Origin of the sequence: Micromonospora sp. NPDC048842, from assembly GCF_040649935.1 — a bacterium.
Lineage (GTDB): Bacteria > Actinomycetota > Actinomycetes > Mycobacteriales > Micromonosporaceae > Micromonospora > Micromonospora hortensis.
Map to the genome: position 1 here is coordinate 55,268 of NZ_JBEZGK010000018.1, position 57,304 is coordinate 112,571.

At 72.2% G+C, this 57,304-nt stretch carries 53 protein-coding genes (2 of these 53 cut by a window edge); 34 read left to right on the top strand and 19 right to left on the bottom strand.

Features of this window, described 5'->3' with window-relative positions:
* The 4 genes from pdhA to AB0C19_RS23470 form a co-directional block, all read left to right on the top strand.
* On the top strand, positions 1-757 hold the 3' portion of the coding sequence (gene pdhA, locus AB0C19_RS23455; RefSeq protein WP_357188740.1) for a pyruvate dehydrogenase (acetyl-transferring) E1 component subunit alpha. It extends 443 nt beyond the left edge of the window; the window shows 757 of its 1,200 coding nt (coding positions 444-1,200); its start codon lies beyond the left edge, outside the window; its stop codon occupies positions 755-757.
* Entirely contained in the window at positions 754-1,758 is a 1,005-nt protein-coding gene (locus AB0C19_RS23460; RefSeq protein ID WP_203119752.1) for an alpha-ketoacid dehydrogenase subunit beta, read from the top strand. The genes pdhA and AB0C19_RS23460 overlap by 4 nt, the downstream gene beginning before the upstream one ends.
* Positions 1,743-3,125, top strand: a complete 1,383-nt coding sequence (locus tag AB0C19_RS23465; protein ID WP_357188742.1) for a dihydrolipoamide acetyltransferase family protein — start codon at positions 1,743-1,745, stop codon at positions 3,123-3,125. Before AB0C19_RS23460 ends, AB0C19_RS23465 begins: the two co-directional genes overlap by 16 nt.
* Before the next feature lie 189 nt (positions 3,126-3,314).
* Positions 3,315-4,994 carry a right-handed parallel beta-helix repeat-containing protein gene (locus tag AB0C19_RS23470; protein WP_357188744.1) on the top strand — a complete coding sequence of 560 codons (1,680 nt, stop codon included), beginning with the start codon at positions 3,315-3,317 and terminating at the stop codon, positions 4,992-4,994.
* Between the two features lie 111 nt (positions 4,995-5,105).
* Here AB0C19_RS23470 and AB0C19_RS23475 read toward each other — a convergent pair whose 3' ends face one another.
* Both AB0C19_RS23475 and AB0C19_RS23480 read right to left on the bottom strand, forming a co-directional pair.
* Complete coding sequence (locus AB0C19_RS23475; RefSeq protein ID WP_357188624.1) at positions 5,106-7,205, bottom strand: PQQ-dependent sugar dehydrogenase; 2,100 nt, start codon at positions 7,203-7,205, stop codon at positions 5,106-5,108.
* A gap of 23 nt (positions 7,206-7,228) precedes the next feature.
* Entirely contained in the window at positions 7,229-8,194 is a 966-nt protein-coding gene (locus AB0C19_RS23480) for a sugar phosphate isomerase/epimerase (RefSeq protein ID WP_357188626.1), read from the bottom strand.
* A gap of 780 nt (positions 8,195-8,974) precedes the next feature.
* On the opposite strand from AB0C19_RS23480, the gene AB0C19_RS23485 reads away from it, so the two are divergent.
* Complete coding sequence (locus AB0C19_RS23485) at positions 8,975-10,243, top strand: Ig-like domain-containing protein (RefSeq protein WP_357188628.1); 1,269 nt, start codon at positions 8,975-8,977, stop codon at positions 10,241-10,243.
* A gap of 114 nt (positions 10,244-10,357) precedes the next feature.
* Here AB0C19_RS23485 and AB0C19_RS23490 read toward each other — a convergent pair whose 3' ends face one another.
* Positions 10,358-11,374 (bottom strand): SMP-30/gluconolactonase/LRE family protein, encoded by a 1,017-nt coding sequence (locus AB0C19_RS23490; protein WP_357188630.1) that lies wholly within the window; start codon positions 11,372-11,374, stop codon positions 10,358-10,360.
* A 225-nt stretch (positions 11,375-11,599) separates the two neighbouring features.
* Between AB0C19_RS23490 and AB0C19_RS23495 the strand changes: the two genes are divergently transcribed.
* Positions 11,600-11,986 carry an STAS domain-containing protein gene (locus AB0C19_RS23495; RefSeq protein WP_357188632.1) on the top strand — a complete coding sequence of 129 codons (387 nt, stop codon included), beginning with the start codon at positions 11,600-11,602 and terminating at the stop codon, positions 11,984-11,986.
* Positions 11,987-12,064: 78 nt separating this feature from the next.
* On the opposite strand, the gene AB0C19_RS23500 is transcribed toward AB0C19_RS23495, so the two are convergent.
* Complete coding sequence (locus AB0C19_RS23500) at positions 12,065-12,457, bottom strand: FKBP-type peptidyl-prolyl cis-trans isomerase (protein ID WP_357188634.1); 393 nt, start codon at positions 12,455-12,457, stop codon at positions 12,065-12,067.
* A gap of 229 nt (positions 12,458-12,686) precedes the next feature.
* On the opposite strand from AB0C19_RS23500, the gene AB0C19_RS23505 reads away from it, so the two are divergent.
* Entirely contained in the window at positions 12,687-13,628 is a 942-nt protein-coding gene (locus tag AB0C19_RS23505) for a TerC/Alx family metal homeostasis membrane protein (protein WP_357188636.1), read from the top strand.
* A gap of 21 nt (positions 13,629-13,649) precedes the next feature.
* On the opposite strand, the gene AB0C19_RS23510 is transcribed toward AB0C19_RS23505, so the two are convergent.
* From AB0C19_RS23510 to AB0C19_RS23530, 5 genes are read right to left on the bottom strand one after another with little or no spacing between them, the layout of a single operon-like run.
* Complete coding sequence (locus AB0C19_RS23510) at positions 13,650-14,375, bottom strand: helical backbone metal receptor (RefSeq protein WP_357188638.1); 726 nt, start codon at positions 14,373-14,375, stop codon at positions 13,650-13,652.
* Between the two features lie 55 nt (positions 14,376-14,430).
* Complete coding sequence (locus AB0C19_RS23515) at positions 14,431-14,991, bottom strand: hypothetical protein (protein WP_357188640.1); 561 nt, start codon at positions 14,989-14,991, stop codon at positions 14,431-14,433.
* A complete protein-coding gene (locus tag AB0C19_RS23520) occupies positions 14,988-15,509 on the bottom strand; it encodes a hypothetical protein (RefSeq protein WP_357188642.1) in 522 nt (173 codons plus the stop codon). Before AB0C19_RS23520 ends, AB0C19_RS23515 begins: the two co-directional genes overlap by 4 nt.
* Before the next feature lies 1 nt (position 15,510).
* Positions 15,511-15,891: an Asp23/Gls24 family envelope stress response protein gene (locus tag AB0C19_RS23525; protein ID WP_357188644.1), complete on the bottom strand. Its 381-nt coding sequence runs from the start codon at positions 15,889-15,891 to the stop codon at positions 15,511-15,513.
* On the bottom strand, positions 15,888-16,079 hold the full coding sequence (locus AB0C19_RS23530) for a hypothetical protein (RefSeq protein ID WP_357188646.1): 192 nt from the start codon (positions 16,077-16,079) through the stop codon (positions 15,888-15,890). The genes AB0C19_RS23525 and AB0C19_RS23530 overlap by 4 nt, the downstream gene beginning before the upstream one ends.
* A gap of 164 nt (positions 16,080-16,243) precedes the next feature.
* Between AB0C19_RS23530 and AB0C19_RS23535 the strand changes: the two genes are divergently transcribed.
* Both AB0C19_RS23535 and AB0C19_RS23540 read left to right on the top strand, forming a co-directional pair.
* Positions 16,244-17,119 (top strand): hypothetical protein, encoded by an 876-nt coding sequence (locus tag AB0C19_RS23535; protein WP_357188648.1) that lies wholly within the window; start codon positions 16,244-16,246, stop codon positions 17,117-17,119.
* A gap of 295 nt (positions 17,120-17,414) precedes the next feature.
* Positions 17,415-18,704: a hypothetical protein gene (locus tag AB0C19_RS23540; protein ID WP_238685732.1), complete on the top strand. Its 1,290-nt coding sequence runs from the start codon at positions 17,415-17,417 to the stop codon at positions 18,702-18,704.
* 126 nt (positions 18,705-18,830) lie between these two features.
* Here the strand turns inward: AB0C19_RS23540 and AB0C19_RS23545 are convergent, their stop codons facing one another.
* Together AB0C19_RS23545 and AB0C19_RS23550 are read right to left on the bottom strand one after the other, a co-directional pair.
* Positions 18,831-19,178 carry an Lsr2 family protein gene (locus AB0C19_RS23545; protein ID WP_357188650.1) on the bottom strand — a complete coding sequence of 116 codons (348 nt, stop codon included), beginning with the start codon at positions 19,176-19,178 and terminating at the stop codon, positions 18,831-18,833.
* 144 nt (positions 19,179-19,322) lie between these two features.
* The gene (locus AB0C19_RS23550; RefSeq protein ID WP_357188652.1) at positions 19,323-19,931 is read right to left on the bottom strand and encodes a response regulator transcription factor; all 609 of its coding nucleotides are present in this window, start codon (positions 19,929-19,931) and stop codon (positions 19,323-19,325) included.
* Between the two features lie 98 nt (positions 19,932-20,029).
* Between AB0C19_RS23550 and AB0C19_RS23555 the strand changes: the two genes are divergently transcribed.
* The 5 genes from AB0C19_RS23555 (at position 20,030) to AB0C19_RS23575 (ending at position 25,905) form a co-directional block, all read left to right on the top strand.
* The gene (locus tag AB0C19_RS23555) at positions 20,030-20,761 is read left to right on the top strand and encodes a HAMP domain-containing sensor histidine kinase (protein ID WP_357188654.1); all 732 of its coding nucleotides are present in this window, start codon (positions 20,030-20,032) and stop codon (positions 20,759-20,761) included.
* A gap of 83 nt (positions 20,762-20,844) precedes the next feature.
* Entirely contained in the window at positions 20,845-21,675 is an 831-nt protein-coding gene (locus AB0C19_RS23560; RefSeq protein ID WP_357188656.1) for a manganese catalase family protein, read from the top strand.
* Between the two features lie 76 nt (positions 21,676-21,751).
* The gene (lon, locus tag AB0C19_RS23565) at positions 21,752-24,082 is read left to right on the top strand and encodes an endopeptidase La (RefSeq protein WP_357188658.1); all 2,331 of its coding nucleotides are present in this window, start codon (positions 21,752-21,754) and stop codon (positions 24,080-24,082) included.
* 130 nt (positions 24,083-24,212) lie between these two features.
* On the top strand, positions 24,213-24,617 hold the full coding sequence (locus AB0C19_RS23570) for a DoxX family protein (RefSeq protein WP_357188660.1): 405 nt from the start codon (positions 24,213-24,215) through the stop codon (positions 24,615-24,617).
* Between the two features lie 163 nt (positions 24,618-24,780).
* Positions 24,781-25,905, top strand: coding sequence for a right-handed parallel beta-helix repeat-containing protein (locus tag AB0C19_RS23575; RefSeq protein WP_357188662.1), 1,125 nt, complete (start codon positions 24,781-24,783; stop codon positions 25,903-25,905).
* Between the two features lie 95 nt (positions 25,906-26,000).
* Here the strand turns inward: AB0C19_RS23575 and AB0C19_RS23580 are convergent, their stop codons facing one another.
* Entirely contained in the window at positions 26,001-27,734 is a 1,734-nt protein-coding gene (locus AB0C19_RS23580) for a DEAD/DEAH box helicase (protein WP_210784874.1), read from the bottom strand.
* Positions 27,735-27,839: 105 nt separating this feature from the next.
* A complete protein-coding gene (locus AB0C19_RS23585) occupies positions 27,840-28,754 on the bottom strand; it encodes a hypothetical protein (protein ID WP_357188664.1) in 915 nt (304 codons plus the stop codon).
* 132 nt (positions 28,755-28,886) lie between these two features.
* On the opposite strand from AB0C19_RS23585, the gene AB0C19_RS23590 reads away from it, so the two are divergent.
* Genes AB0C19_RS23590 through AB0C19_RS23600 form a run of 3 tightly spaced genes read left to right on the top strand, consistent with a single transcriptional unit; the run spans position 28,887 to position 31,211 of the window.
* The gene (locus AB0C19_RS23590) at positions 28,887-30,041 is read left to right on the top strand and encodes a histidine kinase (RefSeq protein ID WP_357188666.1); all 1,155 of its coding nucleotides are present in this window, start codon (positions 28,887-28,889) and stop codon (positions 30,039-30,041) included.
* Positions 30,038-30,643, top strand: coding sequence for a response regulator transcription factor (locus AB0C19_RS23595; protein WP_357188668.1), 606 nt, complete (start codon positions 30,038-30,040; stop codon positions 30,641-30,643). The genes AB0C19_RS23590 and AB0C19_RS23595 overlap by 4 nt, the downstream gene beginning before the upstream one ends.
* 49 nt (positions 30,644-30,692) lie before the next feature.
* A complete protein-coding gene (locus AB0C19_RS23600) occupies positions 30,693-31,211 on the top strand; it encodes a 2'-5' RNA ligase family protein (RefSeq protein ID WP_357188670.1) in 519 nt (172 codons plus the stop codon).
* Positions 31,212-31,235: 24 nt separating this feature from the next.
* Here the strand turns inward: AB0C19_RS23600 and AB0C19_RS23605 are convergent, their stop codons facing one another.
* Both AB0C19_RS23605 and AB0C19_RS23610 read right to left on the bottom strand, forming a co-directional pair.
* On the bottom strand, positions 31,236-31,934 hold the full coding sequence (locus AB0C19_RS23605; RefSeq protein WP_357188672.1) for a hypothetical protein: 699 nt from the start codon (positions 31,932-31,934) through the stop codon (positions 31,236-31,238).
* Between the two features lie 111 nt (positions 31,935-32,045).
* A complete protein-coding gene (locus AB0C19_RS23610) occupies positions 32,046-32,870 on the bottom strand; it encodes a helix-turn-helix transcriptional regulator (RefSeq protein WP_357188674.1) in 825 nt (274 codons plus the stop codon).
* Positions 32,871-33,141: 271 nt separating this feature from the next.
* Here AB0C19_RS23610 and AB0C19_RS23615 point away from each other — a divergent pair, with 271 nt between their 5' ends.
* The 8 genes from AB0C19_RS23615 to AB0C19_RS23650 all read left to right on the top strand — a co-directional run bounded on the left by AB0C19_RS23615 (position 33,142) and on the right by AB0C19_RS23650 (position 40,899).
* On the top strand, positions 33,142-33,876 hold the full coding sequence (locus tag AB0C19_RS23615; protein WP_357188676.1) for an SDR family oxidoreductase: 735 nt from the start codon (positions 33,142-33,144) through the stop codon (positions 33,874-33,876).
* A 24-nt stretch (positions 33,877-33,900) separates the two neighbouring features.
* On the top strand, positions 33,901-34,203 hold the full coding sequence (locus AB0C19_RS23620) for a hypothetical protein (RefSeq protein ID WP_210786284.1): 303 nt from the start codon (positions 33,901-33,903) through the stop codon (positions 34,201-34,203).
* Positions 34,204-34,275: 72 nt separating this feature from the next.
* Positions 34,276-35,019 (top strand): winged helix-turn-helix domain-containing protein, encoded by a 744-nt coding sequence (locus AB0C19_RS23625; RefSeq protein ID WP_357188679.1) that lies wholly within the window; start codon positions 34,276-34,278, stop codon positions 35,017-35,019.
* A 148-nt stretch (positions 35,020-35,167) separates the two neighbouring features.
* A complete protein-coding gene (locus AB0C19_RS23630; RefSeq protein WP_357188681.1) occupies positions 35,168-36,115 on the top strand; it encodes a cytochrome P450 in 948 nt (315 codons plus the stop codon).
* A complete protein-coding gene (locus tag AB0C19_RS23635; protein ID WP_357188683.1) occupies positions 36,112-36,915 on the top strand; it encodes an isocitrate lyase/phosphoenolpyruvate mutase family protein in 804 nt (267 codons plus the stop codon). Before AB0C19_RS23630 ends, AB0C19_RS23635 begins: the two co-directional genes overlap by 4 nt.
* 531 nt (positions 36,916-37,446) lie before the next feature.
* Positions 37,447-38,415 carry a DUF5715 family protein gene (locus AB0C19_RS23640; RefSeq protein ID WP_357188685.1) on the top strand — a complete coding sequence of 323 codons (969 nt, stop codon included), beginning with the start codon at positions 37,447-37,449 and terminating at the stop codon, positions 38,413-38,415.
* A gap of 4 nt (positions 38,416-38,419) precedes the next feature.
* Positions 38,420-40,009 (top strand): asparagine synthase-related protein, encoded by a 1,590-nt coding sequence (locus AB0C19_RS23645; protein ID WP_357188687.1) that lies wholly within the window; start codon positions 38,420-38,422, stop codon positions 40,007-40,009.
* Positions 40,010-40,071: 62 nt separating this feature from the next.
* On the top strand, positions 40,072-40,899 hold the full coding sequence (locus AB0C19_RS23650) for a MerR family transcriptional regulator (protein WP_238685715.1): 828 nt from the start codon (positions 40,072-40,074) through the stop codon (positions 40,897-40,899).
* 4 nt (positions 40,900-40,903) lie between these two features.
* Here AB0C19_RS23650 and AB0C19_RS23655 read toward each other — a convergent pair whose 3' ends face one another.
* Positions 40,904-42,115: an SLC13 family permease gene (locus AB0C19_RS23655; protein WP_357188689.1), complete on the bottom strand. Its 1,212-nt coding sequence runs from the start codon at positions 42,113-42,115 to the stop codon at positions 40,904-40,906.
* Positions 42,116-42,245: 130 nt separating this feature from the next.
* Positions 42,246-43,691 (bottom strand): hypothetical protein, encoded by a 1,446-nt coding sequence (locus AB0C19_RS23660; RefSeq protein ID WP_357188691.1) that lies wholly within the window; start codon positions 43,689-43,691, stop codon positions 42,246-42,248.
* A 138-nt stretch (positions 43,692-43,829) separates the two neighbouring features.
* On the opposite strand from AB0C19_RS23660, the gene AB0C19_RS23665 reads away from it, so the two are divergent.
* The 4 genes from AB0C19_RS23665 (at position 43,830) to AB0C19_RS23680 (ending at position 49,090) form a co-directional block, all read left to right on the top strand.
* Entirely contained in the window at positions 43,830-44,537 is a 708-nt protein-coding gene (locus tag AB0C19_RS23665) for a DUF305 domain-containing protein (RefSeq protein ID WP_357188693.1), read from the top strand.
* A 48-nt stretch (positions 44,538-44,585) separates the two neighbouring features.
* Positions 44,586-45,806, top strand: a complete 1,221-nt coding sequence (locus tag AB0C19_RS23670) for a histidine kinase (protein ID WP_357188695.1) — start codon at positions 44,586-44,588, stop codon at positions 45,804-45,806.
* On the top strand, positions 45,803-46,468 hold the full coding sequence (locus AB0C19_RS23675; protein ID WP_357188697.1) for a response regulator transcription factor: 666 nt from the start codon (positions 45,803-45,805) through the stop codon (positions 46,466-46,468). The genes AB0C19_RS23670 and AB0C19_RS23675 overlap by 4 nt, the downstream gene beginning before the upstream one ends.
* Before the next feature lie 147 nt (positions 46,469-46,615).
* Complete coding sequence (locus AB0C19_RS23680; protein WP_357188699.1) at positions 46,616-49,090, top strand: ABC transporter permease; 2,475 nt, start codon at positions 46,616-46,618, stop codon at positions 49,088-49,090.
* Between the two features lie 92 nt (positions 49,091-49,182).
* Here the strand turns inward: AB0C19_RS23680 and AB0C19_RS23685 are convergent, their stop codons facing one another.
* Together AB0C19_RS23685 and AB0C19_RS23690 are read right to left on the bottom strand one after the other, a co-directional pair.
* Positions 49,183-50,445, bottom strand: a complete 1,263-nt coding sequence (locus tag AB0C19_RS23685) for a nucleotide sugar dehydrogenase (RefSeq protein WP_357188701.1) — start codon at positions 50,443-50,445, stop codon at positions 49,183-49,185.
* Positions 50,446-50,557: 112 nt separating this feature from the next.
* Positions 50,558-51,922 (bottom strand): serine/threonine-protein kinase, encoded by a 1,365-nt coding sequence (locus AB0C19_RS23690; protein ID WP_357188703.1) that lies wholly within the window; start codon positions 51,920-51,922, stop codon positions 50,558-50,560.
* Between the two features lie 522 nt (positions 51,923-52,444).
* Here AB0C19_RS23690 and AB0C19_RS23695 point away from each other — a divergent pair.
* The 5 genes from AB0C19_RS23695 to egtC all read left to right on the top strand — a co-directional run.
* Entirely contained in the window at positions 52,445-53,092 is a 648-nt protein-coding gene (locus AB0C19_RS23695; RefSeq protein WP_357188705.1) for an RNA polymerase sigma factor, read from the top strand.
* A gap of 16 nt (positions 53,093-53,108) precedes the next feature.
* Positions 53,109-53,936, top strand: coding sequence for a hypothetical protein (locus tag AB0C19_RS23700; protein ID WP_357188707.1), 828 nt, complete (start codon positions 53,109-53,111; stop codon positions 53,934-53,936).
* Between the two features lie 155 nt (positions 53,937-54,091).
* A complete protein-coding gene (gene egtA / locus AB0C19_RS23705; protein ID WP_357188709.1) occupies positions 54,092-55,327 on the top strand; it encodes an ergothioneine biosynthesis glutamate--cysteine ligase EgtA in 1,236 nt (411 codons plus the stop codon).
* A gap of 140 nt (positions 55,328-55,467) precedes the next feature.
* Positions 55,468-56,805, top strand: a complete 1,338-nt coding sequence (egtB, locus tag AB0C19_RS23710) for an ergothioneine biosynthesis protein EgtB (RefSeq protein WP_357188745.1) — start codon at positions 55,468-55,470, stop codon at positions 56,803-56,805.
* 43 nt (positions 56,806-56,848) lie between these two features.
* Positions 56,849-57,304, top strand: the 5' portion of a protein-coding gene (gene egtC / locus AB0C19_RS23715) for an ergothioneine biosynthesis protein EgtC (protein WP_357188711.1). The gene runs 321 nt beyond the window's last position; only the first 456 of its 777 coding nucleotides appear in the window; it begins with the start codon at positions 56,849-56,851; its stop codon lies beyond the right edge, outside the window.

The window sequence follows — 57,304 nt, forward strand, 5'->3', positions numbered from 1 at the left end:
CGACTGGCACTGCGGCTACGACCCGACCGAGGTGCACACAGCGCCCCAGTGCACCCCCCTCGCCACCCAGTGCGTGCACGCCGCCGGACTGGCCCACGGTGAGGCGTACCAGGGTCGCGACACCGTGGCGCTGGCCTTCATCGGTGACGGCGCCACCAGCGAGGGCGACTTCCACGAGGGGATCAACTTCGCCGCCGTGTTCAAGGCGCCGGTGGTCTTCTTCGTGCAGAACAACAAGTACGCCATCAGCGTCCCGCTGTCGCGGCAGACCGCCGCACCGTCGCTGGCCTACAAGGGCGTCGGCTACGGCGTACCCAGCGAGCAGGTCGACGGCAACGACCCGGTCGCGGTGCTCGCCGTGCTCACCCGTGCGGTCGCCCACGCCCGCGCCGGCAAGGGACCATTCCTGGTCGAGGCGCACACCTACCGGATGGAGCCGCACACCAACGCCGACGACGCCACTCGCTACCGCGACGGCGCCGAGGTCGACGCCTGGCGGGACCGGGACCCGGTCGCCCGGCTGGAGACCTACCTGCGCGCCCGCGGCGTGCTCGACGACGCGGCGGTCGCCGAGATCGCCGAGCAGGCCGAGGCGTACGCGGCGGACCTGCGGACCCGGATGAACGAGCAGCCCACCGTCGACCCGCTGAGCCTCTTCGACCACGTCTACGCCGAGCCCACCCCGCAGCTGATCGAACAGCGTGAGCAGGTCCGCGCCGAACTGGCCGCCGCCCACGCCGAGGAGGGTGACGCCTGATGGCCACCACCATGGCGAAGGCGCTCAACACAGCGCTCGCCGACGCGCTCGCCGCCGACGACCGGGTCGTCGTCTTCGGTGAGGACGTCGGCGCGCTCGGCGGCGTCTTCCGGATCACCGACGGCCTCCAGGCCCGCTTCGGCGAGAACCGCTGCTTCGACACCCCCCTCGCCGAGGCCGGCATCGTCGGCTTCGCCGTCGGCATGGCCATGTCCGGCCTGCGCCCGGTGGTCGAGATGCAGTTCGACGCGTTCGCGTACCCGGCCTTCGAGCAGATCGCCTCGCACGTCGCGAAGCTGCGCAACCGCACCCGGGGCGCGCTGAGCGTGCCGATCGTCATCCGCGTGCCGTACGCGGGCGGGATCGGCGGAGTCGAGCACCACTGCGACTCGTCCGAGGCGTACTACGCGCACACCCCCGGGCTGAAGGTGGTCACCCCGGCGACCGTCGACGACGCGTACTCGCTGCTGCGCGAGGCGATCGAGGACCCCGACCCGGTGGTCTTCATGGAGCCCAAGAAGCTCTACTTCGCCAGCGCCGAGGCGTCCCTGCCGATCCGCAACGAGCCGTTCGGCCGGGCCGTCGTGCGCCGGCCCGGACGCGACGCCACGCTGGTGGCGTACGGGCCGGCGGTGCCGGTCGCGTTGGAGGCCGCCGAGGCCGCCCGCGAGGAGGGGTGGGACCTGGAGGTCGTCGACGTACGCACCATCGTGCCGTTCGACGACGAGACCATCACCGCCTCGGTCCGGCGTACCGGCCGGTGCGTGGTGATCCAGGAGGCGCCCGGCTTCGCGGGCGTCGGCGCGGAGATCGCCGCCCGGGTGCAGGAGCGCTGCTTCCACGCGCTGCACGCCCCGGTGCTGCGGGTCGCCGGCCTGGACATCCCGTACCCGGCGCCGATGCTGGAGCACACCCACCTGCCCGGCGTGGACCGGGTGCTCGACGCGGTGGCCCGCCTCCAGTGGGACGACCAGCCGGACGCGCGTTGGGCGGCGGCATGACCATCGTCGAACGGACGCAGGTCTTCCTCCTGCCCGACCTGGGCGAGGGGCTGAGCGAGGCCGAGATCGTCGAGTGGCGGGTCGCCGTGGGTGACGTGGTCACCGTCGACCAGAGCGTGGTCGAGGTGGAGACCGCCAAGGCCGTTGTCGACGTGCCCTGCCCGTACGCCGGGCGGGTGGTCACCCTGCACGGCGCGGCCGGTGAGGTACGCCCGGTCGGCCAGCCGTTGATCACCATCGCGCCGTTGGACGGGGGCGACGAGCCCGCCGGGCACGCCACCTACCGCGAGGAGGAGCGCGCCGGCTCCGGCAACGTGCTGATCGGGTACGGCACCGGCCACGGCAACGCCACCCGCCGTCGGCGTCGGCCCCGCCTGGCGGTGGCCCCCGAACCGGCCGTCGCCGGCCCGACCGGTGGCACCGGCGCCGCTGCCGGCGCCACGTCCGCCAAGGCTGCCGCGTCCGGCGACCCGGCACCGCCTACCGCCGCTCTGGTCATCTCGCCGATCGTGCGTCGGCTGGCCCGTGAGAACAGCGTCGACCTCGACACGGTGCGGGGCACCGGGCCCGGGGGCGTGATCCGCCGCGCCGACGTGGAGGCCGCGCTGACCGCGCCCGCCGCCCGGCTCGCCGCCGTGCCGGACCCGCAGGTCGGGTCGGCCCCGGTCGGGGACGGCGACGTCATCGTCCCGCTGACCGGCGTCCGCAAGGTGATCGCCGACAAACTCTCCCGCAGCCGGCGGGAGATCCCGGAGGTGACCATCTGGGTCGACGTGGACGCCACCGGGCTGTTGGAGACCCGCGCCGCGATCAACGCCGCGACGCCCGACGCGCCGGTGAGCATCCTGGCCCTGCTGGCCCGGATCTGCCTCAGCGGACTGCGCCGGTTCCCGCAGCTCAACGCCCGGGTCGACACCGAGGCGCAGCGCATCGTCCAGTCCGCCGGGGTGCACCTTGGCATCGCCGCGCAGACCGACCGTGGGCTCCTGGTGCCGGTGCTGCGTGACGCCCAGCTGCTCACCACCGCCGAGCTGGCCGCCGAACTGGCGGCGACCACGGCCGCCGCGCGGGCCGGCAGCCTGCCCCCGGCCCGGCTGACAGGTGGCACCTTCACGCTGAACAACTACGGGGTGTTCGGCGTCGACGGCTCCACGCCGATCATCAACCACCCCGAGGCGGCTCTGCTCGGGGTCGGGCGGATCGTGGACAAGCCGTGGGTGGTCGACGGGCAGCTCGCCGTCCGCAAGGTGACCCAGCTCAGCCTCACCTTCGACCACCGGGTCTGCGACGGCGGAGTGGCCGGCGGCTTCCTGCGGCACGTCGCCGACTGCGTGGAGCGTCCGGCGCTGCTGATCGCCGCCGTCTGACGCGTACCCCTTCGGCCCCGGCGCCGCCCGTGCGGCGCCGGGGCCGGCGCACGTCCGGGCCTCCCCGGCGGTGTCATCGGGCCGGGGTCGCCCGGCACGGTGATCGGGCCGGGGTTTCCCGGCGGCCTCACCGGGAAGTCGGCCCCGCCGGAGCGCACCGAACACGTCGAAGGGAGCCCGACCGTGGCCGTGGCGAACGAGCTGCTACTGAACTCGGTCCGGGTACGACGACCCGCCTCGGCCGGCGCGCCGCTCTACTGCGACGCGCTGGAGTACGGGCTCACCGGTGACGGCGCGACAAACGACCAGCCGGCGCTGGCGGCCCTGGTGGACCGCCTCGGCGCCGGGTACGCCTCGGACGGACGGGCCCGGGTCATCTACTGCCCGCCGGGCATCTACTCGATCCGGGACGCGGGCACTGTGTGGCGCAGCGGTGTGTCGCTGATCGGGGCCGGGCCGGCGGCGACCCGTTTCATGCTCAGCAACGAGGGCAACCGGGCCGACCCCACCCCCTTGGCCTTCTGGACCACTGTGCAGCACGGCGCCGACCGGTACCGGCACATCGCCGACTGCACCTTCTCCGACTTCCAGATCGACGGCTCCGGTGTCGCCATGGCCGAGTACAACTACCTGGCCAAGGGCCTCGGCCTCCAGTACGTGGTGCGGGGCGTCTTCCGCAACCTCTACATCCACCACACCGCCGCCACCGGGCTGGGCTGCGACTTCCTCCAGGACTCCCTGATCGACGGCGTGGTGGTGGTCGGCTGCGGCCGACTGGACAACGGCGAGCAGATGGGCGGCGCCGGCATCGGGATCGGCATCGGTGGCTGGGGAGCGGTGGAGCGGCTGACCATCGCCAACTGCACCGCCCTGGCCAACGGCACCAACGGCATCTTCCTGGAGCTACAGAAGGACTACTGGGCGCCGCCGCGCGGCTACCGCATCATCGGTTGCCACAGCCAGGGCAACCGCTTCGGCATTTCCGACTGGGGCGCCGACGGCCTGATCGTCTCCGCCTGCACCATGACCGGGAACCTGGAGACCGGGTTCGACGTGTCCGCGCAGGGGACCTCGTCGGTGGCCGGGCGGGGCGGCCTGCTCACCGACTGCGTCATAGACGGCAACATGTGCGACGGGGTCAGCATCGGCAACAGCCCCGGCCCGTACACCGTCCGGGGCAACCGGATCAGCGGCAACGGCCGGCACGGCTATCACTCGCACGACCTCGGGCGCGGCTACCGGGGCTCGATCCGGGACGTGGTGATCGAGAGCAACGAGTTCTGGGGCAACGGCCTCGACGCGGTCCGGATCGACCACCAGATGACCGACGCGGTGGTCCTGAACAACCGGATCCGCAACAACGGACGGCAGTACGGCGAGGGCACCGGCGGTACCGGCGACGCCGTCCGTTACAGCGAGCGGTGCCTGGTGGACCGGTCGGCCAACTGGCCGCACGACGGGCACCGGGGCAAGGTCCTGCGGGTCGGGAAGGCCGTGGCCATGGTGGCCTCCAACACCGGCGACGAACTCACCCTCGCCCCGGTCCGCCCGGACGCGTTCAGCGCGTGGAGCGGGGACGTGCCACCGCCGGGATGCGGATACGAGCTGGCCGCCGCGCCGAAGCTGCGGGCCGGGATCACCATCGACGCGCCGTTCGACTCGGCCACCATCCGGGGCAACCGGGTCTGGGACAACCACGACAACCCGACCCAGACACACGGGCTGTGGATCACCGAGCGGGGCAGTTGCGTGGACTGCCGGGTCGAGGACAACGACCTGGCCGGCAACGCCGACGAGGGGATGCGACTGGACACCCCGCCGGTGGGCGGACGGTGGCGGGACAACCACGTGGACAGTGACTGGAGCTGACCGGCCGCCGTCTGTGATGCCCCGGCGATGGTGCCGGCGAGATCTGGAGCTGAACGACATGCGGCGGCGGCCGGAAGGATCCGGCCGCCGCCACTGTCATTGTTGAACCGATCAGCCGGCCAGACCCGCCACCGGGGTCGGGTCGAGCACCACGGTCGCCGAAGCGGACTGTGCGGGTACGCCCGGGTCGGTCGGCGCGTCGGTGTACTCAGCGACGAACACCGCGGTCAGGTTGTCCGCGCCGCTGTGCCCACCGTCCAGGAAGGTGGGAATGGTCCCGGAGCAACCCGTCGAGGTGGAGAGCGGGTGCCCGTGCTCATCGTGCCCGAGCACGTAGGTGACCTTCACCCGGGAGCAGTCCACCGGCAGGTCGTCGGTGACCTTCACCTCGTACGCGACCGTCTGCCCGAACTGGAACGGCTGCCCGGCCTCCGGGGCGACGAACTCGACGATCGGCGCGGTCGGCCCGACCACCAGCGGCAGGGACGCCGAGGCGGACCGTCCGGTGCGGTCGGTGACCTTCAACGTCGGCGTGTACGAGCCGTTCTCCGGGAACGTCCAGCTCGCGTTCGGAGCGGTGCTGTCCACCGAGCCGTCCGCGTTGAAGTCCCACGCGTAGCTGAGCTTGTCACCGTCCGGGTCGGTCGTGCCGGCGCTGGAGAACGCGACGGTCAGCGGGGCCTGCCCAACGGTCGGGGTGCCACTGATCTTCGGGATCGGCGTCCGGTTGCCCCGGACGAAATCGATCCGGGACAGCTGCGCGTCCGGGTTCTCGGCGAAGTAACCGTCGCCGTACTCCAGGACGTAGAGCGCGCCGTCCGGGCCGAACTCCATGTCCATCGGGTTGTCCACCACCAGCGACGGCGCCACCGGACGGATGTCCGTCACGTCGCCGTCGGAGTCGAGGCGGAACTCCTTGATGTAGTCGCGGGACCACTCGTAGAACAGCGGCACCCCGTCGTAGTAGGCCGGCCAGCGGGTACGCGACGTGCTGGTCCCGTCGTACTCGTACGCCGGGCCACCCATCGGAGAGATGCCGCCGGTGCCCAACTGCGGGAACTCGGCCGAGGGGGCGGCCGCGTACCAGACCTCGGGCTGCTCGACCGGCGGCAGCACGCGCTTGCCGGTGTTGTGCGGTGAGTCGTTGACCGGGCGCTTGCAGTTGAACTTGGCGCCGGACTCGCCGGTCGCGAAGTCGTAGTCGCGGTAGGCGATCGTCGGCGTCACGCAGTACGGCCAGCCGTAGTTGGCCGGCTTGTCGACGAGCATCCACCGGCCGTGCCCAGCAGGGCCGCGCTCCGGGTTCGGGTTGGAGGCGTCCGGGGAGTAGTCGCCCACGTACACGTTGTCGGTACGCCTGTCGACGGCGAACCGGAACGCGTTGCGCAGCCCCATCGCGTAGATCTCCGGGCGGGTCTGCGCCGTGCCGGATTTGAACAGGTTGCCGGCCGGCACCGTGTAACCACCACCGGCCTTCACCTTGATGCGCAGCAGCTTGCCGCGCAGGTCGTTGGTGTTGGCCGAGGTGCGCTGGGCGTCGTACGCCGGGTGGCGGTCGGCCCGCTCGTCGATCGGGATGTAGCCGTCGGAGGCGAACGGGTTGGTGTCGTCACCTGTCGACAGGTACAGGTTGCCCTTGCTGTCGAAGTCGATCTGGCCGCCGACGTGGCAGCAGATGCCCCGGTCGGTCGGCACGTCGATGATCTGCTGCTCGCTGGCGAGGTTCAGCTTCATCCCGTCCAGCTTGAACCGGGACAGCCGCAGCGCGCCCTTGAACCGCTGCCAGTCCGCCTCGGTGCCGGTCTCCGGCGCGTCCCCCTCGTTGACACCCGGGGTCGCCGGGTCGTCCACCGGAGTGTCCATCGGCGGCGAGTAGTAGAGGTACACCCACTTGTTCTGGGCGAAGTTCGGGTCGATGGCGACGCCCTGCAACCCCTCCTCGTCGTGCTCGTACACCGGGATGTCGGCGGCGAGGGTGTTCAGCCCGGTGCGCGGGTCGTGGATGCGGACCTCACCGGTGCGGGAGGTGTGCAGCACCCGCAGGTCGGGCAGGACGGCGAGGCTCATCGGCTCGCCCGGGAAGTCGTTCAGTGTCACTTTCTGGAAGCTGCTGTCCGGCGGCGCGGCCGGCGCTGCGGACGCTGCCGACTGTGGTATGGCCAGACCGGCCGTCACCAACAGCAGGGCGGACGCGAATGCGGTCCTTTTCATCAGGTGAGTCCCCCGGGGTGGTTTCAGTACCGAAGTGAAGCGAGATAGTCGAAGCCGACGCGAGCGGTGTCCAGGGCGTCGGCGGGGGAGCGCGGCGCGGTGCCCGCGTCGTCACGCTCCACGATGTACTCCTCGATGCCGGCCTCCCGCTCGTGGGCGAAGATGCGGCCGAAATCGATGACGCCGTCGCCGAGGTCGGCGAAACCACCCTCGACGTCGAGGTCCTTGACGTGCACCTGGCGGATCCGACCGCGGTTGGCTCGGATCACGTCGATCGGGTCGTGGGCGCCCCGCCAGGTCCAGTAGAGGTCGAGCTCGAAGTGGACCAGCCGGGAATCGGTCTGCGAGCTGAGGATGTCGAACCCGGTCGAGCCGCCGGTCAGCGGCACGAACTCGAGCTGGTGGTTGTGGTAGCCGAAGTCCAACCCCGCGCGTTCGGCGAGCCGACCGGCGCGGTTGAGGTCCCGGGCCAGGGCCCGGTAGACGGCGGGGTCCCGGATCGGCTGACCGCTCGCGTCCCTACCGAAGTACGGGTGGACGATCTTCTTGCAGCCCACCACGTTGGCGTCGGCGAGAGCCTGCTCCCAGGTGGCGGCGTCGAACGGCTGCGGGATGCCGACGTGACCGGAGGTGGAACGCAGCCCGGCCTCGTCGAGCGCGGCCCGGAACTGTGCGGCGGTGCGTCCGACGAAACCGGCGTGCTCCACTCGCCGGTAGCCGATCCGACGCAGCGCGTCCAGGGTGCCGGGCAGGTCGGCGGCGAGCTGATCACGCAGCGTGTAGAGCTGAATGCTGATCCGGTCCACCGGCACCCGGCGGCGGCCCTGGGCCTGCCCGGTGGATGCGGCGGGCGCGGCGACGGCCGGGCCGCCGATTAGACCGGCGGCGCCGACAGCGGCCGCGGAGACGGTCGCGGCGCGCAGCACTCCACGCCGGCTGACCGGCTCGGACGCCGGTGTCGGCCCCGGTCGGTTGAGTTGTTGATCCATGGTGGTGGTCCCTTCCTGACGGCTGGTACGCCGTCGGCGGCGGTCGACCTGACTGCCGTCCGCCGGGCGCGCCGAACCGGCCGGAGGCGGGCTCCGGCTGGACGGTGAGGGACGGCGCGGGTGCGGCCCGGACCCATCGGGAGCGGAACGCGGCGACCCGGCAGAGGTGGCGGCAAGTTGATCGACGAATGGGCAACCCTCTATCTAGATCGAAACCTTACCCTTGCCTCCGGACGAAGGCAAAGCTTTGTCGCGTTCGCCGGAAGTTTCGCTTCAACTGACAAAAGTCCGCCCACGAGGTGCGCCACCCGGCCTGACCTTCTACTTCCCGTGCCCACCGCGCCGCGCGCGTTCCGTCCGGCCCGGCCCACGTCCGGCCCGGCCCACGTCCGGCCCGGCCCACGTCCGGCCCGGCCCACGTCCGGCCCGGCCCACGTCCGGCCCGGCCCACGTCCGGCCCGGCCGGCTCTTGATCCACTCGGGTTCATGACAGTCGCGGTGTCGGGACGGTCGGGATGCCGCGACTTCAGTGAGACCGAGTCGATCATGAAGCCGGGTCGACAGTGCCACCACGGCCGCCATTCGGACAGTCGACGTTGCCTCGCTCAAGCGGAGCAAAGCGCATGACACGGGTCGGTTGAACCCCTGTTCCGGCCAAGCGGAGCATTGTCGGAAAATGCGTCGATAAATGCGCTGCCGATTATTTCCGAATGCCGCTAATGGCCCCCCGAAGCGGGCAAGAATGTGGCGGAGGGAAGTCGAAAACGGGGGGACTGAAACATGACGTCTAGGCGGCGATTGACGCTGTTGGCGGTAACCATCGCGGCGGCACCACTCGTCCTGGGTGCGTGCACCGCCGACCGGGGTTCCGCGACCGGCTCGGCCAAGAAGCACGCCGCCCCACCGGAACTCGCTGTGACGCCGGGGGACAAGACCCGGGACGTCCCGGTCAGCGCCGAGGTGGGCACCGTGGTCAAGGGAGGGCGGGTCACCGGCGTACGCCTCACCGACGACAAAGGCAAGCAGGTCAACGCCGAGCCGCGCGAGGACGGCTCCGGCTGGGTGCCGAGCGCCCCGCTGCAACCACGACGGACCTACACCGCCGAGGTGACAGCCACCGGTGACTCCGGTGCCACCACCACGCGCACCACCACGTTCACGACGATGGCCAAATCCACCAAACCGCAGATCACCAGCACCCTTTATTTCAACGGCAATCGGACGTACGGCACGGCGATGCCGGTAACGGTGGCGTTCGACCCAGGAATTCCGAAAGAGGCCAGGGCGGATGTCCAGCGGCGGTTGTTCGTAAAGACCAATCCACCGCAACCGGGCGCCTGGTCGTGGCTTGAGGATGGAAGCCAGGTCTATTATCGGGCCCCCGATTTCTGGAAGCCGGGGACCACCATCAGTGTCCGGGCCGGTCTCGAGGGTCTGCCGATCGGTAAGAAACTGGTTGGCGACGCCGAGCGGACCGCGACCTCCAAGATCGGACGACAGGTCTCGCTGGAGATCGACAACGCCACCAAACAGATGACAGTGCTGCGCGACGGCAAGCAGGTCCGCCGAATCCCGGTGAGCCTGGGTAAGCCGAGCACGCCGAGTTCCAGCGGCAAGATGGTGATCATGGAAAAGCACGAGCGGGTCACGTTCGACACGCGGGGTGAGCCGGACGGTGGCTACGTGGTCGACGTCGACGACGCCCAGCGCTACACCTGGGGTGGCGAGTTCATCCACTCCGCCCCCTGGTCGGAGGGGGACCAGGGAAACACCAACGTCTCGCACGGTTGCGCGAACGTCTCCGCCACCGCCGCCGACTGGTTGATGGGGGTGACGCAGGTTGGTGACCTGGTCACCGTCAAGGGCACCGAGGTGGAGCTACAGCCGGGCAACGGCTGGACCGCGTGGAACGTGAGCTGGGACGAGTTCGCCCGGGGCAGCGCCCTGCCGGTGCCGCCCGGGCTCAAGCCCGCTCCGGTCGCCCCGGCGCACCCGGGCGCGGTGGCCGGCGGATCGCCCGCGCCGGCGCCCTCGGTCAGCGGCCGCTGAGACACCACTGACGGCAGGACAGGGCCGGCCCGCCACCACTGCGGACCGGCCCTGTCGCCCGCCCGCCACACCAGGGGTACGCGGGCCGGCCGGCCCTGTCGCCGCCCGCGGCCATCACCCCAGGGGTACGCGGGCCACCCCGGACCCGGTCAGGCTGCCCAGCCAGAGGTGGTCGCCGTGCTGGCGTACCCCAGTGATCATCGAGTAGTGCCCGTTCGGGCCGTGCAGCGTCCGGCGGACCGTTCCCGCGTCGTCCACCAGCGCGACCAGCCCGTAGCGGCGTGGCTGCGGCTGCATCGCGTCGGGCAGCAGGGCGGCGATCTGGCGCAGCCGCGGATGGGGCAGCAGCCGTTCGGCGATCGGCACCCGGGGGCTGGGCAGCGCGATCCAGTACGTCCCGTCACCCACCGAGGCGAGATTGTCCGGGTACGCGGGCAGGTCGGCGAGGACCCGCACACCGCCGCTGAGTTCGACCCGCAGCAGGCGGTGGGTGCTGGTCTCCACCAGCATCAGCGCCGACTCGTCCGGGGTCAGCGCGATCCCGTTGGGGAAGTACAGCCCGTCGGTCACCACCTCGGTGCGGCCGCTACCCGGATGGTGGGCCAGCACCCGACCGTTGGGACGGTGCTCCAGAAGGTCCCGCTTCCAGTGCGAGACCGGAAACCGGTCGGAGCTGTCGGTGAAGTAGATGGTGCCGTCCCGGCCCACCGTCGCGTTGTTGGCCAGGTGCACAGGGGGTGCCGTGCCGGTCAGTTCGCGGACCACGCCGTCGGGTGTGACCCGCAGCAACCCGCGGTACGCGTCGCAGACCACCAGGGCCTCGCCGGACAGGTCCAGCTCGATGCCGAGCGGACGGCCCCCGGTCTCGGCCAGCAGGTGGGGTGGGGTGCCGGCCCGCGCGTCGACCGGCCACCACCAGAGCCGACCGTCCTCGTCGCCACTGATCACCCGCCCGGCGCCGTCGACCAGCACGTCCTCGGGGCCGACGGCGCCCGTGGGGAGGGGTAGCAACTCGGCGTCGTCGAGCCGGCGGTCGGTGGGAGCCCATGGCCCGGCCAGCGCCGGGGGGCTGGTCGCCGGCTCGCGGACGGGACGGATCAGCCGGGGCGGCCGGGGCCGGGGGATCAGCATCGACCTATTCTCCACCCGAACGCCGGCCGACCCTCGGGTTCCGAGCCCGCGCGGCGCGCCGCGCAAGCCCTGACCTCACCCCCGAGGCGGCGGCGCGCCGCGCGGGCCCCTGACTCCACCCACCCCGAGAGGGAGGTGGGGTACCTCGGGGTATGCCCCTGGGCGTACCCGGAATCACTCCGTGGAGGGGCGAAAGTGTCGGTGGTGCCGGCTAGATTTCTGGGCATGGAAGAGCACAGCGACCGGCTGGACGTGCAGGTCAGCGTGGGTGACCAGATGGTCCTCGTGCGGGTGGCCGGCGAGATCGACATCGCCACGGTGGCCGCGTTCCGGTCCGCGCTGTGGTCCGCGCCGGCCCGCCCGGTGCTTCAACTGGAGTTGTCCGGGCTGCGGCTGCTCTCCGCCGCCGGCGTTCGCACGCTGCTCGCGGCTCATCTACGCGTGCGGGCCTGTGGTGGCGAGCTGGTCCTGGTCGACCCGAGCCCGGTGGTGGCGCGGGTGCTGCGCGTCAGCGGGCTGCATCGCGTGATGCCGATTCTGGGGCTGACCTCGCCGATCGAGGCCGCGCGTCGCCCGGTGGTCGCGACCACGGACCTGCAACTGGCCGCCTGACGCTGGTCAACGAGGTGGGCCGCCACCGTCACACCCGGGCGTGGGGCCGCCGGCCTGGCCGGCGACCCCGACAATCGGTCAGCTCACGCCGAGCAGGTCGACGACGAAGACCAGCGTCTCGCCCGGCTTGATGACGCCGCCAGCACCCCGGTCGCCGTACCCGAGGTGCGGCGGAATGGTCAGGCGGCGGCGACCGCCGACGCGCATGCCGGCGACGCCCTGGTCCCAGCCGGCGATGACCTGACCGCCGCCGAGCGGAAAGTCGAACGCCTCGCCCCGGTTCCACGACGAGTCGAACTCGTTGCCGGTGGAGTGCGACACGCCGACGTAGTGCACGCTGACCAGTTGGCCCGGCTCGGCCTGCGGGCCGTCGCCCACGGTGATGTCCTCGATCACGAGGTCGGCCGGCGGTGCACCCTCGATCGGACCAACCTCGGGCTTGCCCGACTGGGCGCCTGCTGCCTGGGTCATGCGGGGATCTCCTGCCGTGTTGGGTGATGTGTCCGGTCACCGTCGATCCTGCCGGATCACCCCTCACCGATGTGCGGCGGACCCGCAACCTGCTCCGCGGCCCCCTCCTCCGGCACTGCACCGACTTCGTTCGACCGTCCGATGCCGGGTCGGGCGTTCACCTAGGCTCGGAAAGGGCCGGCCGGCCTGGTTGACGGGCGGTGCGCGGTGGTCGATGCGGAGGGCGTCGGTGGCTGAGGCGACGGTCGCGGTCCCGCTGTGGGCCTGGGCGGCGGTCGGCGCGGTGATCGCGGTGCTGCTCGCCGTGGATGTGCTCCTGCACCGGGACAACCACGTCATCGAGCTCCGCGAGGCGCTGCTGTGGAGCGCCGTCTGGATCGGCGCTGGTCTGCTGTTCGGGTTGGTCGTCTGGTGGGGCCTCGGCGGTGACCCGGCCATCGCGTACTTCTCCGGCTACCTGCTGGAGAAGGCGCTCTCGGTGGACAACGTGTTCGTCTTCGCGCTGCTCTTCGGCTACTTCCAGGTGCCGTCGGGCTACCAGCACAAGGTGCTGTTCTGGGGTGTCGTGGGGGCGCTCGTCTTCCGGCTGCTGTTCATCTTCGCCGGTGCCGAGTTGCTGGACCGGCTCGCCTGGGCCGGGTACGTGCTGGGCGCGTTCCTGATCTGGACCGGCTGGCGGCTGGCCGTACGCGGGAAGCCGGACGTCGACCCGGAACGCAATGTCGTGGTCCGGCTGTTCCGGCGGCTGGTGCCCACCGACGCCCGCTACCACGGCGACCGGTTCACCGCCCGGGTGGCCGGCCGACGGGTGGCGACGTTGCTGCTGGTCGCGCTCGTCGCCATCGAGGCCACCGACGTGGTCTTCGCCATCGACTCGGTGGCGGCGATCCTCGCCATCACCACGAACACCTTCCTGGTCTGGACGGCCACCGCGTTCGCCGTCCTGGGGCTGCGCAGCCTCTATTTCTGCCTCGCCGGGCTGCTGCGCCACTTCGGCTACCTGCGGTACGGGTTGGCGCTGCTACTGGCCTTCGCCGGGCTGAAGCTGATTCTCGCCGAGACGCCGGTGGGCAAGCTGCCGGTCTGGTTGACCCTGGCCGTGGTGCTGCTGACCCTGGCGGTCTCGATCGGCGCCAGCACCGTGGCCGCCCGCCGCCGAACCGCTGGCTGAGCCGCCGGGCGGCGGTCGGGGTCAGCCGACCAGCACCGGCCGGGACAACTGGTCGGCGAGCAGCGCCGGCGCCTCGGCCAGGGACGGGCCGTACCAGGTGAGGTGCCGCCCGGAGAGCAGGGCGCAGGGTACGCCGGGGAACGCCTCCGGGCCGTCGTCGGCGGTGAACCGGTACGGCTCATCGGGCAGGACCACCAGGTCGGGCTCTCGTTCGCGTAGTTCGGTGAGGCTCGGGCGGGGATAGCGTTCGGGGTGCTCGTCGTAGGCGTTGAGAACGCCGAGGCGGCGCAGCACGTCGCCGGCGAACGTGTCGCCGCCGAGCACCACCCACGGCCGACGCCAGACCGGCACCACCGCGCGTCGGGTAGCCGTCAGCCGGGGTGGTGTGGCCCACGCCCGCCGGGCGGCCCGCAGCCAGTCCGGCTCCGTCGGTGCACCCAGTTCGGTCAGCAGGTCGCCCAGCTCGGTCAACGCGCCGGCAACGGTCCGCGGATAGGTGACCCGCACCGGTACGCCGGCCGTCCGTAGCGCCTCCGCGTCGGCCCGACGGTTCTCCTCAACGTTGAGCAGCACCAGGTCGGGCCGCAGCGCGCGCACCCGGTCCAGATCGGGGTACTTGCTGCCGCCGACCCGGGCCACGTCGAGCCCGGCCGGGTGGCTGCACCAGTCGGTGGCCCCGACCAACGCTCCCGGCACTGTCAGCGCCACCGCCTCGGTCAGGGACGGCACCAGCGACACCACTCGCACCCGCGTACCTCCATTCGCCGCCGACACCGATCATGCCCCTCGGGTCGGCGTCGGGTCACTGGCGGCCGGGCTCGATGCGGGCGGTCACGTCGAGGTGCGCGGGCTGGCAGTTGGTCGTCGCCGCGAATCGGCGGACCGCGGCGCGGACGTGCTCGCGTACGCCGGCGGTCGGAGCGTCGGCGTTGAGGTCCACCCGGATCCACACGTCGGGGTGCGGTGGCGCGCCGGTGAGCACCACCCGGGCCCGGCGTACCCCGGGGTTGCCGGTCAGGTCGCGTACCAGCGCGTCGGCGAGGACGTCGGTGGCCAGCCGGGTGCGGCCCGGCCGGCGTCCGGGGTGGCTCAGGGTGCCGCGCAGCGTACCGTCCGGGCCCCGCAGCTCCCGGGTCAGCAGGCGTTGCCCGGCCAGCGCGAACAGCGCTCCGGCGACGGCTGCGGCCAGGGTGCTCCACGGGGCGGCGATCCGCCACCAATCGACCAGCTCGGCGCTGAGCAGCATCGCCGCCGGGTCGGCGCCGGGCAACGTGCCGAGGCTGGCCGTCAGCGCCGCCGCGCCCCCCGCGATTAGCAGCAGCGCGATGATGGTCCACAACAGTCGGTGCCCGGCGTTGGTCACGCCGGCCGTCGCCGAGGCAGCAGCCGGACGTCGATCCGGGCGGGGCGGGGTGCGGTGAGGTGGCGCAACTCCTGGCGCACGGCGAACTCGATCTCCGCCTCGGCTGCTGGGTCGCCGGTCGCGCGCACCCGGGGGCGCCACTGGCCGCCGCGCCGTCGGACCCGGACCCGGGCGCGGCGGACGCCCGGCACCGCGCTGGCGACGGCAGCGAGCCGCCGTTCCACACAGCGCCGGTGCAGGTACCAGCCGTCGCGCTCGTCGGCGCGCAGGCGGACCGGCGTCCAGCGGCGCAACTGGGCGACGAGGATGACCAGGCCCAGTAGGAGGGCCCCACCGGCCACGGCCCGGACTGTGGGGTCGCGCCACCGGGTGCCGCTCAGCGCGTCGAACCAGCCGCTGGTGTCGATCGGTGTCGGTCGGTGCACTGTGAGCAGCAGCGCCTGGACGGCCGCCGCCGCACCACCGAGAAGCAGAGCGGTGGCCAGCAGCAACGAGGCGACCCGGTTGGCGGTGCGCATCTCAGTCGTCCTCCGGTGTGGCGGCACCGACGCCGGAGGAGTCGACGCCGGGGACGAGCAGGTCGTCCACGGTGACGGTCACCACCGCCACGCTGAGCCCGGTCTGGGCGGCCACCCGCTCGGTGACGACCGCCCGGACCGTTTCGGCGATCGTCGGCACGCTGTGCCCGTACCAGGTGATCAGGTGCAGATCGAGTGCGACGGACCGGTCATCCAGGCGCACCGCCGCCGGGCGGACGACGGAAACGCCCGGCACGAGGCTGGCCGCCTGCACAGCGATCCGCGCGACGTCCGCGGTGTCGCCCGGGCGGCGTTCCGCACCTGTCGTCCCGGCGACCAGTCCGGTGCTGGGGTTCGTCCCCGCGGACGGGCGGGTGGTCATCCGCGCCGCCGAACGTCGGCACGGCGGTCGCCAAGACCGGTCACCGCGAGGTCGCCGTCGAGCACCCGGACGACCAGCCAGCCGAGCAGGCCGGCGAGTACGGCGAGGGCGGCCACGCCGACGCCGGCCAGCGCCCAGACCGCCACGGCGAGGAACCCGGCGAGGAAGCCGAACTGCTGTCGCGACATGGTCACCTCCGGGCCGGTCCGGTACCGGCGGTAGCTGGATACACCCGGCGGCCATCCCTGGAACGTCGGCGTAGCTGTGATCCGCGTCACAGGAGAAGTCGGTGGCCCATGATCGACCACCTAGACTCGGCCCGGCTCGACCGACCGGCGGATGGATCAGGCAGATGACGAGCATCGGGAGCGACGACCGCGGTTGGCTGCGGGCGATGCCCGCCGAGGCGGGGCGCGACGCGCTGCTCAGCCGCGCTGGCCATCGGGTCCTGGCGGCACGCCGGCTCACCGATCTGCTCCAGGGTCGCCCGCCCGGCGTCACCGGCAGCCAGTGGACCTCGGCGAGCCGCGCCAGCTTCGACTTCGTGGTCTACGCCGCCGACACCGGCCGTCCGGTCGTCGCCGTGCAGATCGGCCCGGTGCCGTCTTCCGGCTCGGCCGAGCAGCGCGTGGAGCGGCTCACGGACGCGGTGGGCGCGGCCGCCGGCCTGCCCGTTCTGCGGATCGGGTCGCCCACGTTGAGCGCCGCCGATCATGGCCGCCGCCTGGTCGAGTACGTGATCGACGCGCGGGCCTACGCTGCGGGCGGGCCCACCGCAGCCGGGACCGAACCGGCACCGGTGGGCTTCCGGGACATCCTGGGCCGGCTGCCGGACGGGCGTACCGGGCCGGTCAACGACCTCGGCGCGCTGACCCGCGCGGCGGCGGTCGAGGTGTACGTGGCCGGGCAGGTGGCCGACCCGATCGTGCGAGGACTGCACGTCCGCTGGGTGGACGGTCCGGCACAGGGGTGGAGCTGGGTGCACGTACGCCCCGACGCGTGCCTCATCGAGCAGGTCTCGGTGACCGAGCACCGTTTCTCCTGCGGCATCGACGCGGCCCGGCTGGCCGAGGATCTCGCCGCCGTCGCCGTGGGGGAGCGACTGCGGGAGAACGCCGTCGCCGACCTGCTGTCGCGCGCCGAGTGGACCGCGCAGATCGCCGCGCTGAGCCAGCGCCGCCACGAACTGGTCGGCGGGTTCGCCTTCGACCACCTCTGCGCCGACTGACCAGCGCCCGTTTCACCTGCTGATCCCTGCTCGGCACCGGCTCCGTGTCCGGCCCCGGCAATTTCCTGTGCGTCTGTTGAACCTTCCCGGCCGCCGCCCCGTACTCCTGCGCGAATGAACAGGATCTCCCCATCCGCGTCCACCGGGCGCGGGAGACGGTGCGGAAAGGGCATCGTCGGCCATCGACGCATTACCGGGTAGGTCACGGTGGGTCGCCACCGCGGCGTGCCACCTCACATCCGTCGGTCCGCCGAGGGCAGAAATCCACTACCGGATCGAGAAGGAGAGCAATTCGATGCGCAGGTCCACTCGGGCGCGCCGGCCTTCCGGCAACGCGCGGAGCAAGCGTCTGCTGGCAGTTGTCGGCACGCTCGCGGTCTTCGGCGGAGTTGTCGCCGTGACTCAGATTTCGTCGGCCCAGGACCGGCGGACAAATAAGCCACGTCCGGCTTCCGGGCAGTGCGTGGAGCCGAGCCCGGGCGCGACCGCGCCGACTGGTGGCGGCTCGACCAGCCGGACCTGGCAGAACGGTCGGTGGGTGCGTAATCACTGGGGTGACGGACAGCAGTCGGTCCCCGAGTGCGAGGACGGCAAGGACGGCACTGTGGGCACCGGCACGGCCATCGCCTGTCCGGACGTGGCGGCCAAACTGCCGCAGGTGCCGAACCGGGCGCGGGCCGAGGTGGACCGCAACCTCGCCCAGTTGCAGACCCAGATCGCCGAGGCGGACCGCCGGCTCGCCGCCGAGGGCAACAAGGGTGAGGCATTCATCCGCAACGCGATCCTCCAACCGTTGGCCGGCAAGCGCCGCGCCGTGCTGGATCGGATCACGACCGCCATCGACCGGGCCGGACCCCGGCCGCAGGGCCTCGCGCAGCTCGCCGAGTGCCAGGTGCAGCCCACCGGCGGCACGGGCGGCAACAACGGCGGCGGCACCACGCCCACCACCACCCCCGGCGGTGGCAACAACGGCGGTGGCAACAACGGCGGTGGCAACAACGGCGGCGGGAACAACGGCGGCGGCACCGCGCCCGGTGCCGGGCTCGGCGTACTCGCCAACGACTGCGACGAGAGCCGGCTCCAGCCGCACGACGGTTTCCAGAACGGCAACCGCTGCGTGAGCACCGAGTTCGGTGAGGTCGGCGCGGCGGCCAACAACCCGTCGCTGCTGATCACCCAGTTCCCCGAGCAGGTCGGCCAGAACCAGCCCTTCACCCTGAGGGTCAGCACCCGCAACCTGGTCCGGGACCGCTTCCTGGCCGCCGGTCAGGGTGGCTACTACGTGGAGAGCTCGCTCCTCAACGACCAGGGCCTGGTCCGCGGTCACTTCCACACCGCCTGCCGGATGCTGGACAGCCTGACCGCTCCGCCGGAGCCGCAGGAGGTGCCCGCCTTCTTCGTCGCGACCGAGGACGGCCGCGGCGGCGCCCAGCCCGACGAGGTGACGATCCAGATTCCGGGCCTGCCGGAGTCCGGTACCGCCCAGTGCTCCGTCTGGGCCGGTGACGGCTCGCACCGCCTGCCGATGATGGAGCGGGCCAACCAGACCCCCGCCTTCGACTCGGTGCGCATCGACGTCAACTGAGCTGACGTACCAACGGCGGCCGGCCACCCGGGGCGACAACCCGGGGTGGCCGGCCGCCGCCTTGTTTCGGGTGCCCGGACAAACGACGGGGCCCCGCCGTTTCCGGCGGGGCCCCGTCGAGTCGCGTCAGCGGCTCTTGTACGCCTCGACGACCTCAACCGGGATCCGGCCGCGCTCGGAAATCTTGTAGCCGTTCTTGACGGCCCATTCCCGGATGGCCCGGTTCTGCTCCCGATCCATTCCCGCGCCGGCGGGTCGCCCCGGTCGCCGGACCGAACGGGCGCTCTCCACCGGGCCGCGCCCGATCCGCCGACCCGCATTGATGTACGGATCGAGCGTCTTGCGCAGGACGCCGGCATTCTCGTCGGAGACATCGATCGTGTAGGCCACGCCGTCGAGACTGAACTCAACCGTCCGGTCGGCCTTCCCACCGTCGAGGTCGTCGGTCAGGACCGTGATTACTTTTCTCGCCATTGCCGATTACTCCCTGTGTGCGGCGGGATGTGTCCAAAGTCTGACCTATCACCCCGGTAATCCGCAACAATATGCCTTCCATTCATTCGGCGCGTCGCGATTCCGTTACCGAGCAAAACCGCGAAACGGTTCGGTGGCGAGGCTTCATTCCCCGAGGATGCCGCTGTGACCGGCGATGGCGGCCGCCTCGGCCCGGTTCGAGACCCGCAACTTGCGCAGCAACGCGGCGGTCATCCGTTTCACCGTCCGTTCGGAGACGTGCAGTTCTTCGGCGATGTCGACGGTGCTGCGGCCAGCGGCGATCGCCCGCAGCAGCCGCCGTTCCTCGCCGTCCAGGTCGACGGACGCGGAGCGCGTGGACCGCAGCATGGCGCGCAGCAGGTCGGCCGGCAGCACCGCCCAGCCGTCGAGGATCGCCAGCAGCGGGGGAAGCAACTCCTCCGGTTCGCTGGTCTTGGGCAGGAACCCCTCGGCGCCGGCCCGCAGCGCCTCCACCGCTGGCCCTGGGTCGGTGGAACCGGACATCGCGACCACCCGTACCCGTGGGGTGGTCCGCCGGATCGCGGCCACCGCCCGGATGCCGCCGGGCGGCGGCATGTGCAGGTCGACCAGGGCCAGGTCGGGGCGGCAGTTGCTGACCAGGGCCGCCGCCGCGGCGGCGTCGCCGGTCGAGGCGATGACCTCGGCCCGGCCGTTGGTGGTGATCGGGAGCAGCAACTCCAGCCCGCGGACGAAAAGGGGGTGATCGTCCACGACGACGAGTCGCAAGGTGGAGGCTCCCGGCATGTCTGCGCCGTTCCCCAGCGGGTACCGATCATGCGGGTTCGCACCGAACGAGAGGAGTCGGGTGGATGCGCGTACGGCACGGTCTGCGGGACCTGCTGCGAGGGTTGCGCCCCGCTGAGCCGACACCGGGCGAAAAGCGACCGACGGCGGCCGATTCGGAGTTGCTGCTGCGGGTGCTGTGCCACGAGTTCCGAACGCCGATCAGCACGCTGACCTCGCTGACCCGCGCGTTGGCCGACGAGCGTCAGGACCTGACCGGGGACGACCGGCGGGCGCTCAGTGAGCTGGCCCGCGACCAGGCCGCCCACCTGCAGAGCCTGCTGCTCGACGCGGCCGCCGGCACCGGCGTGCTGACGCCGACCCCACAGCCGGAGCCGGCCGTCGCGCTGGCGGGCATCCTGCGGGAGGCCGCCGCGCTGGTGCCGGTCGGCCGCCGGCGGGCGCGGGCCACCCGGCGGGCGGCCTCCTGCCCGGTGCCGGCCGGACGAACCCGACAGGTGCTGGTCAACCTGGTGCAGAACGCGTTGCGGCACGGGCCGCCGGACGGACAGGTCGGGCTCTACGCGACAGTGCGCGGGCCCAGCCTGAGCATCCTGGTCACCGACGAGGGTCGGGTCGACGATGCGCTACTGGTCGCGCTGCGGCGTCCGACGCCGGCCGTCGGGATGTCCGGTCTGGGCCTGTGGATCGCGCGGCAGCTCGTCGCGACGGATGGGGGAGCGTTGCGGGCGTACCGGCTACGGCCCCGTGGAGTGGCGCTGGAGGTGCTGCTGCCGATGGCTCGCCCGGTGCGCTGACCCGGGCGGGACACCGGTTGGCCCGCTCGGGTCATCGCGGCGGGAACGGCCTCGCTACCTGTTTCCGGTACCGAGGAGGTCGGATGTTCAGCCACGTCAAGGATCTGCAGTTCGAGGCCAGGCCGGACGGCCCGGATGCGGCGTTCGCCCGCCGCCTGCAGGAGGTGCTGGGCGGTAAGTGGGGCGAGATGACCGTCGCCAACCAGTATCTCTTCCAGGGTTGGAACTGCCGACTGCCCGGCAAGTACAAGGACCTGCTGCTCGACGTCGGCACGGAGGAGATGGGCCACGTCGAGATGATCGTCACGATGATCACCCGGCTGTTGGACAGCGCGCCGCTGTCGCTGGGCGAGGGGATCGCGGAGGATCCGGGAGGTGCCGCGACCTACGCCGGTGAGAACCCGGCGCACTTCATCCACGCCGGGGGTGGGGCCCTGCCCACCGACTCCAACGGGGTGCCGTGGAGCGGCGCGTTCATCACCGCCAGCGGCAACCTGTTGGCCGATTTCCAGCTCAACGTCACCGCCGAGGCGCAGGGTCGGCTCCAGGTCGCCCGGCTGTTCCACATGACCGACGACCCGGGCGTCAAGCAGATGCTGCGCTTCCTGCTGGCCCGCGACACCATGCACCAGAACATGTGGCTGGCGGCGATCGAGCAGCTCAGGGAGGACGGGCTGGAGGAGATGCCGGTGCCGGAGGCGTTCCCGGACTCGGGTGAGTTCACAGCGGAGTACGGCTACACCTACCTGGGCTTCTCCTCGGGCACCGACGCCGCCCAGGGGCGCTGGGCGTCCGGGCCCTCGCCGGACGGCAAGGGTGAGTTCCGGTACGACCACAACCCGCTGGCGAACGCGCCGGAACCGGTGCTGCCCCCGGGTGACCCTCGCCTGTACGGCACCAGCCCAGTGGTCTAGGTCACAGGCCGGAACAAGGGGAACGCTTTGTTACTTGAGTGAGACACGCTCAACTCAACGCGATGGCAGGTGTTCGATGGCAACTCTTCCGGTACTTCCCCTGACCGACGCCGTGCTGCTGCCCGGGATGGTCATCCCGGTGACCCTCGACCCCACCACCCAGGCCGCGATCGACGCGGCGCGTGCGACCGGCGACCGCAAGCTGCTGGCCGTTCCGCGCATCGACGGCGAGTACGGCCCGGTGGGCGTGGTCGCCACCATCGAGAAGGTCGGCCGGCTGCCCGAGGGCGAGCCCGCCGCCGTCATCCGTGGCCTGTCCCGGGCCCGGATCGGCTCCGGCGTGCCGGGCCCCGGCGCTGCCCTCTGGGTCGAGGCGACCGAACTCGACGAACCCGCCTACGCCGGTCGGGCCCGGGAACTCGCCCGCGAGTACCGCGCCCTGGTGACCTCAGTGCTCCAGCAGCGGGGCGCCTGGCAGGTCATCGACGCGGTGGAGCGGATGACCGACCTCTCCGAACTGGCCGACTCGGCCGGTTACGCGCCCTGGCTGACGCTGGAGCAGAAGACCGAGCTGCTCGCCGCGCCGGACGTCACCGCCCGGCTGGAGCTGTTGGTCGGCTGGGTGAAGGACTACCTGGCCGAGCAGGAGGTCACCGAGCAGATCAACAGTGACGTCCGCGAGGGGCTGGAGAAGTCCCAGCGCGAGTTCCTGCTGCGCCAGCAGCTCGCCGCGATCCGCAAGGAGCTGGGCGAGGACGAGCCGGACGGCTCTGCCGACTACCGGTCCCGCGTCGAGTCCGCCGAACTGCCGGAAAAGGTACGCGAGGCGGCCATGCGCGAGGTCGGCAAGCTGGAGCGGGCCAGCGACGCCTCCCCGGAGGCGGGTTGGATCCGTACCTGGCTGGACACCGTGCTCGAGATGCCGTGGGGCACGCGTACCGAGGACAACACCGACCTCGCCGCGGCCCGGGCGGTGCTCGACGCCGATCATGCCGGCCTGGCCGACGTCAAGGACCGCATCCTGGAGTACCTGGCGGTGCGCAACCGGCGAGCCGAGCGCAACCTCGGCGTGGTCGGCGGTCGCGGCTCCGGCGCGGTGCTCGCCCTCGCCGGTCCTCCCGGAGTGGGTAAGACCAGCCTCGGCGAGTCCGTGGCGCGGGCGCTCGGACGCAACTTCGTCCGGGTCTCGCTCGGCGGCGTCCGCGACGAGGCGGAGATCCGCGGGCACCGGCGCACCTACGTGGGGGCGCTGCCCGGTCGGATCGTCCGCGCGCTGCGTGAGGCAGGTTCGATGAACCCGGTCGTGCTCCTCGACGAGGTGGACAAGTTGGCCGCCGGCTACGCCGGTGACCCGGCCGCCGCCCTGCTGGAGGTGCTCGACCCGGCCCAGAACCACACCTTCCGGGATCACTACCTGGAGGTCGACCTCGACCTGTCCGATGTGCTCTTCCTGGCCACCGCCAACGTGGTGGAGTCCATCCCCGGCCCCCTGCTGGACCGGATGGAGCTGGTCACCCTTGACGGGTACACCGAGGACGAGAAGGTCGCCATCGCCCGCGACCACCTGCTGCCCCGGCAGCGGGAGCGGGCCGGGCTGACCGTTGACGAGGTCAGCGTCGCCGACGAGGCTCTCGCGCTGATCGCGGGGGAGTACACCCGGGAGGCCGGCGTCCGGCAGCTCGAGCGGGCCCTGGCCAAGATCCTGCGCAAGGTGGCGGTGACGCTGGCGACGGACCCGACGCCGGCACGCGTGGGCACCGACAACCTCACCGGATACCTGGGTCGGCCGAAGTTCACACCGGAATCGGCCGAGCGCACCGCCGTGCCCGGCGTGGCCACCGGTCTGGCCGTCACGGGTGCCGGCGGGGACGTGCTCTTCATCGAGGCGACAAGCATGGAGGGCGAGCCGGGGCTGACCCTGACCGGCCAGCTCGGCGACGTGATGAAGGAGTCGGCGCAGATCGCGCTCTCCTACCTGCGCTCCAACGGGCGGCGGTTCGGCATCGACCCGAACGCTCTCGCGGGACGCCGGATCCACGTCCACTTCCCGGCGGGCGCGGTGCCCAAGGACGGTCCGAGCGCCGGCATCACAATGGTCACGGCCCTGGCGTCGTTGGTCACCGGTCGCCCGGTCCGCCCCGAGTTCGGGATGACCGGTGAGGTGACGCTCTCCGGTCGGGTGCTGCCGATCGGTGGGGTGAAGCAGAAGCTGCTCGCCGCGCACCGGGCCGGCCTCACCGAGGTGATCATCCCGGCGCGCAACGAGCCCGACCTGGACGACCTGCCGACCGAGGTGCGCGAGGCGCTGACAGTGCACACCCTGGCCGACGTGGCCGACGTGCTCGCCCTGGCGTTGCGCCCGGCCGACGTGAAGACGCTGGATGGTCCGGCGCTCTTCGCGGTCTGACGCTCCGACCAATTGGGCCCCCGCCGTCTTCCGACGGCGGGGGCCCTTTCGGTACGCGGGGGAGGTCTACTGTCTCGTCTGCACCGTCAACCACCTCTCCGCCGCGAGGCGGCCCCCTGGAGGAACCCCCGTGAACGTGGTGCTCTGGATCATTCAGATCCTGCTCGCCGCCGTCTTCACCGGCGTCGGGCTGGCCAAGCTGAGCCAGCCCAAGGAGAAGTTGCGCGACGTGATGCGGTGGGTGGACCCGGTCCCGCCGTCGCAGGTCAAGTCGCTCGGCGCGGTCGAGCTGCTGGCCGCCGCCGGGCTCGTGCTGCCCGCCGCCAGCGGCATCGCCACAGTGCTCACCCCGCTCGCCGCCGTCGGGCTGGTCATCGTCATGATCGGCGGCATCCTGGTGCACCTGCGCGCCCGCGAGCAGCAGGCCACCCAGGAGGGGCGTCGCACCGAGATCCAGGGCGCTGTCGCCTGCGCTGCGCTGCTCGTCCTCGCCGCCGTGGTGGCCTGGGGCCGTTTCGGCCCGTACGCCCTCTGATCCGCGTCGGCCTGCGCGCGACAATGCACAGTAGAGTCTGCCCGCCGCTCGAGGTGGCACTCAACGGGGGAGAGGCATGGAACCGATCGTGAGCGCACCTGGTGCGGTACCGCCGGCAGTGCCACAACGGTCAGATCCACCGGGCCGACGGCTGGGACGACGAGTGCTCTTCGCCGGCGGCGCGGGCGCCGCGGTCGCGACGACGGTGGCCACCCTGGCCGGTGCCGAACAGGCGGGATCGCCGCCGGTCACGACCGTGCGGGAGGCCCCGCTCAGCCTTCGGGACCCCCGGGTCGGCTGCCGGCTCGACGGCAGTGACGAGTCGGACAAGGTCACCACCGCGCTGAACCTGCTGCCGGCCGATGGCGGGGAGATCTTCCAACCGGTGGGCGCACTCGGTCTCGGATCGGAGGTCCGCTTTCCGACGAACGTGACCTGGACCGGCGAGAACATCGGGGCGGCGATCATCCAGCCGGCCCCGGGCTACACCGGTCGTCTGGTCTCGAGCGGCAAGTACAACCAGATCTCCAACGTGCACTTCTACGGCATGCGGACCTCCGACGTGCTGTTGACCGTCCGTGGCCCCCGATCGACCTTCCACCACCTGCACTTCGGCAACTCGGGCAGCCACGCCATCGAGTTCCTCGGCAAGGACGCGGACACCAGCGCCCACGCCAACAAGATCACCGATATCAACATCGAGGACTGCCTCGGCGTGGGCATCCTCGTGAACAAGGTCGCGTACGACAACGAGTTCCTCAACGTCTGGGTCGGTGAGTGCCAGACCGGGATACGGCTGCTGGACAGCGCCTGCTTCTTCGACAACCTGCATGTCTGGGGTTGCCGGGGCAACGGCGTGGAGCTGCGCGAACCCGCCCATCGAAACATCTTCCAGAACGTCTACCTGGAGTCGAACGGCACGAGTGGCACCGGCAGCGGCGCCGATCTGCGGCAGGTCTGGGGGACCCAGTTCATCGGCGGCCGGCTGTGGCGCAACGCCACCAACGGCATCGAGGTCTCCTCATCCGGACGTACCCGGATCATGGGGCTCGACATCCACGACAACGGCGCGAAGGGGATCCTCGGCCGTGACGCCGACATGTGCCAGGTGATCGGCAACCAGTTCTACGACGACGCGACGCCCCGCCGCCAGGAGCGACCGATCGTGACTGTCGGCACCAGCAACAACTGGATCGTCACCAACAACGTGATGCGGGCGTTCGACCACCGGTCCGGTGGCGCGTCGCTGGCCGGGGCCAACAACGTGGTCAACGGAAACATCGGCTAGCACCGGTGGGGCGGCGGGTGCTCACGTTTCTCCCGCCGCCTCGCCGGCCCGTGTCGTCGGCGACCGTCGTGCTCCGGCGGTCGCCGACGGCGTGCTCAGCGTTCGTCGCCGCCGCGGTCGCGGCGCACTGTGGCCTTGCGGCCCTTGATCGTGCTGGAGCGCAACCCGGAGATCACCTCGTCGGCCACCCCCTGCGGCACCTCCACCAGTGAGAACCGGTCGGCGATCTCGATCGAGCCGATGTCCCGGCCGCGGATGCCGGTCTCCCCGGTGATCGCGCCGACCAGATCCTGCGGGCGCACCCCGGCGCGTCGACCCAGGCCGACGAAGACCTGGACGGTGTTGCCTCCGCCGGAGCGTGGCCGGCCCCCACCCCGCCGGTCGCCGCCACGGCCGCCGGCCTCCGGCCGACCCTCGCGCGGCCCACGGACCGGAACCTGCGGGATCTCCTCCTCGTCGTCGGAGCCCGGCGACGTCACCTCGTGGGCCAGCTTCACGGCGGCGAGGGCGACCTCCATCAGGTCGAACTCGTCGGTCAGCGTCTCCACGATCACCCGGAACGGGTCGAGGTCGTCCTCGAGGAGGCTCTCCCGCAGGGCCGCCTGGGTCAGCTCCAGCCGCCGGGTACGCATGTCGGCGACGGTGGGGATCTTGTCGATGGTGATCCGCTGGCCGGTCACCCGCTCGATGGTCTTGAGCATCCGGTGCTCACGCGGCTCGGCGAGAGTGATCGCCACGCCCTCGCGGCCAGCCCGACCCACCCGACCGATCCGGTGCACGTACGACTCCGGGGCGGACGGCACGTCGTAGTTGACGACGTGGGTCAACTGCTCGACGTCCAGCCCACGGGCCGCCACGTCGGTGGCCACCAGCAGGTCGGCGGTGCCCGCCCGCAGCCGGCCCATGACCCGGTCGCGCTGCTCCTGGCTCATGCCACCGTGCAGCGCCTCGGAGCGGTAGCCCCGACCGTTCATCGTCTCGGTCAACCGGTCGACCTCTTCCCGGCTGCGGCAGAACACGATCGCCGCGGTCGGGGACTCCACGTCCAACACCCGACCCAGCGCGGCCGGCTTGTGCGCCCGGGTCACGATGTACGCGCTCTGCCGCACCCGGGGCGCCTCACCAGCTACCTGCTGCTCCCGGCCGATCTCGATCCGTACCGGTTCGCGCAGGTGCTGGCGGGCCATCCCGTCGATGCGCGACGGCATGGTGGCCGAGAAGAGCACCGTCTGACGCTGCGCCGGAGCGTGCTCCAGGATCGCCTCGATGTCCTCGGCGAAGCCCATGTCGAGCATCTCGTCGGCCTCGTCGAGCACCACCGTGGCCAACCCACCCAGGCGCAGGGTGCCCCGGGCGATGTGGTCGAGGGCCCGGCCCGGTGTGGCCACCACCACGTCGACACCGCTGTCCAGTGCCCGCAGCTGCCGCCCGATCGGCTGCCCACCGTAGATCGGCAGCACCCGCGCGCCCAGGTCCTTGCCGTAGCGGTGGAACGCCTCCGACACCTGCACCGCCAGCTCCCGGGTCGGCACCAGCACCAGCGCCACCGGGTCGCCGCCCTGGCGGTGTGCCGTCATGAGGTTCAGCAGCGGCAGCGCGAACGCGGCCGTCTTGCCGGTGCCGGTGGCTGCCTGACCCAGCAGGTCCCGACCCTCCAGCAGCGGTGGGATAGCCTCCCGCTGGATGGGGGTCGGCTCCTCGTACCCGAGGGCGGCGAGCGCGCCCAGCAGCTCGGCGCGGAGCCCGAGCTCGGTGAAGGCGCTCACCTCGTCGGTGCCGTCGGGGGTGGCGTCGATCGGTGCGTCGTGCTGTGCAGGTGCGGAACTCATGTGCCAAGCCTTTCATCACGCCGTCCGGGCCGTTGCGGCGACCGCCACAAGAGCTGTCTCCGGGCTCGTGCTGCGGCCGTTCCAAGATCCAGGTGGCGGCCTCGGTCAGGCGTCGGTGGTCAGGATGGCCAGCACCATCACCGCGGCGAGGGCCACGTCGAGCACCACGCAGAACTCGGCGTAGCCGCGCGGCACCACCCGGCGGTTGCGGTGGTGCACCACGTCCCAGCCGGCGTGCGCCAACCACCCGAACGCCACAAGCCAGTCGGCGGTCCGTCCGCCGGCCAGCACCGCGACCAGCGTCAGGGCGACCCAGACGGCCAGACCGGCGAGTTGGGTGGCGAACACGCCCCGCCCGCCCAGCGTGCGGCGGGCAATGCCGATCACCAGGTAGCCGCCGGGCAGCACCAGCATCGTCCACGGGCTGAGCACACCCGGGTCGACCCACATGTCCACGGTCAGCAGCAGCGCCAACCCGGCCGGCCAGCGGTGGGCGAGCGCCACCACGACCCGGTTTCGGCGTACCGGCGCCGACGCCTCGTGTCGGTGCCGGAGAGCCACCAGCACCATCGCGGGGATCATCAGTAGGTGACCGCCGAGCATCAGCGCGTCGGCACCGATCAGGCCGGCCCAAAACGGCACGAGCAGCAGCAGGAACGGGACGTACATCGCAGCGGCCATCTCGCCGACCGCGTGCCAGCGGTGCGCCCGGTAGCGCATCGCCACAGTCATCCCGACGGTCATGTTCGTGGCCATCACCAGCGCGGCGATCTCCGGCCGGGCCAGCGCGTCGCCGACGCCCAGAGCGGCGCCGGCCAGCGCCCACAACGGTCCGAGCAGCAGCATCCCGGCGATCATCGCCACTGCCATCTCGCCCAGGTGCCACAGCAGCCGCCGCCTGCTGCTGGCCGGTGTCGCAGTGGCCGGCATCGGGGCCGAGGGGGTCGGCTCGTCGGTGGGCACTGGCGCGGGCGACGGTACGGCGGTCAGGCTGTCCGCGTACATCCGGGTGTTTTCCATGCCCCGACCCTGCCGGTGCCACCGGTGTGGCCGGCAGACCCGATCGTCACGGGAAAACCGTGCGGACCGCACGGCCCGACCGTGACAGTTCGCACGGGTGGAGGGTGCGCCGGGCGGTCCTAGGATCGGTGCGTGGCGAGCGAGGCGGTGACTCCCCGGGCGGACCGCCGGCTGCGCCGTGTCCGGTGGGTGACGCTGGCGTCGCTGGCCACCGGCGTCTGGGCGAGCGTCCTGCTACCGGCGGTCGGCCTGACCCGCGAGCCCGACCCGGGCCGGGTGACACTCGGCGCGGTCGGCATCCTCGCCTTCGTGATCGCCCAGACCGTCGTCCTGTACGCGGCCGTGACGCCGTGGCTCGACCCGCGCTGGCGGCGTCGGGCCGAGCTGAGCCTGGTCGGGGTGGCGGTGCTGACCGTCCCGCTGGTGGGTCCGGTGGCGGCCGGCAGCTGGCCGACCTGGGCCTGGCTCGGTGCGGCGCTGATCGGCATGACGCCGCTGCTGGTGCGGTGGCGGGCCGCGCTGACGGTCGCGGCCGGCGTCCTGGCGGTGGCGGTCGCGGTGGCCTGGTGGACCGGCGGTTCCGTTCCGCGCCACCTCGCCGTGACCGGTGGGATCGGCGCGGCGGTGGCCGCCGTCAACGGGCTCCAGGTCTGGTTCTGGGACCTGCTCGTGGAGGCCCGGCAGGGCCAGGCCGCCCAGGCCCGGCTGGCCGCCGCCGAGGAGCGGCTGCGCTTCGCCCGCGACGTGCACGACGTCCTGGGGCACAGCCTCACGGTGATCGCGTTGAAGGCCGAACTCGCCGCCCGGCTCGCCCCGGTCGACCCGGAACGGGCTGGGCGGGAAGCCGCCGAGGTGCAACGGTTGGCCGCCTCCGCGCTGAGCGAGGTACGGGAGACCGTGCACGGTTATCGGGCCGTCGACCTCGACGAACAACTCACCGCGGTGGTGGGGGTGCTGCGCTCCTGTGGGGTGCGGTGCACGGTTCTGCCGCTGCCGGCGGACCTGCCGCAGCCCGCCGCCATCGAGCTGGCGGCGGTGCTGCGCGAGGCGAGCACCAACGTGCTGCGGCACAGCCGGGCCGACTGGTGCCGGATCCGCATCGACAGGGAGGACGACGTGGCCAGGATGACGGTGGCCAACGACGGCGCCGACGACCGCAGCCCGGACGCGCACAGTCACGGCCTGCGCGGGCTGGCCGACCGGCTCGCCGCTGCCGGGGGCGAGTTGCGGGTACGCCGGGAGGACGCGATCTTCACCCTCGAAGCCACAGTGCCGGCGCCGTCGTGATCCGCGTCCTGCTCGCCGACGACGAGGACCTGATCCGGGTGGCCGTCGCCGCGCTGCTCGCCCTGGAACCGGACATCGAGGTGGTGGCACACGCCGCCGACGGGAAGACGGCCGTCACCGCGGCGCTGGCGAACCGCCCGGACGTGGCAGTGGTGGACCTGGAGATGCCCGGCCTGGACGGCATCGCGGTAGCCGCCGAGCTGACCCGGGTCCGGCCCGACTGCGCGGTGGTCGTGCTGACCGGGCACGGTCGCCCCGGGCACCTGCGCCAGGCGCTGACCGCCGGCGTCCGAGGGTTCCTGCCCAAGGGCTCGCCGGGTGGGGCACTCGCCGACGTGATCCGCCGGGTGCACGGCGGAGGGCGCTACGTCGACCCGTCGCTGGCCGCCGACGCGTTGACTCTGCCCCCGTGCCCGCTGACCCCTCGGGAACTGGAGACGCTGCGGCTGGTGGAGGTCGGTGCCCCGGTCGCGGTGATCGCCCGTCGGGTGCACCTGTCCACCGGAACCGTGCGCAACCACCTCTCCGCCGCCGTGCAGAAGCTCGGCGCCGCCGACCGGGCCGAGGCCGTCCGCACCGCCCGGGACAACGGCTGGCTCTGACTTCGGTTGGCGACCGCCGAGCAGGAGGGTCGCCGGCTAGCGTAGGCGCGTGCGTACGGTGGAACTCGTCTGCTCGCCCGGCCTGGAGGTCGCGGTCCGGGCGGTCTGGGGCCGGCTGGCCGCCGCCGGGTTGCCCAGCCTGGCCCGCAACATCCACCCGACCAACCGACCGCACCTCACCCTCGCCGCCGTCGACGAGTTCCCGCCGGGGGTCGAGCACCGCCTCGCCGAGCTGTTCGACGCCGCGCTGCCGGTGCCGGTGACGCTCGACCGGGTCGTCGTCCTCGACGGCAGCGCCCCACTGGTCTGGCTCGTCCGACCCACTCCGGCGTTGACCGCGCTGCACGCCGCCGTCTGGGACGTTCTCGCCGAGGCCGACGGACACCGCCCGTGGCATGCGCCAGGCGCGTGGGTGCCGCACCTGAGCCTGGCCCTGCGGTTCCGCAACGCGGACCCGCGGTTGGCTCGTGCCGTCGCCGGTGGCCAGCGCCCGACCGGCGACTTCGACGCCGCGCGCAGCTACGACGGCACGGACCGCTCGGTGACCCCGCTGACCGGTCGCGGCTGACGTCGTCACGCGCCGTCCGGAGCCTCAGTTGCTGCCGCCACCGCCACCGCCATCGCCGCCACCGCCATCGCCCCCGCCGCTGAACTCACCACCACCGCCGCCACCCGCACCGCCGGCGTAGCCGTGACGTCCGTCGAGGAAGGGCAGGTCGCCGCGTATTCCGGGTGGCTTGGGCCGCTTGCCCGGCCCCGCGAGATGTTGCAGGCAGACCCGGCCGCTAACCGGGAAGCATTCGCCACGGCCTCCGCAGTCGGCCAGGTAGCGGTTGCCATCCTGGATGTCCAACTCCTGGTCCACCCGGAACAGCAGCGGAAGGCCGGTCGGGCCGCATCCCTCGTCCCGGCGGCCGTAGCTCAGCGTGGCGAGCAGAAGAGGCCCGCGATCGGCGGTGGTCGTGTCGCCGCTTGTCGCAGCCGTCGGTCGGTGGTGCGGAGAGCGCCCGAACGCGGCGTCGCAGAAGGTGGCGTAGTCCCGCGCATGCAGGGTCAACTGCTGCCACAGATCGTTGACGACCACCGACGGCATCGACAGTTTCGCGTTGGGCTGGCGGGCGATGATCCGGAACCACTGCCGGGTCGCGGTCTCGACGAGTGAGATGTCCTCGTCGCTGAGGTGGGGATACCGATTTCGTAGATGTTGACGTCCGCTGGCAGGAAACCGCAGGTCGGACACGGCGCGGAGTCGGCGAGGGGCGCTGTCGCTTCTGAACTTCGTCCAGATCATCCGGTTACTTCTATCCGCCCGGCGGTGCGGGCGCTAAGGCCCCGACTTGCCGAAGTGGCGTCGCGGCCCCTTCAGAGTAGGGACAGTAGGCAAGCACCTCACCGACGCCTGTCAGGCAGGGCCGTACGTGGTGGCCAGTGCGGCGAGGGCCTCGGCGCTGCGGCTGCCCGGCTCCGGCATGCCGACCAGGAGCTGCTGTCCGGGCGCATCACGGACGTCGAACGTCTGGTAGGTCAACTCGATCCGTCCGGCGGCCGGGTGTTGCACCACCTTGAACATCCTCGTCAGACCGCGCGCGCTCTGGTTCGCCCAGAGGGTCCGGAACTCTGGCGAGCCCCGCCCCATGTCGGCCACCAGCGACTGGATCTCCGGGTCGTCCGGAAAGAGGCCGGCATTGAGCCGCAGAGCGTGTACGACGCTCTCGGTAAGAGTCGGCCAGTCCGGAAAGACGGTGCGCGCCTGCGGATGTTGGAACAGCACCCGGACCATGTTGACCGTGCCCACGAAGGGTGACAGCAGCGCCGCCGCCACATTGTTCGTAGCCAGCACGTCGAACGCGGGGTTGAGCACGTAGGCGGCGGAGGTGGGGAACGCGTCCAACAGCCGCAGCAACTCGGGGTGAACCGAATCTCGAAAGCTCGTCGGACCCAGGCTGGGGTTCAGCCCGGCGAGCCGGAAGAGGTGGCCGCGCGCATCCAGGTCGAGGCGCAGGGCCCGTCCGATCGCGTCGAGCACCTGCGCCGAAGGGTTGCGCTCCCGGCCCTGTTCGAGGCGGGCGTAGTAGTCGACGCTCACGCCGGCGAGCACCGCGATCTCCTCACGGCGCAACCCGGACACCCGGCGGTCGCCGCCCCCGCGCAGTCCAACGTCCCTGGGATCGACACGGGCACGCTGGGCTCGGAGGTAGTCGCCGAGCCCGTTGCTGGTGGCGACCATGTCCACCAGCCTAAAGCTCCGGTCCCCGCCCTCGACGGCCGCTACCGCGACGGCGGGCATCGCCGGCGGCGGTTCGCCAGCGGAACCGGACAGCGACGTCGGAACCGCGCTGGGTCGGTGTGATGGCCGGAGCGGACGGGGCCGAGCAGGTCCATGGTGTTCCTGGGTGCGGTGCACCTAGGAAAGGCCGCCCTTCCCGGCTCCCGGCCGCCGCAGGATGGTTGGACACGCACTGCCTCGACGCAGGCGCCAACCGAGACCAGGAGCAGCAGTGACCAGCCCGTACTCAAAGATCATTCTCATCACCGGCGCGAGCAGCGGCATCGGTGCGGCGACCGCCCGCAGGTTGGCCGCCGACGGCCACCACGTCGTGCTTGGCGCCCGACGGGTCGATCGGCTCGCCGCGCTCGTCGATGAACTGCGCCGTGACGGCGGCATGGCCGACTACCAGGAACTCGACGTGACCAGCAGGAACAGCGTGCTCGGCTTCGTCGAGGGGGTGCATGACCGGCACGGGCGCATCGACGTTTTGATCAACAACGCCGGGGTGATGGCCCTGTCCACGCTCGACTCCCTGCGGACTGACGAGTGGGACCAGATGATTGACGTGAACCTACGCGGCACGCTGCACGGCGTCGCGGCGGCCCTGCCGCTCATGCGGGCCCGCGGCAAGGGCCACATCATCAACATCGGTTCCTCCGCCGCCTACCGTGTCGACCCGACGGCATCGGTGTACTGCGCCACCAAGTACGCCATCCGGGCGCTCACCGAAGGCCTGCGTCAGGAGAGCCGGGACGTCCGGGTAACCCTGGTCAGCCCGGGTTACACCCACTCCGAACTCACCCAGCGCGGCGGTGACCCGCAGATCCAGGCTGCCGCTCGGGCAGCGACCGAGGAACTCGGCATGCCAGCCTCGGCGGTGGCCGACGCCATCGCCCACGCAATCGCGCAGCCCGACACCGTCGACGTCAACGAGATCATCGTGCGGTCCACCGCGCAAGGCTGAACACGCACGAGGAGGAGAACGATCATGAGTGAAGCGCTCGAGATGACGACATTCCGGCTCGTCCCCGGCCTCACCGGCGCCGATTTCGTCAAGTCCAACAAAGACATCGACGACTACCTACGACGCCAGCCCGGCTTCCGCTGGCGTCGCATTACCGCGACCGATGATGGCACGATCACCGACATCGTCGCCTGGGACTCGGTGGCGGACGGCCGGCGAAGCGCGTCAGGGATCATGACCGAAATGGCCGACTCGCCGGTGCACGCGACCATCGACCACGCCACCGTCGACTTCCGGATCGTCCCGGTGTTGCACGAGGTCACCTGATCGTGGCGGCCGTCGGCTCGAGCCAGGCACCCGCACCGCTGATGCGTCGCTATCGCCGGGCATGATGAGGCGATGACCGCAAGTGCCGAGGGGCGGGGGATGGCCGAGCTGGCGGCCCTGCTGGCCGACGGCACCCGCGCCGGAATGTGTCTGGCGCTGCTCGACGGGCGGGCGTGGACCGCCGGTGAGCTGGCCCGTCTTGCCGGGGTCGCCCCGTCGACGGCCAGCGACCACCTCACCCGACTCGTCCGCGGTGGGTTGCTCGTCGAGGAACGGCAGGGCCGCCACCGCTACCTGCGGCTGGCCGGGCCGTCGGTGGCCCAGCTGATCGAGGACCTGGCCGGGCACGCCCCGGCCACGCCTACACCGACCGGGTCGCTGCGCGCGGCGACCGCCACCGCCTCCCTGGCGTACGCCCGGACCTGCTACGACCACCTCGCCGGGCGGCTGAGTGTGCTGATGTACGACGCCCTGCTCAGCGAACGTCGACTCGACCGGTCCAGCGGCTTGGCGCTCACACCCGACGGCTGGGCCTGGGCGGCCGGGGTGGGCGTACCGGTGGACGGGCTGCGCGCCGCCCGCCGCCCGGTGGTCCGCGACTGCCTGGACTGGACCGAACGCCGCCCGCACCTGGCCGGCGCGCTCGGCGCGGCGCTCTGCCGCCGGTTCACCGACCTTGGCTGGATCAGCCAGGGCGCCGGCCGCGCCGTCCGTCTCACTCCCACCGGCCGCCCCGCCCTGGCCGCGGCTCTGTCCATCCCCGAACACACCCTCGACCCGCCGGCAGCCCCGCCGCCCACGAGCGGCCGCGCCTGACGGGTGACCGCGGCGGGATCGTTCGGCGTGGGGCGAACGGTTCGCGCCCTAGGGTCGGGCGGTGACTGACAACTGGCCACACATTGCGCCCGCCCCGGGAACACCGGCGTGTGGGCCGCCCTCGTTCGAACCGGGACGCGGTTGGTGGGTGACCCGGCACGCCGACGTGCGGGCGGCGCTGACCGACATTGCGTTCCAGGTGCCGGCCGTCGATCCCGGTCCGCTGGGCACCCTCGCCTGGCTGCGCGCCACTGTCAGCCGGTTCAGCCCACCACGACTGCACGCCGACCGTCGGGCGGTCGCGGTGAGCGCCCTGGCCCCGCTGAACCCGGACGACCTTCAACACGACGCGGCGCGGCTGACCCGGGCCGTGCTCGACCGCGCCGGCGACCACGTCGACGTGATGGGGGAACTGGCCCGGTCGGTGCCGCTGCAGGCGTTGGCCGACCGCCTCGGATTCGCCTCGCCGGCAGCCGCCGGGACGGCGGTCGCTGTCGTCGCGGCGGCGTACCACCCGGGGGTGGACCCGGCGTTGACCGCGCGGGCCGACCGGGCGGTGACGGCCCTGCTGGCGCTCTTGCCGCAGGGTCCGCCGGAGGTACTGGCGAACCTGGTCGGTCTGCTGGTCCAGGCGTGCGACGCGACAGCCGGCCTGATCGGTGCCGCCGCCCATCACCTTCTGCCCCCGGCGGTCCCGCGAGCGGCGGCCACGGTGCCGACCGCCGACCTGCTGGCCGAGGTGCTGCGCCTCGACCCGCCGGTCCGGGCCACCCGACGGGTCACCATCGACGAGGTACGGGTGGGCGGGCGGGATCTGCCGGCGGGCAGTCCGGTGCTGCTGCGCTTCGACGCGGCCAACCGTGACCCGCAGGCGTTCACCGAACCCGCGACGTTCCAGCCCGGTCGGCCCGGTGCCGGGCTGTTGACCTTCGGGACGGGGGAGCGGGGTTGCCCCGGCGACCGGCACGCCCTGGCGCTGGCCAGCGGGGTGCTCGACGTGCTGCGGGAACGGTGCCGGCGCAGCCCGACCCCGGTGCGCCACGAACCGCACCCGACCCTGCGGGTGCCGACAAGTCTGGAGGTGAGCGTCCGATGATCGAACGTTGTGCCGCGTTCCACGCCCTGCACCGCGCCGGCCACCCACTGCTGTTGCCCAACGCGTGGGACCACGCCTCGGCGGCGGCGCTCGCCGCGCGTGGACATCAGGCCATCGGCACCACCAGCCTCGGGGTCGCCGCGACCGCTGGCCTTCCCGACGGCGTCGCAGCCACCGCGGGGGAGACCCTCGCCCTGGCCCGCCGGCTGGCCCGGCTGCCGGTGCTGCTCAGCGTGGACGTGGAGTCCGGGTTCAGCGACGACCCGGTCGAGGTCGCCGAGTACGTGGCGGAGTTGGCCGGGCTCGGCGTGGTGGGGATCAACCTGGAGGACGGGCGTGCCGATGGCAGCCTCGCCGACACCGAGGTCGCCGCTGCCAAGATCGTGGCAGTGAAGGCGGCGGTGCCGGAACTGTTCGTCAACGCCCGCACCGACACCTGGTGGCTCGGGGTGGACGACCCGCTGCCGCAGACCCTCGCCCGTGCTCGTGCCTACCGGGCGGCCGGTGCCGACGGGATCTTCGTGCCCGGGACTGTCGACCTGGAAACCCTGCGCGTCCTCACCGCGCGGATCGACGCTCCGGTGAACGCGCTGTACCAGCCGGGCGGCCCAGGGTTGGCCGAGTTGGGCGCGGCCGGGGTGGCCCGGGTCAGCACCGGCTCGCTGCTGTTCAGGGCCGCGCTGGGCGCAGCGCTCACCGCAGCCGAAGCCGTCCGCGACGGCGGGTCCACCACTGCGGTGGGACTGCCGTCGTACGCCGAGGTGCAGGCCCTGGTGCCGACGGACGGCGACTGCCGGTGACTGCCGGCGCTCCGGCGGTGACTGCCGGCGCTCCGGCGGTGGCTGCCGGCGCTCCGACAGTGGTGGCCGGGCCGGTTCCGGCCCCGCGCCAGACGGCCCGTCGGCGGGCGCCATGCTCGGCTCGCTCGCTGTGGGCCCGGCCGGCGGTGGGCGGCGGCTGGCGGCGATGCCGGCTGGCGGCGATGGGCGGCGTGCGGTGGGTGCGGGCGGCGGTGGGTGGTGTGTTGGTTGGTGCCTTTGGAGCTGAATCGTTTGTGACATCACTGGGTGGTGCCGTCCACCCGGGCCCAGTGCACCGCCTGGAGTACCGCCTCTGCGGCATCACTGCCCGCTTGCGAAGAGCCGGCGGCGTTGATTCGTTTGCGACATCAGCTCCAAAGCGCCAAACCCAAGGATCACCTGCCTGGGGTACGTCGTCCACGCTCCGTTAGGGGGGAGATAGGAGGAATGTTCGGTCCGTTCCGGCCCCGATGATTACGGTGTGTTTCAGGGCGAACCACCCAGTGCCGTGACCGGAGAGAGGGACCCGTCATGCGAGTGCCCAGCCGTAGCCCGGGACAGCAGCCCGGTTCGCCTCCGTCGCCCACCGCCCCGGCCCGCCGTCGACCCTCCGGTGCGACCGCCCGCCGCGTTCCCGCTCCTGCCCCCGACCTGCCCGCCTACCGGGCCGCAGTCACCGAACTGCTGGTAGAGGTCGGCGCCCTTGCCGACGCGGCGAGCACCCGGGCCCGGCAGGTGCTCATCGACGAGCGGCTGCGGGAGCCGGCACTCGCCGCTGTCCTCGACGCCACTCCGCAGGGGTTGATCGGCGCGCGCGAGACGCTGCTGCTGGAGATGGCCCGCTACCAACCGAACGACCGCACCTCGGCGACCGACCTCGGCGCGCTGGTCCGGATCTACCTGCTCTCCCGCATCGACGTGCTGTGGTGGCAGGACGCGCCGAGCTTCGTCACCGACGACCAGGTCAACGGCAGCCCCGAGCTGGTCGACCTGGAGTGGCTGCGCCGCCGTGACCTGCTGCGCTTCCGCTACCAGGAACAGCCCGCCACGATACTGGGCCGGGCCGCCCGCGGGCTGCGTCGTCGGCTGCGACCGGACGCCACCCCGCGCACCGCGGGGCTGCTGTTCCGGCGCGCCCGGCGCGAGGTGGTGGCGCTGCTCAACGACATCGGACGGGAGTTCACCGCCGTCGCGCCGCCGGCCACCCCGCCGCTCTGGGTGACCAGCCTGGTCCGCAGCGCCGAGCACCAGTACCGGCTGCGCCGCCTGGGCTACGCGGCGATGCTGCCCAGCGGGCACTGCCTCGGCTACTCGGCAGACGTCGAGCTGGCCTGGTTCGAGCGTTTCGGCGCGCGCGAGGCCCTGGCGGAGCTGCTGCTGAGCCGGCAGGAGGCCGGTGAGCTGAACGTGATCGACGAGGGGCAGGCCTGGCACCTGTGCCTCGCGCCCACCGCCCGGCGTCGCCTCCGCCGGGCGTACGAGGCCGAGATGGGGGTCTGAGCCGGTGTGCGGCATCGCGTTGAGCATCGGCCCCGAGGCCGACCCGGCGACCTTCCGGCGGATGCTCGCCGCCCTGGCCCCTCGCGGTGAGGTCACCGAGACCCGGTCCGAGAGCGGGCTGCTCGCCGGCACCCGGCGGCTGCGGGTCGTCGACCGGGACCGGGCGGTGCAGCCGTGGACGTCGACCGACGAGCGGTGGCTGCTCTGCTTCAACGGCGAGATCTTCAACTACCGGGAGTTGCGGGCGCAGCTGACGCGGCTGGGGCAGGCCTTCCGCACCGAGAGCGACACCGAGGTGCTGCTCGCCGCGTTCCAGCAGTGGGGCGAGGCGGCGGTGACCCGACTCCGCGGTGAGTACGCCTTCGCTGTCGTCGAACGGGCCACCGGCCGGGCCTACCTGGCCCGCGACCCGCTCGGGGTCAAGCCGCTGTACTGGTCCCGTCGACCCGGCTGCCTGCACCTCGCCTCCGAGGTCAAGGCGCTCGTCGGGCACGGCGCCCCGATCAACGAGGTGCCGCCGGGGCACCACGGCTGGGCGGAGACGGACGGGCACGTGCGACTGAGCCCGTACGTCGACCTGCTCACCATCGGCGACGGCCTGCCGGTCATCGACGACCCGGACGAGGCCGCGCTGCTGGTCCGGGCCGCGCTCAGCGACGCGATCCGGATGCGCGTGGAGACCGACCTGACCGTCGGGGTGGTGCTCTCCGGTGGGCTGGACAGCTCGTTGACCCTGCGGCAGGTGCGCGACATCCACCCGGACTGCGTCGCGGTGACCGTCGGCGTGGCCGACAGCCCCGACGTGGCGTACGCCCGGCGGCTCGCCGCCGACCTCGACGTGCCGCACGTGGTGGTCGAGCTGCGACCGCGTGACATCCGGCTCGCCGACGTCCGCGAGGCCATCCGGATCTCCGAGCTGACCGAGTACGGCGACATCATCAACGCGGTCGTCTCGGTGCCGATCTTCCGGCGGCTCCGCGACCTGGGCATCAAGGTGGTGCTGACCGGCGACGGCTCCGACGAGCTGTTCGGCGGGTACCCGATGTACCACCAGGTCGCCCCGGCGGCGGCCCGCCGACTGTTCCTGCACCGGATCCGCAACCTGTGCCGCACCGAGTTGCAGCGCGTCGACCGCGCGGCCATGGCATACGGCGTGGAGGCCCGGGTGCCGTTCCTCGACCTCAGCGTGGTGGAGCTGGCGATGCGGTTGCCGGTGGATCTGAAGCTGCGCCACGGGCAGGAAAAGTGGATCGTCCGGCGGGCGTTCGCCGACGTGCTGCCCGACTACATCCTCCGCCGTCCGAAGAACCCGATGTCGTACTCGTCGGGGTTGCACGAGCGGGTCCGGCTGTACAAGCCGCTCTTCGCTCGGCTGCACCGTTCCTTCGGCTACGACCTGCAGGAGCCGGTCCGTCGGGACTTCGACACCGTGCTGAGTCGCTGCGGCAACGACCTGGACCGGGCCATCGCCGACGGGCTGACCCGACCCGACTACACGGTCCTGGAGCACGCTCGCGACCTGGTCGGCGCGGCCAAGTGGAACGCCGCTCCGATGGTCCGCCGGCTGGTCGGCCCGCGCCCCGCCCGCCACTGACGGCCGTCCCTGCACCCCACGCTTGACTCTGACACGGTGTCAGGGACGAGTGTGGAGGAACCATGTTCACCATCGGAGACTTCGCCAGACTCGGCCGGGTGTCGGTGCGGATGCTGCGCCACTACGACAGCATCGGCCTGCTGCCCCCGGCCAGCGTCGACCCGCACACCGGCTACCGCTTCTACCGCGCCGACCAGCTGCGCAGGCTCAACCGGGTGATCGCCCTCAAGGAGTTGGGCCTCACCCTCGAACAGGTGCGCGCGATCGTCGACGACGCCGTCGACGTGGCCGAGCTGCGCGGCATGCTGCGGCTGCGCCGGAGCCAACTGGCGGAACAGTTGGCCGCTGACACGGCCCGGCTCACGGCTGTCGAGGCGAGGCTCCGAATGATCGAGTCGGAGGGTCGGATGACCACCCAGGACGTCGTCCTCAAGGAGATCGCGCCCGTCCGCGTCGCGGAGCTGACCGCCGTCGCGCCCAGCTATCAGGGCGAGGACATCGGCCCGGTGATCCAGCCGCTCTACCCGGAGTTGTTCCGTCGGCTGGACGCCGCCGGGATCACGCCGACGGGGCCGGGCATCGCCTGGTACGAGCCGGCCGACTCGGGCGGCGACGCTGTCGTCGTACACGCCGGTGTGCTCGTCGACGCCGAGCCGTCCGCGGCGTCCGACGTCACGGTGCGCGACCTGCCGGAGCTGCGCAACGCCGCGACGATCATCCATCACGGTGCGATGGACGACGTCGAGCCGAGCATGCAGGCGCTCGCCCGGTGGATCGAGGAGAACGGCTACCGCACCGACGGCTTCGCCCGGGAGGTCTACCTCGACTACTGCCCGGACACCCCGGAGAAGGGCGTCACCGAACTTCAGGTCGCCGTGTACCGCGACTGAGCGCTCAGCTCACCAGCAGCAGCGCGCCGACCGCGGCGAGCGTCGCGGTGACCGCGAGCATGGTGCTGGTCAGCACGAACCGGGTCACCGGCACCGCCACCCCGGCCGCCCGGCAGCGCTCGAACCACAGCAGGGTGGCCAGTGACGCCCAGGGGGCGGCCAGCGGGCCGACGTTGGTGCCGATCAGCAGGGCCAGCAGGCGGGTGTGGTCACCGGTCGGCAGCACCGACTCGCCAGCCAGGTAGGCGGGCAGGTTGTTCACCGCGTTGGCGAGCAGCGCTCCGGTGCCACCGGCGCGCAGGGCGCCCAGCGCGCCACCGTCGGCGCCGACCAGGGTGCCGACAAGGTCGTCCAGCCCGTGCCGGCCGAGGGTCTGCACCACCAGGAACAGGCCGGTGACGAAGAACAGCAGGCGCACCGGGACCAGCCCCGGGCGCAACGTGGCGGGGGAGCGGACCACGAACCCGACAAGTACCAGCGCGAGCCCGACGGTGGAGGCGATCTCGATCTCCACACCGGCGAGGATGCCGGCGACGAAGATCAGGCAACCGGCGAGCGCCGTACGGTGCAGCACCGGGTCGGCCGGCACGTGCCGGGTCGGCGGGACGAAACGCCCACCGAGGGGCCGCTCCCTCCGCCACCACCCGAACCAGAGCAGGGCCATGGTGACCGCCACGGCGGCGAGCTGCGGCAACGCCATCCGAGCCGCGTACGCCAGGGGTGCCAGCCCGACCCGGTCGGCGGCGAGCAGGTTGGTCAGGTTGGACACCGGCAGCAACAGGCTCGCGGTGTTTGCCAGCCAGACCGTGGTGACGGCGAGCGGGGCGGCGGGGATCCGCAGGTTCCGGGCCAGCGCGAGCAGCACGGGGGTGAGCAGCACGGCTGTGGTGTCGAGGTTGAGCACGAGGGTGGTCAGCGTGGCGAGAGCGCCGCAGAGCAGGAACAGTAGGGCCCACCTGCCCCGGGAGGCGATGGCCAGTCGGCTGGCCAGCACGTCGAAGACACCGGCCACGGCGGTCAGCTCGGCGAGCACGATCACGGTGCCGAGGAACAGCAGCAGCGGCAGGATCCGGTGCAGGGTGGCGGTGGTCTCCGCGCGGGGGAGCAGCCCGCTCAGTGCGCAGGCCGCCCCGACCACGGCGAGGACGGCCGCCACCAGGTCCAGGGGGTGGGGTCGCCGACGTGTGGTCGGTTCGGGCGGGGCGGCAACTGTCACGTCTGTTCACGTTGGCACAGCGTCTGGCCAGCCGGTTCGCAACCCCCGTCCTGGTGACGGGCCCCACCGTGCCCGCAGCCGGGCCCGGCCTCCGAAGATCGGAGACCGGGCCCGGTGTGGTGCGTGGTGCCTACCAGCCCAGGTAGCTGGGCTGGGTCTGCACGTTGAGCTCCTGGTAGCGGGTCAGCTTGGCCGACCAGGTACGCCAGTCGTTCAGCGCCAGGACGTCCAGGCCCTTCACCATGTCGTTGGAGTAGATGTGGCCGTTGTAGTAGTACGCGGACCAGGTGCCGCCGCCGACGAACGTGTCGGCCGAGAGCGGGCCGCGCTCCCAGAAGGCGATCTCCTTCGGGTTGGCCGAGTCGGTGAAGTCGAACACCGAGATGCCACCCTGGTACCACGCCTGGACCATGATGTCCTTGCCGAGCACCGGGATGAGCGAGCCGTTGTGCGCCACGCAGTTCTCGGTGTCGGCGTTCGCCCGGGGGATCTTGTAGTAGCTGCGGAAGGTCATCGTCCGGGCGTTGCCGCGGCCGGCGATGTCGTAGATGGCGTCCGCGCCGCGGTTCGGGCCGACGGTCTCGTTGCAGGTCGCCGCCCCGCCACCACCCAGCTCGTCGGTGAAGATCACCTTGGTGCCGGAGTTGTTGAAGGTGGCCGAGTGCCAGAACGCGAAGTTGACCTCGTCCCGGACCCGGTTGATGACCCGGGGAGCCTCGCGGTTCTTGATGTCGAGCAGGATGCCGTCGCCCATGCAGGCGCCGGCGGCCAGGTCCTTCGACGGGTAGGCGGTGATGTCGTGGCAACCGGTGGTCGCCGAGCCGGTCTGGCTGCCGGGGAAGCCGCCGTCCGGGAAGAGGTTCGGCGTCGCGACCACTGCCGCGTCGGTCGGCTTCTTCACCGGCACCTTGATGATGGAGATGGAGTCGTGCGGCGGCTGGCAGTCCGGGAATTCGGCCCGCGGGCTGTACGACGAGACGTACAGGTAGATGGCCTTGCGGTCCTTGCCCGGCACCAGGGTGTGGGTGTGGGAGCCGCAGGCCGTCTCGACGGACTTGATGTAGCGCGGGTTGGCCTTGTCCTTGATGTCGAAGACCTTGATGCCCTCCCACGAGCCCTTCACGTCCGCTCCCTGCGTGGTGCTGTTGCAGGAGTCGTCGCTGCGCGACGAGTCGGTGGAGAGGAAGAGCAGGTCACCGTGGACGGAGATGTCGTTCTGCGACCCCGGGCAGAGCACCCGGGCCTTGACCGTCGGCGCGCTGGGCCGCGAGATGTCGTAGATGACGAAGCCGTTGTAGTTGCCGGCGAACGCGTACTTGCCCTGGAAGGCGATGTCGCTGTTTGTCCCGTCCAGTGGGGCGACCTTGGGCACGTTGGCGATCTGGCGCAGGTTGGGGCTGCTCACGATCTCGTCGACACCGGGGATCGTGTTGGTGAGCGCGGGGGCCGGGGCCGCCTGCGGCACCGTCTGGGCGTTGCTCGCCGGAGCGACGAGGGCGCTGGCGACGAGGAGGCCGGTCGTGGCGAGCGCCACGACACGCAGTTGTCGTAACCGTGGCTTGTGGAATCTGATCATCGGCGGGGCCCTTCGCAAGGGGGAGACGATGGTTGACACGTTACCGTTCGACGAAGAACGTCGATGTGAGCTGGATCACATGAAAGCGGCTTCTTCAATGGATAGCATCGCGGTGACCTCGACTGCAGGGAGTGGCCCATGACCAATCGGCGCGCACGCATCCTGGCGGTCGTCACACTGGCTCTCGTGTTGCCGCTCGTGGTGTTCATGGTGATCCGCCTCGACGGCGACACCGGTACGAGCGCACCGCGGCCGGTCTCCGCGCCCGCCACCTCCGCCGCGTCGCCGACGGCCAGCCCCGTCCCCACCGACCTGACCGTCATCGCGCCCGGCCGCCCGGGTGAGACGGCGGCCACCCGCCCGGCGCACGAGGTCCGCGACGCCGGTCCCGCCCCGCACAACTCGCTGGACGTCTGGTTCGTCCGGATGATGATCCCGCACCACGCGCAGGCCCTGGCGATGGCGGAACTCGCCCCCGACCGGGCCGCCGACCCCGACGTCCGGGCCATCGCCGAGCGCATCCGGGCCAGCCAGGGGCCGGAGATGGGCATGATGCGCGGCTGGTTGCAGACCCGTGGCCTGCCCGCGGAGGTGCAGGGGCACGACCACGGCACCATGCGCGGGATGCAGTCGCCAGAGGCGATGGGGCAACTCGCCGCGGCCCGTGGGGCGGACTTCGACAGGCTCTTCGTCCGGATGATGACCGAGCACCACCAGGGCGCCATCGAGATGGCCACCAACCTGCTCACCGTCGGCTCCGACCTGACGCTCAACGAGTTCGCCAACTCCGTCGCCACCGAGCAGACCGTCGAGATCGACCGCATGCGCGAGGTCCTCGGCGGCTGATTCCCGCGCGCGGGGCGCGAGGGCCGAACATCCCGGCACGTACGCTGGGTGACCGTGAGACGCACAGTGTTCGGTCGCCCGCTGCGCGGCGTCGCCTTCGACGTGGCCGTCGCCGCGCTGGTGGTCCTCGTCTCCCTGGCCGCGGCGGTGAGCCAGCCGGGCGGTTGGGCGGCCACGGCTGTCGGCGTGGGGATGGCGGTGGCGCTGCTGTTCCGCCGCACCCACCCGAGCGCGGTGACGGTGGCGGTCGCGGTGCTCGCCCTGATCCAGGTGATCGCCCGCTGGGGTCCGCTCATCTACGACGTGGCCGTTCTGATCGCGCTCTACAGCGTGGTGAAGTACGGCCGGCGGCTGCGCGACGGCGTACTGGCCGGCGCGGTCGCGGCCGTCGGCGTGCTGCTGGCCGCCGCACAGACTCCGAACGTCATCCAGTGGTGGGTGACCGCGCTGTGGTACGCGCTGGTCACCGGCGCGGTGTGGTTGGTCGCGCTGAACGTGCGGACCCGCCGACTCTATGTGCTCAGCCTGGAGGAGCGGGCCACCACACTGGAACGCGAGCGGGAGGCCGAGTCCCGGGCGGCGGTCGCCGAGGAGCGCACCCGGATCGCCCGTGAGCTGCACGACGTGGTCGCCCACAGCATGGCCGTGATGATCGTCCAAGCGGACGGGGCCCGGTTCATGCTCGACCGTGACCCCGCCCAGGCGCGTACCGCCGTGAAGGTGGTCGCGGACACCGGCCGGCAGGCGCTGGAGGAGATGCGCCGCCTGGTCGGCGTTCTGCGCGACGCCAGCCCGACCGGCGCGGACGGGGCCGACGGGCTGGAGGTGGCGGCCGACCCCGAGCACCGACGCCTCGCGCTGGCCGAGCTGCCCGACCTGCTGGCCCGGTTCGGCGACGCCGGTCTGCACGTTCGCAGCACCGTCACCGGTGCGCCGCCGGCCCTGCCGCCGGGCCTGGAGCTGACCGTCTACCGGGTGGTGCAGGAGGCGCTGACCAACGCGCTCAAGCACGCGGGTGTCGGCGCCGGTGTCGAGGTCCTCCTGTCGTACACCGCCGAGGCCGTCGTGGTCCGGGTGGTCGACGACGGCCGCGGCCGCCCGCTGGTCAGCCCGGCGCCGTCCGGCGGTCACGGCCTGCTCGGCATGCGGGAGCGGGTGACCGTGTACGACGGCAGCCTCACCGCCGGTCCCCGACTGACCGGGGGCTGGCAGGTCGAGGTTCGGCTGCCGCTACCGTCAGAGCCGGCAACGGAGGTGATCGCGGCATGACGGTCCGGGTAGTGATCGTGGACGACCAGGCGCTGGTCCGCGCCGGGTTCCGGATGGTGCTGGAATCCCAGCCCGACCTGGAGGTCGTCGGGGAGGCGATCGACGGCGCGGACGCGCTGCGGGTGCTCGCCCGCACCGAGGCCGACGTGGTCGTCATGGACATCCGGATGCCCACCATGGACGGCGTGGAGGCGACCCGTCGACTCTGCGCCGAGCAGCCTGCGGGTGGCCCTCGGGTGCTGGTGCTGACCACCTTCGACACCGAGGCGGACGCGTTCGCGGCGCTACAGGCCGGGGCGAGTGGCTTCCTGCTCAAGAACGTCCCGCCGGAGGAGCTGCTGGCCGCGATCCGGGTGGTGGCCCAGGGCGACTCGGTGGTGGCTCCGTCGATCACCCGGCGCCTGCTGGACCGGTTCGCCGGTCAGCTCGGCGCGGCCCCGAGCGCGGACCCTCGACTCGCGCAGCTCACCGACCGGGAACGGGAGGTGCTGCTACTGGTCGCGCAGGGGCTGTCCAACGCGGAGATCGCCGCCCGGGTGCACGTGGCCGAGGCGACGGTGAAGACCCACGTCGGGCGGATCCTGGCGAAACTCCAGCTGCGCGACCGGGTCCAGGCGGTGGTCCTGGCGTACGAGAGCGGGCTGGTCACACCCGGCGGATGACACCGCGTACGACCTGGGTCGTAGCGACCGGCGTGCGCACCACGACCCGGGGCGCACGCAAGTCGAGCGCGCAGGTGGAGATCGACAGACCGGTGCCGGCCATAGCGTCGGAGGGGTCCGATCCGCCACCTGCACCGGGAGCCCCGCATGATCCGCCTGACCCTGCGTTCGCTGCGCGCCGAAGCGCTGCGCATGCTGCTCTCGGCGCTCGCCGTCGTGCTCGGCGTCGCGTTCGTCGCCGGCACGATGATCTTCGTCGACGGGATGCGGACCGGGGCGTACGAGCGGGCCGGCATCTTCGACCGCCACACCGACCTCGGGGTCTACTCGGCCGGCCGCGAGGTGTTGCCCCCGGCACTGGTCGACCGGGTGCGGGCGGTCGACGGGGTGGCCGCCGCCGCCGGTGAGCTGACCAACACCGCCGGCATCGTCGGAGCCGACGGTCGGCCGGTGCTCGGCTTCACAATGCTCGTCGCCATCCCCACCGAGGATGCGCTGCGCTCGTACGACGTGGTGGCCGGCCGGTTGCCCGACCGGGCCGGCGAGGTGGTGCTCGACGCGCCGACGGCGGCCGAGCAGGGCTTCGGGCTCGGCGCGGCGGTCCGGATCGGCGCCACCGGTGGGGCGGCCCGCCCGTACACCCTGGTGGGCACCGTCGACGTGGCCGGCACCGCCCGCGACGTCGGCGGTCCGTTCGTCGGCCTGGTCGGGCCGGACGCCCTGGCCCTCACCGGCGAGCGGGGCTACGGCCGGATCATGGTGGCGGCCCGACCGGGCGCCGACGTCGCGGCGCTGACCGAGAAGGTACGCGCCGTGTCCGGCGCCGAAGCCACTGTGAAGAGTCGCCAGCAGATCCTCGACGAGGCCGTGGAGGACGCGGTGCGCAACGTGGACCAGTTCCGCATGCTGCTGTTGATCTTCGTGGGGGTCGCGATAGTGGTGGCCGGCTTCGTGATCGCCAACACTTTCGCGATCGTGCTGGCCCAGCGCACCCGACGGACCGCGCTGCTGCGCCTGATCGGCGCCACCCGGGGGCAGGTCTTCCGGTCCACACTGCTGGAGTCGGCCGTGCTGGGGCTGGTCGCCTCCGCACTCGGGGTGCTGCTCGGGGTGGCCCTCGCCAGCGGTCTGCGGCTGCTGCTGTCCCAACTGGACGTGCCGGTCACCGGTGGGCTGACCGTTACCGGTTCGACAGTGCTCACCGGCCTGCTGCTGGGCACCGGGCTCACGGTGTGCGCCGCCCTGCTGCCGGCCTGGCGGGGCACGCGAATCGCCCCGGTGGCGGCGCTCACCGACGCCGCGGTGCAGCCCAGCCGGGGTGCTGGTCGGGTTCGGCTGAGCATCGGCGCTGTGGTCCTCGCCGTCGGTGTGGCCGCGCTGGCCGGCGCCGGCAGCGCCGGTCAGCTGCTCCTGGTGGCGGTGGGTGGGGTGCTCACCTTCTTCGGGATCGTGCTGTTCGGGCCGGTGCTCGTCCCCGCGCTGGCCCGGGTGTTCGGCTGGCCGGTCCGGCGAGTGCTCGGCACCATCGGTGAACTGGCTGTCAACAACACGGTGCGCAATCCGCGGCGGGTCGCCGCGACGGCCACCGCGCTGGTGATCGGTATCGGACTGGTATCGGCGTTCATGGTCGGTGCGCGCAGCACCAAGGACGGCATCGAACGCAGCGTGGACGCCCAAATAGGGACGGACTTCGTGGTCACCGGAATCGGTCAGGACCTGCCGGCCGTGCTCGTCGGTGAACTCGCCTCACGTCCCGAACTGGGTGTGGTGCACGAGCAGCGCAGCACTGTCGTCGACGACGTCGAGATCCGCGCGGCCCACCCGGCGCTGGTCGCCCGGACGCTGAGCAAGGTGCTGACTGGCGACGCCGAGCGGGTCGGGCCGGGGCAGGTGCTGGTGCACAGCGAGTTGGCGCGGGCCCGCGGCTGGCAGGTCGGCTCCCCGGTGACCCTCAGGGGGAAGTCGTTCCGGGTGGCCGCCGTGGTCACCGACGACAGCCCCGACGGTGAGGTGCCGGCGGGTCACGTCATCGACCTGTCCGACCAGGACTTCGCGGCGCTCTTCCCCGCCCAACGCGGATACCTGGCCGAGATCGACCCCGCCGCCGGAGTGAGCCCCGAGCGGGCCCGCGACGCGATCACCGCGGTGCTGGGCCGCTACCCGACGGTGAACCTGATGGACCAGGGCGCCTACAAGAAGATGCTCACCGGCACTGTGGACATGCTTCTCGCCTTCGTCACCGCACTGCTCGGTCTTGCCGTGGTGATCGCCCTGGTCGGCGTGGCGAACACCCTGAGCCTGTCGGTGGTCGAACGGACCAGGGAGAACGCCGTGCTGCGGGCGGTCGGGCTCACCCGAGGGCGGATGCGGGCGGTGCTCGCCGTCGAGGCGGTGCTGATGGCGCTGGTCGGCGCGGTGCTCGGGGTCGGGCTCGGCACCGGAGTCAGCGCGTCCACGATGGCCCTGCTGGACCGCCTCGGCGGGGACTTCCACGTGGTGCTGCCGTTCGGCCAGCTCGCTCTGATCCTCGGTGTCGCGGTGCTCGCCGCCCTGCTCGCCTCGGTGCTGCCGGCCCGCCGGGCGCTGTCCCGCCCGGTCGTCGAGGCGCTCGCCGACCAGTGACCCTGCCGGGTCACGTCAGTGCTGGCAGACGGACATCCGCCGGCCGGTCCCGCCATCTTCCCCGGCGGCGGGACCGGCCAGCGGTGCCGGGTCTACAGGCGCTCGACCATCGGGCCGACGCACCGGTTGCGGGTGTCGAAGACGTAGCGGGCGTGCCTGACCACGAGGTCGTAGTCGAAGGCGTCATGGTCGGTGACCACCACCACCGCGTCGGCCGCGCGCACCTCACGCTCGCTGAGCCCGACCACTGTGATCCCGGCGGGGATCTGGTGCGCCTCGGCGTACGGCTCGACGGCGTGCACCTCGGCGCCGAGGGCCTGCAACCGACGGGCCACGTCCACGGCGGGGGAGTCGCGCATGTCGCCGGTGTTCTTCTTGTACGCCAGACCGAGCAGCAGCAGTCGGGCGCCGCTGACGGCCCGGCCGTCCCGGTTCAGCCCTCCCATGATCCGCTGCGCGACGTGTTCGGGCATCTCGTGGTTGACGTCGTTGGCCAGCTCGATGAACCGGAACTGCCGACCGAGGCGGCGCTTGACCTGCCAGGACAGGTAGCACGGATCGATCGGCAGGCAGTGCCCGCCGACGCCGGGGCCGGGCCGGAACGGCATGAAACCGAACGGTTTGGTCGAGGCGGCGTCGATCGCCTGCCAGACGTCGATGTCGAGGTGGTGCGAGAGCATGGTCAGCTCGTTGATCAGCGCGATGTTGACCTGGCGGAAGGTGTTCTCGATCAGCTTGGTCAGCTCGGCGACGCGGGTGGAGTCCACAGGTACGGTGCGTTCCACGAGGCGCTGGTAGAACTCGTCCACCCGGGCCAGCGCCGCCGGGTCCACACCGGAGACCACTTTCGGGGTGTTCTCGAGTCGCCAGGTCGGGTTGCCCGGGTCGATCCGCTCGGGGCTGTAGCCGAGGTGGAAGTCACCGGGGCTGGTCAGGCCACTGGCGGACTCCAACAGCGGGCGCAGCAGCTCCTCGGTGGTGCCCGGGTAGGTGGTCGACTCCAGGATCACAGTGCAGCCCGGGCGTACGTACGGGCCGATACCGATGCCGGCCTGCTCGACGTAGCTCAGGTCCGGGGTCCCGTCGCGCAGAGGGGTCGGCACCGTGATGACGCAGATGTCGAACCCGTCTGCATCGGTGTACTCAGTGCTGGGGTGGTAGCGGCCGCTGCCCAACGCGCGGCCCAGCCGGTCGGCCGGAATGTCCTCGACGAACGACTCGCCGGAGGCGAGACGCTTCACCCGGTCGGCGTCGACGTCGAGACCGACCACGTCGAGCCCCGCCTCGACGGCCCGCATGGCCAGCGGCAGTCCAACGTACCCCTGACCGATCACGACCAGCTTTTCAGCGCTCACCCAGGCTCCCGCGGCAGATGGTGTAAATAGCCTGCTGAGAGCCTAGAGGCGTCTTCGGCGTCGTAAGTCCGTTTTGGGGATATCGGTGCTGCTGGGACTGACGGGGGTCGGCTCAGCCGCCCGCCGGCACCTCCGGATCGAGCGGCGGGCTGGAGGTGGCGGGTGGATCAGGAGGCGCGCTGGTCGTCGGCGGCGCGGCCGTCGTGGGCGCCGCGCTGGTAGGCGGCGCCGTGGTGACGCCCGCCGTCGGCGTCGGCGAGTTGGCGGTCTGACTCGGCTGCACACTCGGCGTGGCGGAGACCGAGGCCGACGGGGAGTTGCCGGGGACGTGCGGCCGGTCCGGTCGGCCCGGCTCGACGCTGGTGATCTGCTCGTTCGCCGCGGGCAGGTCGACGGGGCCGCTCGGCGCCACCGTCGGCGAGGTGGCCGGCAGATTGACCGCCGGGTCCTCGCCGACGTTACGCGTCGCGGCCAGCGCCGCGCCGAGCCCGACCAGCGCGACAAGCATGGCCGCCGCCGCGCCGACGAGCGGACCCCGCCGTCGCTGGCGCCCGTCCGCCACCGCCGCGCCGGCCGGCACGTCCGTGCGGGTGCCCGGCCCGGCGTCGCGCAGCGCGACCGGCCCGGCCATCGCCGTCGGCGGCTCGCCGCCGGTAACCGCCGTCCGAGCGGCCTCGGCCATCGCCGCTCCGCTGGTGAACCGCTCCAGCGGATCCTTGGCCAGGGCCCGCGACACCAGGGCGCGGACCGCCTCCGGAATGTCGTGCGACAGCTCCGGCGGCTCGTCGTCGAGGTGCCGCACGGCGACCTGGAGCGGATTGTCACCGGTGAACGGCGGACTGCCGGTCAGACAGCAGTAGGTGACCGCGCCCAGGGCGTAGATGTCGGTGGCACCGCTGACCGGCCGACCGGCGGCCTGCTCGGGAGCCATGTAGAGAGCGGTGCCCGGCACCGCGTTGGTGCTGGTGATGCTGGTGATGTCGGTGGAGCGGGCCACGCCGAAGTCCACCAGGACGACGGTGCCGTCCTCCTGCACCAGCAGGTTGCTGGGCTTGACGTCGCGGTGCACGATGCCGCCGCGATGCGCCGCGTTGAGCGCCGCCGCCGCCTGGGCCACGATCGACATCGTCTCGGCCACGTCGAGCCGCCCGGCCGCCTCGATCCGCTTGGACAACGGCTCGCCGGCGACGAACTCCATGACGAGGTAGTCCGCCCGCCCGCCGTCGGGGAGGTCGTCCGCACCGCAGTCGAAGACCTGCACGATGCCGGGGTGCCGCAGCGCCGCCATGATCCGCGCCTCGGCGCGGAACCGGGCGATGAAATCGGGATCGGAGACCAGCGCCGGCAGGAGAACCTTGACCGCGACCTGTCGGCCGAGGATCAGGTCGGAGGCACGCCAAACGTCGCCCATGCCGCCCGTGGCGACACGTTCGTCCAAGCGGTAGCGACCGCTGAGCACGACCTCCGATGACAACACCGCATTACCGTACCTAGAGTGGCGCGGGGCGGCGCGCCGCGGCAGGGCCGCCGGGCGGCTGGTTCAGACTGGCTGATCCGGCCTGACCTGTGTGGACGCTCGCCCTTCGTGACGCTGTGGATGTGCGGTGTCACAAAAAGCGACTATTTCCGTCGCTCGGGCCGTCGACGGTGGCAAGAAACCGCCTCCAGGCCTGGTTGGCGTCTGTTGCGTACCGGCCGTTACGACGACGCGCCGTCGCGCCGGGTTGATAATTGTCACTCTTCCGTGACACGACGCCGACTTGTCGCTTCGTGAGCCCCCTCTTAGCGTTAGCCCGGCTCGGGCCCTCCCGGCTACCTCGGCGCGCTGCGCGCCGATCGACCACCCTGGCGTTGGCCCCGGACACGCCGCCCCGACAATCGTTGTCGCGGGCACGATCAGAGCGGTGGAGGGCGGTGCGGTGCTGGTGCTGATCGGGCGGACGACTCGTGCCGCGTGCTGTGCGCCAGCCCGGTTGGTCGGGCCGACACGCCCCGAACGATGCGTGGGCCGCTCATGACCGCCGACCTGTCGGAGGTGGTGACCGCCGCGCAGGCTGGGGACGAGGAGGCGTTCCGCTCTCTCTACCGCAGCCTCCAGCCCGGGCTGCTGCGGTACCTGACCGCGCTCGTCGGGGCCGACGCCGAGGACGTCGCCTCCGAGACCTGGCTCCAGATCTCCCGTGACCTGCCCGGCTTCACCGGGGGCGAGTTCCGGGCCTGGGCGGTCACCATCGCCCGTAACCGCGCGATGGACCACCTGCGCCGGATGCGCCGCCGGCCTTCGCTCCCGGTCCCGGTGCAGGCGCTCGTCGAGCTGGCCAGCGACGCGGACACCGCCGAGCGAGCCAGCGAGACGCTCGGCACCGAGACCGCCCTCGCGCTGATCGCCACCCTCCCGCCCCGAGAGGCCGAAGCCGTCCTGCTGCGGGCCGTGATCGGGCTGGACGCCGGATCCGCCGGCCGGGTGTTGGGCCGCCGGGCCGGTGCCGTGCGGACCGCCGCTCACCGTGGCCTACGCCGGCTCGCGGTCCTGCTGGAGCGGCAGAGCCCGGCCGAGTCGTCGGTCGGGGTCGAGGGGGTGCCACCGCCGCGCGCGGGGAGCGGCCCCGCCCTTCGGGCATCGCACGTCGAACCGGCGGACGGCTGACGTGAGGGGACTCCCGATGAACCCGTTCCGGCGGGCCGAGCACGCCGACACCGAGCGGCTGCTCGACGCGGTCCCTGCCCGGGTGGACGCCACGCTGGGGCAGGACCCCTCCGCCACGCCCACAGACGTGGGCGCGTACTCACCTGAGGCGCACCTGAGCGCCCGGAACGTGCCCCCGGTCGAGCCGGTGGCCGCGTTGCTCGCCGCGGCGGCCGGTCCCGTCCGCCCGGGCGAGTTGGCCGGGGAGGACGCCGCGGTGGCCGCGTTCCGGGCCGCCCGGGCCAACCCGGCGCCGGCCGTGCCGCAGCGGCCACGCCGTCGCCGGATGACCACCGGCGCGGTGGCCTGGATCGGCGCGGTGGCGGCTACCGCCACCGCGGGAGCCGCCTTCGCCGCGGTCACCCGAGACCGAGGGCCGGACCCGGTCGCACCGGCACCGTCGCGCCCGTCACCCTCGCCGCACCAGGGCGCATCCCGGTCGGCCGAGCCCGGTCGGTCGGTGGGCCCCGGCGTCCCGTCGCCGCCGGGTGCGCCGCCGTCCGTCACCGCCACGCCGCCGGCCAGTCCCACTACCGTCGGCCAGGTGCACGGACTGTGCCGCGCGTGGCGGGCGAAGAAGCCCGAGCAGCGGGAGAAGGCACTACGCACGCCGGCCTTCCAGAAGCTGGTGACCGCCGCTGGCGGCCCCGCCGAGGTCGAGGCGTACTGCCAGCGGCTGGTACCCGAGACGAAGCCGTCCGAGCAGGCGAAGGCCACGCCCTCCGAGTCGGCGAAGGGCAAGCCGTCCCCATCGGGGAAGGCCCCGCCGTCACCGCCGCGACCGGGCCACCCCGCCGACGGCTGACCGGCGGTGGTGGAGCGGTTTGGTTCCGCCCTGCTTCGGAAATTCGTCTGTTAGACAGAGGTTGGTGGCACCGTGCACGCCCCCGACGGTGTCGGTGGGTGGGTTTACGGTGGCACAGTGTGCCGGACCCGGCACACGGAGAGGGGGCCAGACCCTTGGTGACGTCATCCGACCTGGACCGCAGCGCCATCCTGCACGAGTCCGCAGCCGCAGTCCGACACCTCGCCCGGATCTGCTTCAAGACCGGCCCACCCACCCATACCGGCGTCGAACTGGAATGGACCGTGCACGACGCCGCCGATCCCGCCCGCCCCGTCGACGCGACGCGGCTGCGGGCGGCGCTGGGGCGGCACAGCCCCGCCACGCTGGATGCCACCAGCCCAGCCGAGCCGCTGCGACACGGCGGCATGGTCACCCTGGAGCCGGGTGGCCAGGTGGAGATCTCCACCCCGCCCCGCCCCTCGGTCGCCGCGTTGATCCGCGCCACCGAGGCCGACATCGCCCAGGTCACCGACCTGCTGGCCGCCGCCGGGCTGATCCTCGGCAGCAGCGGCATCGACCCCCACCGACGGCCCCGCCCGGTGGTGGAAACCCCCCGTTACCGCGCGATGCGCGGAGCCTTCGACCGCCACGGGCCGGCCGGCCGCACGATGATGTACAGCACCGCCGGCCTGCAGATCTGCCTCGACGCCGGTGAGCCGGACCAGGTCGCTGGCCGCTGGGCCGCGGCCCACGCGGTCGGGCCCCCGCTGCTCGCGGCGTTCGCCTCCGCCGCTCGACACGCCGGGCGGCGCACCGGTTGGGCCTCCGCCCGGATGGCCGCCTGGCTGGCCATCGACCCGGCTCGGACCCGCCCGGTCTGGTCGCCCTCAGGGGCGGAGGACGATCCGACCGACGCCTGGATCAGCTACGTGCTCGCCGCGCCGCTGCTCTGTCTGCGCCGGCACAGCGCCGACTGGGCCGCGCCGCCCGGGGTGACCTTCGCCGACTGGCTCGACGGCGCGCTGCCACAACCGCCCACCACCGACGACCTCGACTACCACGTCAGCACCCTCTTTCCGCCGGTGCGGCCGCGCGGCTACCTGGAGCTGCGCTACCTGGACGCCCAACCCGGTCGCGGCTGGCGGCTGCCACTGGCGGTGCTGACCGCCCTGTTCGATGACCCGGGCACCGTGCGCGAGGCGTACACGATCGCAGCGCCGGTGGCGCACCGCTGGTCGGCCGCCGCTCGGCACGGCCTGGGCGACCCGGCGTTGGCCGCCGCCGCGGCGGCCCTGCTCGACCTGGCCCTGAGCACCATGCCCCGACTGGAGCTGTCGGCCAGCACCGACGACGAGATCCGGCGAGGGGTACGCCGGCGGCTGGCCGCCGCAGAGAGGAGAGACCAGTGAGCGCGAGGAGTGAGCCGGGGTTGCGAGCCTCGCAGTCGCGAACGGAGGACGGCCCAGTGAGCGCGAGGAGTGAGCCGGGGTTGCGAGCCTCGCAGTCGCGAACGGAGGACGGCCCGGTGAGCGCGAGGAGTGAGCCGGTTCTGCGAGCGTCGCGGGCGGGCCGGGTCGACGGCGAGCAGTTGCGCGACCACATCGCTGTGGAGTTGGCGCGGGCCCGTGCCCGCACCGCGTTGCTGACCGAGGTGGTCGACGACGCCGACCTGACGCGCCAGCACTCACCGCTGATGTCGCCGTTGGTCTGGGACCTCGCCCATGTCGGTAACCAGGAGGAGCTCTGGTTGGTCCGGGACGTCGGGGGTCGGGAGCCGGTCCGGTGTGACATCGACGAGTTGTACGACGCGTTCAAGCAGCCGCGCCGGGACCGCCCCGCGCTTCCCCTGTTGCCGGCCGCGGAGGCGCGCGCCTACCTGGCCACCGTCCGGGACAAGGTGCACGACCTGCTCGGCGCGGTGACCTTCACCGAGCGGCCGCTGGTCGCCGACGGGTTCGCCTTCGGCATGATCGTGCAGCACGAGCAGCAGCACGACGAGACCATGCTCGCCACCCACCAGTTGCGCTCGGGGCCGGCGGTGCTGCACGCCCCGGCGCCGCCCGAGCCGTCGGTCCGGGTCGGCGCGGAGGTGCTGGTGCCGGCCGGTGAGTTCACAATGGGCACCGACACCGATCCGTGGGCGTTGGACAACGAACGCCCGGCGCACCGGGTCGACCTCCCGGCGTACGTCATCGACGCCGCCCCGGTGACCAACGGCCAGTACGCGGCCTTCATCGCCGACGGCGGCTACACCGACCAGCGCTGGTGGAGCACGGCGGGCTGGGAGCATCGGGTTCGGGAGCAGCTCAGCGCCCCGATGCACTGGCGTTCCGACGGCGACGACTGGTCGTATCGGCGCTTCGGTCAGTGGGCGCGGGTCCGCGCCGACGAGCCTGTGGTGCATGTGTGCTGGTACGAGGCGCAGGCGTACGCGGCGTGGGCCGGCAAGCGGCTGCCGACCGAGGCGGAGTGGGAGAAGGCGGCCCGGTGGGATCCGACGACCGGGCGGTCGCGCCGTTACCCCTGGGGGGACGACGACCCGACCGAGGCGCACGCCAACCTCGACCAGCGCCATCTGCGTCCGGCGCCGGTGGGCGCGTACCCGGCCGGCGCCTCGCCGTTGGGGGTGCACCAGCTCATCGGCGACGTCTGGGAGTGGACCTCGACCGCGTTCGACGGGCATCCGGGGTTCGCCGCGTTCCCCTATCGCGAATACTCGGAGGTCTTCTTCGGCGGCGACCACCGGGTGTTGCGCGGTGGCTCGTTCGGCACCGACCGCTCCGCCTGCCGGGGCACCTTCCGTAACTGGGACTATCCGATTCGCCGGCAGATCTTCAGCGGTTTTCGCTGCGCCCGGGACGCGCGACCGGACGAGTCGTACCGGTGAGTCGCCGCACGACCGGCGGCCCGGCGGCGGGCCGGGGGCGTTGATGTGTCGCCACCTGGCCTACCTGGGGCCGCCGGTCACCCTTGCCGAGCTGTTGTTCGACCCTCCGCACTCGCTGGTACGCCAGTCCTGGGCGCCCCGCGACATGCGCGGCGGCGGCACGATCAACGCCGACGGGTTCGGTGTCGGCTGGTACCCGGGTGAGGGTGAGCCGGTGCGGTACCGGCGGGCGCAGCCGATCTGGAGCGACCCGACGATCGCCCAACTGGCGGCGGTGACCCGCAGCGCGGCGGTGGTGGCGGCGGTGCGCTCGGCCACCGTCGGGATGGCGGTGCTCGACGGCGCGGCGGCGCCCTTCGCCGAGGGGCGCTGGCTGTTCAGCCACAACGGTGTGGTCCGCGGCTGGCCCGACGCCGTGGTGCCGCTCGCCGCCGGTCTGCCGGTGCGTGACCTGCTCACCCTGGACGCCACCACCGACTCGGCGCTGCTCTGGGCGCTG

Bases quoted from the DNA above. Each gene is read 5' to 3' on its own strand.
- AB0C19_RS23475 (WP_357188624.1), bottom strand. From the start codon at position 7,205: ATGAAAAGGACCGCATTCGCGTCCGCCCTGCTGTTGGTGACGGCCGGT.
- AB0C19_RS23480 (WP_357188626.1), bottom strand. From the start codon at position 8,194: ATGGATCAACAACTCAACCGACCGGGGCCGACACCGGCGTCCGAGCCG.
- AB0C19_RS23485 (WP_357188628.1), top strand. From the start codon at position 8,975: ATGACGTCTAGGCGGCGATTGACGCTGTTGGCGGTAACCATCGCGGCG.
- AB0C19_RS23490 (WP_357188630.1), bottom strand. From the start codon at position 11,374: ATGCTGATCCCCCGGCCCCGGCCGCCCCGGCTGATCCGTCCCGTCCGC.
- AB0C19_RS23495 (WP_357188632.1), top strand. From the start codon at position 11,600: ATGGAAGAGCACAGCGACCGGCTGGACGTGCAGGTCAGCGTGGGTGAC.
- AB0C19_RS23500 (WP_357188634.1), bottom strand. From the start codon at position 12,457: ATGACCCAGGCAGCAGGCGCCCAGTCGGGCAAGCCCGAGGTTGGTCCG.
- AB0C19_RS23520 (WP_357188642.1), bottom strand. From the start codon at position 15,509: ATGCGCACCGCCAACCGGGTCGCCTCGTTGCTGCTGGCCACCGCTCTG.
- AB0C19_RS23525 (WP_357188644.1), bottom strand. From the start codon at position 15,891: ATGACCACCCGCCCGTCCGCGGGGACGAACCCCAGCACCGGACTGGTC.
- AB0C19_RS23530 (WP_357188646.1), bottom strand. From the start codon at position 16,079: ATGTCGCGACAGCAGTTCGGCTTCCTCGCCGGGTTCCTCGCCGTGGCG.
- AB0C19_RS23535 (WP_357188648.1), top strand. From the start codon at position 16,244: ATGACGAGCATCGGGAGCGACGACCGCGGTTGGCTGCGGGCGATGCCC.
- AB0C19_RS23540 (WP_238685732.1), top strand. From the start codon at position 17,415: ATGCGCAGGTCCACTCGGGCGCGCCGGCCTTCCGGCAACGCGCGGAGC.
- AB0C19_RS23545 (WP_357188650.1), bottom strand. From the start codon at position 19,178: ATGGCGAGAAAAGTAATCACGGTCCTGACCGACGACCTCGACGGTGGG.
- AB0C19_RS23555 (WP_357188654.1), top strand. From the start codon at position 20,030: ATGCGCGTACGGCACGGTCTGCGGGACCTGCTGCGAGGGTTGCGCCCC.
- AB0C19_RS23560 (WP_357188656.1), top strand. From the start codon at position 20,845: ATGTTCAGCCACGTCAAGGATCTGCAGTTCGAGGCCAGGCCGGACGGC.
- lon (WP_357188658.1), top strand. From the start codon at position 21,752: ATGGCAACTCTTCCGGTACTTCCCCTGACCGACGCCGTGCTGCTGCCC.
- AB0C19_RS23580 (WP_210784874.1), bottom strand. From the start codon at position 27,734: ATGAGTTCCGCACCTGCACAGCACGACGCACCGATCGACGCCACCCCC.
- AB0C19_RS23585 (WP_357188664.1), bottom strand. From the start codon at position 28,754: ATGGAAAACACCCGGATGTACGCGGACAGCCTGACCGCCGTACCGTCG.
- AB0C19_RS23605 (WP_357188672.1), bottom strand. From the start codon at position 31,934: ATGATCTGGACGAAGTTCAGAAGCGACAGCGCCCCTCGCCGACTCCGC.
- AB0C19_RS23610 (WP_357188674.1), bottom strand. From the start codon at position 32,870: ATGGTCGCCACCAGCAACGGGCTCGGCGACTACCTCCGAGCCCAGCGT.
- AB0C19_RS23620 (WP_210786284.1), top strand. From the start codon at position 33,901: ATGAGTGAAGCGCTCGAGATGACGACATTCCGGCTCGTCCCCGGCCTC.
- AB0C19_RS23625 (WP_357188679.1), top strand. From the start codon at position 34,276: ATGACCGCAAGTGCCGAGGGGCGGGGGATGGCCGAGCTGGCGGCCCTG.
- AB0C19_RS23635 (WP_357188683.1), top strand. From the start codon at position 36,112: ATGATCGAACGTTGTGCCGCGTTCCACGCCCTGCACCGCGCCGGCCAC.
- AB0C19_RS23640 (WP_357188685.1), top strand. From the start codon at position 37,447: ATGCGAGTGCCCAGCCGTAGCCCGGGACAGCAGCCCGGTTCGCCTCCG.
- AB0C19_RS23650 (WP_238685715.1), top strand. From the start codon at position 40,072: ATGTTCACCATCGGAGACTTCGCCAGACTCGGCCGGGTGTCGGTGCGG.
- AB0C19_RS23660 (WP_357188691.1), bottom strand. From the start codon at position 43,691: ATGATCAGATTCCACAAGCCACGGTTACGACAACTGCGTGTCGTGGCG.
- AB0C19_RS23665 (WP_357188693.1), top strand. From the start codon at position 43,830: ATGACCAATCGGCGCGCACGCATCCTGGCGGTCGTCACACTGGCTCTC.
- AB0C19_RS23675 (WP_357188697.1), top strand. From the start codon at position 45,803: ATGACGGTCCGGGTAGTGATCGTGGACGACCAGGCGCTGGTCCGCGCC.
- AB0C19_RS23680 (WP_357188699.1), top strand. From the start codon at position 46,616: ATGATCCGCCTGACCCTGCGTTCGCTGCGCGCCGAAGCGCTGCGCATG.
- AB0C19_RS23695 (WP_357188705.1), top strand. From the start codon at position 52,445: ATGCGTGGGCCGCTCATGACCGCCGACCTGTCGGAGGTGGTGACCGCC.
- AB0C19_RS23700 (WP_357188707.1), top strand. From the start codon at position 53,109: ATGAACCCGTTCCGGCGGGCCGAGCACGCCGACACCGAGCGGCTGCTC.